45 protein-coding genes and 3 pseudogenes are annotated in these 42,782 nt (G+C 64.3%); 25 read left to right on the top strand and 23 right to left on the bottom strand.

Annotated features, from left to right (window positions below; all coding sequences use genetic code 11):
* Positions 1-131: 131 nt before the first annotated feature.
* A pseudogene (locus tag F4U94_RS20610) lies at positions 132-257 on the top strand (IS630 family transposase); the annotation flags it as partial.
* Between the two features lie 612 nt (positions 258-869).
* On the opposite strand, the gene F4U94_RS25615 reads toward F4U94_RS20610, so the two are convergent.
* The 3 genes from F4U94_RS25615 to F4U94_RS20630 all read right to left on the bottom strand — a co-directional run bounded on the left by F4U94_RS25615 (position 870) and on the right by F4U94_RS20630 (position 2,618).
* Positions 870-1,211 (bottom strand): winged helix-turn-helix transcriptional regulator, encoded by a 342-nt coding sequence (locus F4U94_RS25615; RefSeq protein ID WP_076605463.1) that lies wholly within the window; start codon positions 1,209-1,211, stop codon positions 870-872.
* A gap of 412 nt (positions 1,212-1,623) precedes the next feature.
* Positions 1,624-2,352: a methyltransferase family protein gene (locus F4U94_RS20625; protein ID WP_083216029.1), complete on the bottom strand. Its 729-nt coding sequence runs from the start codon at positions 2,350-2,352 to the stop codon at positions 1,624-1,626.
* Positions 2,349-2,618, bottom strand: a complete 270-nt coding sequence (locus F4U94_RS20630; protein ID WP_066701148.1) for a DUF2933 domain-containing protein — start codon at positions 2,616-2,618, stop codon at positions 2,349-2,351. Before F4U94_RS20630 ends, F4U94_RS20625 begins: the two co-directional genes overlap by 4 nt.
* 252 nt (positions 2,619-2,870) lie before the next feature.
* On the opposite strand from F4U94_RS20630, the gene F4U94_RS20635 reads away from it, so the two are divergent.
* The 5 genes from F4U94_RS20635 to F4U94_RS20655 all read left to right on the top strand — a co-directional run bounded on the left by F4U94_RS20635 (position 2,871) and on the right by F4U94_RS20655 (position 7,538).
* Entirely contained in the window at positions 2,871-4,331 is a 1,461-nt protein-coding gene (locus F4U94_RS20635) for an MBL fold metallo-hydrolase RNA specificity domain-containing protein (RefSeq protein ID WP_171012665.1), read from the top strand.
* Positions 4,328-5,866: a thymidine phosphorylase family protein gene (locus F4U94_RS20640; protein ID WP_150412190.1), complete on the top strand. Its 1,539-nt coding sequence runs from the start codon at positions 4,328-4,330 to the stop codon at positions 5,864-5,866. Before F4U94_RS20635 ends, F4U94_RS20640 begins: the two co-directional genes overlap by 4 nt.
* Complete coding sequence (locus tag F4U94_RS20645) at positions 5,863-6,747, top strand: ribose-phosphate pyrophosphokinase (RefSeq protein ID WP_037474028.1); 885 nt, start codon at positions 5,863-5,865, stop codon at positions 6,745-6,747. The genes F4U94_RS20640 and F4U94_RS20645 overlap by 4 nt, the downstream gene beginning before the upstream one ends.
* 162 nt (positions 6,748-6,909) lie before the next feature.
* A complete protein-coding gene (locus tag F4U94_RS20650) occupies positions 6,910-7,170 on the top strand; it encodes a hypothetical protein (RefSeq protein ID WP_052027568.1) in 261 nt (86 codons plus the stop codon).
* Positions 7,167-7,538 (top strand): hypothetical protein, encoded by a 372-nt coding sequence (locus F4U94_RS20655; RefSeq protein ID WP_037474030.1) that lies wholly within the window; start codon positions 7,167-7,169, stop codon positions 7,536-7,538. Before F4U94_RS20650 ends, F4U94_RS20655 begins: the two co-directional genes overlap by 4 nt.
* Positions 7,539-7,548: 10 nt before the next feature.
* On the opposite strand, the gene F4U94_RS20660 is transcribed toward F4U94_RS20655, so the two are convergent.
* The 3 genes from F4U94_RS20660 to F4U94_RS20670 all read right to left on the bottom strand — a co-directional run bounded on the left by F4U94_RS20660 (position 7,549) and on the right by F4U94_RS20670 (position 8,552).
* Positions 7,549-7,731 (bottom strand): hypothetical protein, encoded by a 183-nt coding sequence (locus F4U94_RS20660; protein WP_037474033.1) that lies wholly within the window; start codon positions 7,729-7,731, stop codon positions 7,549-7,551.
* A 17-nt stretch (positions 7,732-7,748) separates the two neighbouring features.
* Entirely contained in the window at positions 7,749-7,988 is a 240-nt protein-coding gene (locus tag F4U94_RS20665) for an NADH dehydrogenase ubiquinone Fe-S protein 4 (protein ID WP_052027569.1), read from the bottom strand.
* Positions 7,989-8,081: 93 nt separating this feature from the next.
* Positions 8,082-8,552 (bottom strand): Hsp20 family protein, encoded by a 471-nt coding sequence (locus tag F4U94_RS20670; RefSeq protein ID WP_070936268.1) that lies wholly within the window; start codon positions 8,550-8,552, stop codon positions 8,082-8,084.
* Positions 8,553-8,697: 145 nt separating this feature from the next.
* Between F4U94_RS20670 and F4U94_RS20675 the strand changes: the two genes are divergently transcribed.
* Positions 8,698-9,186, top strand: coding sequence for an RNA polymerase sigma factor (locus F4U94_RS20675; RefSeq protein ID WP_150412191.1), 489 nt, complete (start codon positions 8,698-8,700; stop codon positions 9,184-9,186).
* Here F4U94_RS20675 and F4U94_RS20680 read toward each other — a convergent pair.
* The gene (locus F4U94_RS20680; protein ID WP_037474038.1) at positions 9,183-9,437 is read right to left on the bottom strand and encodes a helix-turn-helix domain-containing protein; all 255 of its coding nucleotides are present in this window, start codon (positions 9,435-9,437) and stop codon (positions 9,183-9,185) included. The two genes, F4U94_RS20675 and F4U94_RS20680, sit on opposite strands and share 4 nt — an antisense overlap.
* Before the next feature lie 103 nt (positions 9,438-9,540).
* On the opposite strand from F4U94_RS20680, the gene F4U94_RS20685 reads away from it, so the two are divergent.
* The 4 genes from F4U94_RS20685 to F4U94_RS20700 all read left to right on the top strand — a co-directional run bounded on the left by F4U94_RS20685 (position 9,541) and on the right by F4U94_RS20700 (position 12,489).
* Entirely contained in the window at positions 9,541-10,095 is a 555-nt protein-coding gene (locus F4U94_RS20685) for a diguanylate cyclase domain-containing protein (RefSeq protein ID WP_037474040.1), read from the top strand.
* On the top strand, positions 10,092-10,511 hold the full coding sequence (locus tag F4U94_RS20690) for a hypothetical protein (protein ID WP_037474043.1): 420 nt from the start codon (positions 10,092-10,094) through the stop codon (positions 10,509-10,511). Before F4U94_RS20685 ends, F4U94_RS20690 begins: the two co-directional genes overlap by 4 nt.
* 142 nt (positions 10,512-10,653) lie before the next feature.
* A complete protein-coding gene (locus F4U94_RS20695) occupies positions 10,654-11,136 on the top strand; it encodes a response regulator (protein WP_076605464.1) in 483 nt (160 codons plus the stop codon).
* Positions 11,137-11,853: 717 nt separating this feature from the next.
* Positions 11,854-12,489 (top strand): response regulator transcription factor, encoded by a 636-nt coding sequence (locus F4U94_RS20700; RefSeq protein ID WP_021235673.1) that lies wholly within the window; start codon positions 11,854-11,856, stop codon positions 12,487-12,489.
* A 26-nt stretch (positions 12,490-12,515) separates the two neighbouring features.
* Here F4U94_RS20700 and cueR read toward each other — a convergent pair whose 3' ends face one another.
* From cueR to copC, 5 genes and pseudogenes are all read right to left on the bottom strand, one after another.
* Complete coding sequence (cueR, locus tag F4U94_RS20705; protein ID WP_020820526.1) at positions 12,516-12,914, bottom strand: Cu(I)-responsive transcriptional regulator; 399 nt, start codon at positions 12,912-12,914, stop codon at positions 12,516-12,518.
* Positions 12,911-15,268: a heavy metal translocating P-type ATPase gene (locus tag F4U94_RS20710; protein WP_150412192.1), complete on the bottom strand. Its 2,358-nt coding sequence runs from the start codon at positions 15,266-15,268 to the stop codon at positions 12,911-12,913. The genes cueR and F4U94_RS20710 overlap by 4 nt, the downstream gene beginning before the upstream one ends.
* Positions 15,269-15,375: 107 nt before the next feature.
* A complete protein-coding gene (locus tag F4U94_RS20715) occupies positions 15,376-16,050 on the bottom strand; it encodes a class I SAM-dependent methyltransferase (protein ID WP_020820524.1) in 675 nt (224 codons plus the stop codon).
* 36 nt (positions 16,051-16,086) lie between these two features.
* Positions 16,087-17,031 carry a copper homeostasis membrane protein CopD gene (copD, locus tag F4U94_RS20720; protein ID WP_007406374.1) on the bottom strand — a complete coding sequence of 315 codons (945 nt, stop codon included), beginning with the start codon at positions 17,029-17,031 and terminating at the stop codon, positions 16,087-16,089.
* A gap of 4 nt (positions 17,032-17,035) precedes the next feature.
* Positions 17,036-17,412 (bottom strand): annotated as a pseudogene (gene copC / locus F4U94_RS20725) (copper homeostasis periplasmic binding protein CopC).
* A 132-nt stretch (positions 17,413-17,544) separates the two neighbouring features.
* Here copC and F4U94_RS20730 point away from each other — a divergent pair.
* The 9 genes from F4U94_RS20730 (at position 17,545) to F4U94_RS20770 (ending at position 25,280) form a co-directional block, all read left to right on the top strand.
* On the top strand, positions 17,545-17,814 hold the full coding sequence (locus F4U94_RS20730; RefSeq protein WP_037447996.1) for a hypothetical protein: 270 nt from the start codon (positions 17,545-17,547) through the stop codon (positions 17,812-17,814).
* Positions 17,814-18,254, top strand: coding sequence for a periplasmic heavy metal sensor (locus F4U94_RS20735; RefSeq protein WP_026109207.1), 441 nt, complete (start codon positions 17,814-17,816; stop codon positions 18,252-18,254). Before F4U94_RS20730 ends, F4U94_RS20735 begins: the two co-directional genes overlap by 1 nt.
* Entirely contained in the window at positions 18,251-18,817 is a 567-nt protein-coding gene (locus F4U94_RS20740; protein ID WP_017501305.1) for an RNA polymerase sigma factor, read from the top strand. Before F4U94_RS20735 ends, F4U94_RS20740 begins: the two co-directional genes overlap by 4 nt.
* Before the next feature lie 67 nt (positions 18,818-18,884).
* The gene (locus tag F4U94_RS20745; protein ID WP_015449251.1) at positions 18,885-20,837 is read left to right on the top strand and encodes a copper resistance system multicopper oxidase; all 1,953 of its coding nucleotides are present in this window, start codon (positions 18,885-18,887) and stop codon (positions 20,835-20,837) included.
* On the top strand, positions 20,834-22,021 hold the full coding sequence (locus F4U94_RS20750) for a copper resistance protein B (RefSeq protein ID WP_150412193.1): 1,188 nt from the start codon (positions 20,834-20,836) through the stop codon (positions 22,019-22,021). The genes F4U94_RS20745 and F4U94_RS20750 overlap by 4 nt, the downstream gene beginning before the upstream one ends.
* Positions 22,022-22,110: 89 nt before the next feature.
* A complete protein-coding gene (locus tag F4U94_RS20755; RefSeq protein ID WP_015449253.1) occupies positions 22,111-22,584 on the top strand; it encodes a DUF305 domain-containing protein in 474 nt (157 codons plus the stop codon).
* Between the two features lie 58 nt (positions 22,585-22,642).
* Positions 22,643-24,178 (top strand): PAS domain-containing sensor histidine kinase, encoded by a 1,536-nt coding sequence (locus F4U94_RS20760; protein WP_030089528.1) that lies wholly within the window; start codon positions 22,643-22,645, stop codon positions 24,176-24,178.
* Complete coding sequence (locus F4U94_RS20765; protein ID WP_015449255.1) at positions 24,168-24,791, top strand: response regulator transcription factor; 624 nt, start codon at positions 24,168-24,170, stop codon at positions 24,789-24,791. Before F4U94_RS20760 ends, F4U94_RS20765 begins: the two co-directional genes overlap by 11 nt.
* 81 nt (positions 24,792-24,872) lie before the next feature.
* Entirely contained in the window at positions 24,873-25,280 is a 408-nt protein-coding gene (locus tag F4U94_RS20770) for a response regulator (protein WP_016743851.1), read from the top strand.
* Positions 25,281-25,342: 62 nt separating this feature from the next.
* Here F4U94_RS20770 and F4U94_RS25620 read toward each other — a convergent pair.
* Positions 25,343-25,645 (bottom strand): annotated as a pseudogene (locus F4U94_RS25620) (CorA family divalent cation transporter); the annotation flags it as partial.
* 611 nt (positions 25,646-26,256) lie between these two features.
* Positions 26,257-27,087, bottom strand: coding sequence for an SDR family oxidoreductase (locus F4U94_RS20780; RefSeq protein ID WP_150412194.1), 831 nt, complete (start codon positions 27,085-27,087; stop codon positions 26,257-26,259).
* 69 nt (positions 27,088-27,156) lie between these two features.
* Here F4U94_RS20780 and F4U94_RS20785 point away from each other — a divergent pair, with 69 nt between their 5' ends.
* The 4 genes from F4U94_RS20785 (at position 27,157) to F4U94_RS20800 (ending at position 32,610) form a co-directional block, all read left to right on the top strand.
* On the top strand, positions 27,157-27,723 hold the full coding sequence (locus F4U94_RS20785) for a TetR/AcrR family transcriptional regulator (RefSeq protein WP_015449258.1): 567 nt from the start codon (positions 27,157-27,159) through the stop codon (positions 27,721-27,723).
* 738 nt (positions 27,724-28,461) lie between these two features.
* On the top strand, positions 28,462-31,164 hold the full coding sequence (locus F4U94_RS20790; RefSeq protein WP_015449259.1) for a TonB-dependent receptor domain-containing protein: 2,703 nt from the start codon (positions 28,462-28,464) through the stop codon (positions 31,162-31,164).
* A 10-nt stretch (positions 31,165-31,174) separates the two neighbouring features.
* Entirely contained in the window at positions 31,175-31,879 is a 705-nt protein-coding gene (locus F4U94_RS20795; RefSeq protein WP_004213138.1) for a PepSY domain-containing protein, read from the top strand.
* The gene (locus F4U94_RS20800) at positions 31,876-32,610 is read left to right on the top strand and encodes a PepSY domain-containing protein (protein ID WP_004213137.1); all 735 of its coding nucleotides are present in this window, start codon (positions 31,876-31,878) and stop codon (positions 32,608-32,610) included. The genes F4U94_RS20795 and F4U94_RS20800 overlap by 4 nt, the downstream gene beginning before the upstream one ends.
* A gap of 3 nt (positions 32,611-32,613) precedes the next feature.
* Here the strand turns inward: F4U94_RS20800 and hutC are convergent, their stop codons facing one another.
* From hutC to F4U94_RS24820, 9 genes are all read right to left on the bottom strand, one after another.
* Positions 32,614-33,354 carry a histidine utilization transcriptional repressor HutC gene (gene hutC, locus F4U94_RS20805; RefSeq protein WP_004213136.1) on the bottom strand — a complete coding sequence of 247 codons (741 nt, stop codon included), beginning with the start codon at positions 33,352-33,354 and terminating at the stop codon, positions 32,614-32,616.
* A 140-nt stretch (positions 33,355-33,494) separates the two neighbouring features.
* Entirely contained in the window at positions 33,495-33,932 is a 438-nt protein-coding gene (locus F4U94_RS20810) for a DUF411 domain-containing protein (protein WP_004213035.1), read from the bottom strand.
* A 68-nt stretch (positions 33,933-34,000) separates the two neighbouring features.
* Positions 34,001-35,242: an MFS transporter gene (locus tag F4U94_RS20815; protein ID WP_047100336.1), complete on the bottom strand. Its 1,242-nt coding sequence runs from the start codon at positions 35,240-35,242 to the stop codon at positions 34,001-34,003.
* On the bottom strand, positions 35,236-36,222 hold the full coding sequence (locus F4U94_RS20820) for a copper resistance protein B (protein WP_202594732.1): 987 nt from the start codon (positions 36,220-36,222) through the stop codon (positions 35,236-35,238). Before F4U94_RS20820 ends, F4U94_RS20815 begins: the two co-directional genes overlap by 7 nt.
* Positions 36,219-37,925, bottom strand: coding sequence for a copper resistance system multicopper oxidase (locus tag F4U94_RS20825; protein ID WP_015449263.1), 1,707 nt, complete (start codon positions 37,923-37,925; stop codon positions 36,219-36,221). The genes F4U94_RS20820 and F4U94_RS20825 overlap by 4 nt, the downstream gene beginning before the upstream one ends.
* Before the next feature lie 25 nt (positions 37,926-37,950).
* Positions 37,951-38,976 carry an alcohol dehydrogenase AdhP gene (gene adhP / locus F4U94_RS20830; protein ID WP_037479749.1) on the bottom strand — a complete coding sequence of 342 codons (1,026 nt, stop codon included), beginning with the start codon at positions 38,974-38,976 and terminating at the stop codon, positions 37,951-37,953.
* A gap of 26 nt (positions 38,977-39,002) precedes the next feature.
* Positions 39,003-40,523 (bottom strand): aldehyde dehydrogenase family protein, encoded by a 1,521-nt coding sequence (locus tag F4U94_RS20835; RefSeq protein WP_015449264.1) that lies wholly within the window; start codon positions 40,521-40,523, stop codon positions 39,003-39,005.
* Between the two features lie 252 nt (positions 40,524-40,775).
* Complete coding sequence (locus tag F4U94_RS20840; RefSeq protein ID WP_004212674.1) at positions 40,776-41,105, bottom strand: hypothetical protein; 330 nt, start codon at positions 41,103-41,105, stop codon at positions 40,776-40,778.
* Between the two features lie 147 nt (positions 41,106-41,252).
* A complete protein-coding gene (locus tag F4U94_RS24820; protein ID WP_015449265.1) occupies positions 41,253-41,654 on the bottom strand; it encodes a hypothetical protein in 402 nt (133 codons plus the stop codon).
* 398 nt (positions 41,655-42,052) lie between these two features.
* On the opposite strand from F4U94_RS24820, the gene F4U94_RS24825 reads away from it, so the two are divergent.
* Positions 42,053-42,274: a hypothetical protein gene (locus tag F4U94_RS24825; RefSeq protein WP_037479748.1), complete on the top strand. Its 222-nt coding sequence runs from the start codon at positions 42,053-42,055 to the stop codon at positions 42,272-42,274.
* Positions 42,275-42,782 lie beyond the last annotated feature (508 nt).

Raw genomic sequence — 42,782 nt, forward strand, 5'->3', positions numbered from 1 at the left:
CGCCACCGGTTGTCTGGTCCGCTCTCCGGTCGGGGCTGCGCCCCTCCCTACGATCAGACCAGACAACCGATCCTACCGGCCATCATAGTCGCCGCTCAACCGGCCATCGTAGTTGTCGCCGCGCAACGGCATTCATTGCGGCTCACAATGAAAATCCCAAGCCGTACAAATGGGTGAAGTCAGCCGACGAGATCCTCGCCTCGGTCAAACGATACTGCCAAAAAACAATGAACCGAACTTCGGATTCAGGTGACTAGGCCATGCCGACGTGTCGGCGCTTGCTGCACACGTTATGGCAATGGAAGACTAAGCAAGGCCGAGTTGGTTCCAAGTTCTGTACCGTCCGGCAATCTCAGTCGCCTCTCTACACGAGGATGTGCATGTTCGCGTGCCTTGTTATCGGTGACAGCATTGGCGTCGGACTGTCGGGAGCGATCAATAACCGATACGCCAGTGGGTGCGATTCGGTGGTCGAGGCAGGCGCTACCATCGACCAGATACTGGCGTGGCGTAAACCCGCCAGGCTATATGGCACCACCGTCCTCGCCGTCGGATCCAACGATCAGCCGAGCCGACAGCTAACGCTCAAACTGACCAGACTACGCCAAAATATCGCGACAAAACGAGTGATCTGGATGCTGCCCTACTCCCGGGAGCGAGCCTATCTCATAAACTCGATTGCTGTGACGTTCGGCGACGACACGTTGGACATCGCGCGTTTCCGCACGAGCGACCGTGTCCACCCGATCAGCTACGATGAGATCGCGGCTGTTCTCCTGCCGAGGGGCCAACCACGGGGGAGCAGGAAATCCACTGTTGAGTGGTCTCAACGCAGTCGACGATAAAGCATCGACCTAAAACGCTGCATTTCATTCGAGTAAGCTGAGCTTAGTCCTCCATTGCTCCAGATGTTGGAGCGCAGGTCTCAAACCATGCGCCAATGGCCCCAAGCCATAGAGTTGATAGGATTCAGGCGGTGGCGACATCATTCGCGAGACCAGAGATACGCCTTCCAATTCCCGTAGGCGGACCGTGAGCACATTAGCGCTGATTTTCGGTATGGCTCGACGAATGGATGTAAATCGCAGCTCGTCTTTGCTCAGGGCTACCAGGATGTGCAACACCCATCGGGCACTCAATGTATGGAATATCGCGTCGGCCGCCGCAGGGTCTATCGCTTGAAAAAGCTGTCTTTCTGACTCGATGCACATCCAGTTACTTTCTCACCCTAAAAGGCGCACGGCCGGACTGAGTCAGCTACGCCGTTCGCGGTTCCGTCGGGCCCGGCTTGGCGGTGCTTGGAGGGTCGCCGACCCGCTCATGGACAATTGCGGAGGGCGTGCGCGAACGGCGGCGGCGAGCGGCCGAACTTGTGACCACCACTGCCTTGGTACGTCTTCGTCCCAGTGAAGAGCAGATGAGGGAAGGCGCTTTTTGACATCACGATTTGCCGATGCGCGAAGGTCCGATGAGGGACGACTCTGGGGCACCACGACGGATTTCATGTCACGCGATCCGCCAAATCAAGTGAAGCTACTCCCGACAAATCAAAGTACCGCAGTGCAACGCGCCTGATGCGTGCGTCACCGTTCGAATATAATACGCGGCGAAGCGTCCAACCCCTCAGCCTCGGCGCGGCGGAGCTTGCTCTTCGGGCCTCATCGCCTTACCTGCCGCCTCCCCCCGAGCGGGGTTGGAGTCGGAGAAACGAGCCGACCGACCACGTAGCCGCGGAACAAAGGCGGGTACGCGGTCCATATACGCACGATATGCCTGGCCAAATTCCGCGAGCGCCGCCTTCTCCTCATGCCGGGCAAGGCGAATATACATCACCACCAACACCGGAAACATGGCGAGCGTCAGTAACGTCGGCCATTGCAGCAGAAATCCGAGCATCACGAGGATGAACCCGATATATTGCGGATGGCGAACCTTGGCATAGATTCCCGTCGTTGCGGGCTTGTGAACGCGCTGGGCTGCGTGAAGCGGCGCCCATCCGGCCGAGATCAGCCAGAAGCCCGCGCCGATCAGCACGAAGCTGGCAAGATGGAACGGGCCAAAATGTGGGTTGACCCTCCAGCCGAACATCATCTCGAGCAGATGGCCGGCATCGTGGCTCCACCAGTCGAGGCCGGGGAAATGCGACTGGAGCCAACCCGAGAGCAAGAAGATGGTGAGCGGGAAGCCATACATTTCGGCGAAGAGTGCAACGATGAATGCGCTGAATGCGCCGAAGCTGCGCCAGTCGCGCCCGGTGGCGGGTTTGAAGAAGCTGTACGCGAATAGGATGAACACGGAGGCGTTGACCAGCGCCAGCCCCCAAAGACCATAGCCATAATCGGTATGCGTCATCGCGGCCCCCCTTCCACGCGCTCGTTCGAATTCGCAGGCAGTCCGGTCGGGACAGCACCCGGCATCTGGTCATGGCCATGCTGATGGCCGCCATGACCGTGATGCATGAACAGGTGCATGAGCGGACAGGCGAGCAGGATCAGATAGGGCAACACACCCAGGAAATGTGCGGTGTGCTCGGTGATGAGGAAAAAGCCCGCGACTAGCAGGAAGCCGATCAAAACGATCTTTCCACGCTTGCGCATGCGATGGTCATGCCCGTCCATATGCCGCTCTTCTCTCGCCAATGTCTTGCGAGCATAGATCCGAGTCCCGGGAGCAAGGTATAAGTAGAGACCGAAGTCCGTCATTCGCCCAAGAAGGCGATGCCGGCTGGTTCACAAACCTCACCATCCCTATCGGCGTTACGCAGTGGTCATGACGCGGCCGTCATTCTGCGGCTTTTGCGTATAGGCGTGCGCTGGTCGTCCACCAATGCTGCGCTAAGGACAATAAGCGTGAGAGGCAGGCCAGAGTTCATGCACAAGAAAAGGAAAAAGCATCATTCCCGCGGCCATGTCGGGGTGAACCTGCTCGAACGGGAAGCAAGGATCGACCTCGCCACGCGACCTGCCGACGGCCTTGGCGTCGCGTTCCTCGGCGCATCGGAAACGGTGACAGGGTCGCGCTATCTGGTGGACGACGGCGATACGCAGGTCGTGGTCGATTCCGGCCTGTTCCAGGGTCCGAGGGATTTGCGCCGCCTCAATTGGGCGCCGATCGCGCCCGAGGTTGCCGATGTCGGCCTGTTGCTGCTGACGCACGCGCATCTTGATCATTCCGGCGCGCTGCCACGCATGGCGCGCCTTGACTGGGACGGGACCGTCCTCAGCACCCGGGCGACCGAAGCTTTGTGCGAGCTTCTGCTCCCCGACAGCGGGCACCTCCAGGAAAAGGATGCGGAGTTCGCCAATCGCCACGGCTTTTCCAGGCACCAGCCCGCGCTGCCGCTCTACACGCAGGCTGACGCCCGCCTTGCGCTGCAGCTGTTCCGCACGGTCGAGTTCGGGGCGTGGCACCCGATCGCGGACGGCATCAGGGCGCGCTATCATCGCGCCGGCCACATCCTCGGCGCCGCCTCGATCGAGATCGATTGGAAGGGCCGCACGATCCTCTTCTCAGGTGATGTCGGGCGCTATGGCGACGCAGTCATGAAGGATCCCGAGCCACCTGCCCGTGCCGATTATGTCCTCGTGGAATCCACCTATGGCGATCGCCGCCACGAACAGGTCGATCCGACCAAGACCCTGGGGGACCATGTCGAACGGTGCGTCAAGCGTGGCGGGACCGTGGTGATCCCCGCCTTCGCCGTGGGCCGCGTCCAGTCCCTGCTCTACCATTTTTCCCGGCTGCGCGCCGAAGGCCGTCTGCGCGACATCCCGATCTTCCTCGACAGCCCGCTGGCGATCAACGCGAGCGGGCTGATGTGCGATTTCATGGACGAGCATCGCCTGACACGCGCCGAGTGTGAAGCGGCGTGCGGGGTCGCGCACTATGTGCGCGAAGTGGAAGAATCCAAAGAACTCACCGCCAACCCCGCCCCTAAGGTCATCATCTCGGCCAGTGGAATGGCGACGGGCGGCCGCGTGCTCCACCATCTCAAGCGCTTCGCGCCGGATGGGAAGAACCTCATCCTCTTCTCGGGCTTCCAGGCGGCGGGCACCCGCGGCGCCGCCATGATCGGAGGCGCCCGGACGATCAAGATCCACGGTGAGTATATCCCGGTCGAAGCCGAGGTCGCCAACCTGACGATGCTCTCGGCCCATGCCGACAGTGACGAGCTGATGCGCTGGCTCGGGTCTCTGCACGAGGCCCCACGCCATGTCTATGTCACCCATGGCGAGCCGACCGGCGCCCAGGTTCTGGCAAAGCGCGTCTCGGAGGAGCTGGGCTGGGCATGCAGCGTACCGGCGCTGGGTAGCTGGGGCATGCTCGCATGAAGCCCGGGATTATCGAGGACGCCGAAGCAGAGCCTGTCGCGACGACGCTGCGGGCACACCGCATCGGCCTGTCGGCCGCCGGAAGCGATCAGATCGCGGTCATGCGCCACGACTGTCCGGTCTGCCGCTCGGAAGGTCTCGCGTCGCGCGCGCAAGTTGCGCTGCGCGCCGGCGGGCGGGAAATCGTCGTCTCGCTGCTGCATAGTTCCGCGGAGGCTCCAGCGCCAGGCGAGATCGGCCTGTCCGAATCCGCTTGGCAGCGGCTCGGCGTCAGTGACGGCGATCCGGTCGAGATCGCGCACGCCCAGCCTCTCGCCTCGCTCAGCGACGTGCGTCGGCGCGTCTATGGCAATCGGCTTTCCGATGGGGCTTTTTCAGCGATCATCACCGACATCGCCGAGCGACGCTATAGCGATGTCCATCTCTCGGCGTTCGTCACGGCCTGCTCAGCGGTCCCGCTCGATACGGACGAAACGATCAGCCTGACCAGGGCGATGGTCGATGTCGGCGAGCGATTGCAGTGGCCCGGAGAGGTCATCGTCGACAAGCATAGCGTCGGTGGATTGCCGGGCAATCGCACCACGCCGATCATCGTCTCGATCATGGCCGCCGAGGGCCTCATCATGCCGAAGACATCGTCGCGGGCGATCACCTCGCCGGCCGGCACGGCGGACACGATGGAGGTGCTGGCCCCTGTCGACCTCGACGTTTCCGCAATCCGCAAAGTGGTCGAGCGCGAAGGCGGCTGCATCGCCTGGGGCGGCGCCGTTAATCTCAGTCCGGCCGACGATGTGATCATCGGCGTGGAACGGGTGCTCGATATCGATGCCGTCGGGCAGATGGTCGCCTCGGTGCTGTCCAAGAAAATCGCGGCCGGTGCGACCCATCTGGTCATCGACATCCCGGTTGGGCCGACGGCGAAGGTACGCGGCGCCGATGCCGCCGACACGCTCGAGCGCGCGCTGAGCTCGGTCGCCCAAGCCTTCGGGCTTCGCACGCGCGTGATGCGCGGCCCCGGCGCGGAGCCGATCGGACGGGGCATCGGCCCGGCGCTCGAGGCGCAGGACATCCTTGGCGTGCTCCAGGGTCAGGTGGGCGTCGAAGATCTCGCACACCGGGCCTGCGAGCTGGCGGGAGGACTCCTCGAGCTCACCGAGGCGGCATCCGCCGGCAAAGGCTATGCGCGGGCGCTCGAGTGCCTCGAAAGCGCCCGGGCCTGGGCCAAGTTCCAACGTATCTGCGAAGCGCAGGGCGGCATGCGAGCTCCTCCGGTCGCTCGGTTTCAGCAGGACATGATCGCTCCCCATCGCGGCCGCCTGGTGAGTATCGACAACCGCAAGCTTGCGACGGTCGCGAAGCTCGCCGGCGCGCCGATGGCCAAGGCCGCCGGCGTCGCGCTGCAGTGTCGGCTGAACCAGATGGTGGATGCCGGGGCTCCCTTGTGCACCATCCATGCCGAGAGTCCGGGCGAGCTCGACTATGCGGCGGCCTATGCGGTGAGCGACGGGCCGATCTTCGGGATTGAAGCGCTATGAACCGGCCCGTGCTGTTCGCGCTGCCAGGCAGCGAGGCCTTGGCACAGCCGCTATTCGCCGCGCTCGATGCAGAAGTCGGCACGATCGAGCATCGTCAGTTTCCTGACGGGGAAACCTATCTCAGGGTCGTAAACGACGTCAGCGACCGCGAGGTCATCCTGCTGTCCAGTCTCGATCATCCGGACGCCAAGCTGTTGCCGCTGCTGTTCGCAGCCGACACGGCGCGCGAGCTGGGCGCACGCCGGATCGGGCTCGTCGCCCCCTATCTCGCTTACATGCGTCAGGACATACGCTTCCATCCCGGCGAGGCGGTGACGTCGCGAACCTTTGCCGCGATCCTGTCCCGCCATCTCGACTGGCTGGTGACGGTCGATCCGCATCTCCATCGCTATCATGCGCTGTCGGAAATCTACCGCATCCCGACCCAGATTGTTCATGCCGCGCCGCTTCTGGCCTCGTGGATCAAGCGCAATGTCGCTCGTCCGCTGATCATCGGTCCGGACCTGGAAAGCGAACAGTGGGTCTCGCAGGTGGCGGCCGATGCGGATGCTCCGTTTCTCGTGTGCGAGAAAATCCGGTCTGGCGACCGTGACGTCACCATCTCGATTCCGAATGCCCCAGCTTTTCTCGATCGCCAGCCAGTGCTGGTCGACGATATCGCCTCGTCCGGCCGGACCCTCGCCGAGGCGGCGCGCCAGCTGGTCGGCATGGGGTTCGCGCGACCGCATTGCGTGGTCGTGCATCCGCTTTTTGCCGGCGATGCGGCGCACGTTCTGGGTGAGCTTGTCGAGAGGATCGTCAGCACGAACGCTGTTGCACATACCTCGAATAAAATCGACGTGATGCCGGCGATTGCGGAGGCCGTTCGCCACGGAATTTAATCGGTGTACTGCGCGTTAGTTCTTTAGTGCTCAATGCACGAAGAAAACGAGCGCCCGGCAAGCGCTGGGCGCATCCTCATCCATTGACCCTAAGTAAGTCCGAACCAATCTTCTGGGAACTCCCTTTTCGGAGAGAGTCGCGGCAGGAAAGGAGGATATGTCATGTCGCACACACGCTCGTTCCTTGATCCCTTCATCGTTGCTCGGCACCCACAGCTTGAGCCCGAAGTGAAGCGCGCCATCCTCGCCTCCTGGGCGTCCGATCGCTCGGCCGTCGAGGGCCAACCGGCCCTCCGTCGCCCACCAGGCGCCAGCAGCCCGGTGCCGGTCGACGATGTGATGGCAGCGCTGCGCTGGCTCGATCGCGCTGAGCGCGGCGCGGGCGACCGGCATATATCGCCCGGTTCAGAGACCCGGCAATGAGCCGCAGCGCGTTGCGGCGCTGGCGTGAACGGGGCAGCCGGACCGTCACGGTCTTGCTGCCCTTTGCCGACATCATGGAGATTGCGCTCGCGCTGCTGTCGCTCTCTCCGGATGAACTGGCGCGGCTCGATTGGAGCTTCGCCGATCGCAAGCGCCTGCTCGATCATCTCCTGCAGTCGGGCAAGCAGGCGCAGTCAGTGGACCGGGACAAGCTCGACCAGACATTGCTACGCCTCGCGCTTCCCGCGCGCGACGTGCGACGCCTGAAACGCTTTGCGCAGCGCGAACTTCCAAAAACGGCTACGAACGCGGCCGTGATCGAACGGCTGAGCACCGTGATCGAGGCTGCCGAGCCGGAGAGGCTCTAGCGCGGCTGTTCTATGACGCCACGCCCGCCGCATGCTCCCGGAGCGCCCGCGCGCGTGCGTCATAGGCGCGCGCGAGCTGCGCGTGAACGATGATCGCCTCTGGCATCGCCGCAGTCTCGGCCGCCGCCCACTCCTGAGCCGCGCGCCTCATGTAATAGTCCAGATCGTCGTCGACACTTCTCAAACCCGTCAACCTCCTAGAAGGCCCGGCTACGCGCCGAGCCGGAATACCAGTCCTGTCGAACGGCAATAGCGCTCGGCCGCATCACGATCGTGAAATCGCAGCTCGACATGGGCAAGAGGATCGCGCCCGCCGCTCCATCCCGTCAACGGTTCGACAAAGGGGAGACAGCGCGGCTCGAAGCGGACGCCGCCACTGGCCGCGCCGGTCCCGCCCGCGGGAAGCCGGTTCTCCTGCCGGCTCCAGGGGATCAAATCACGGAGCGCCATGACGGTTATCTCCTTGTCTGGCTAGAGTTGGAGCATGACCCGCCGGCCACCGCCCCCACGGGGACGGCGCCGGCGAGCCGATTATGATCGCGATCAGGCCGCCTGGGCGTCCTTGGGTGCCTCGATGCGGTCATTAGCGGCGTTCGCACCGCCGCTGATCTCGATCTTGCGCGGTTTCATCGCTTCGGGAACGACCCGCTTGAGCTGGATGCTCAGCAAGCCATACTCGAATGTCGCCTCGCCGGCCTCGATGAAGTCGGCAAGCTGGAATCGCCGCTCGAACGAACGGGTCGCGATGCCGCGATGCAGATAGTCGGCCTCGTCCTCATCCTCGGCGCGTTGGCCGGTGACGGTGAGCTGATTCTGCTGGGCAACGACCTCGATTTCGTTCGGTCGGAAGCCGGCGACGGCCAGCGTTATGCGATAGCTGTCCTCGCCGTCCCTCACGATGTCGAACGGTGGAAAGCCATCATCCTCGCGCTGACCCGCTTCGAGCATGTTGAACAAGCGGTCGAAGCCAACGGTGGAACGCCGATACGGCGCAAAGTCAAACGTGCTTCTCATTTCCAAATCCTCCTAGGGAAGCGATCTGGGCATGAGATGCGCCGGGAAGAGCCGGCGCCCTCCATGTCCACCGGACCCGAACACGGCGCCCGGCAACTTTAATTAGTAAAGCGCCACGCGGTTTCAAGAAGGACTGTCGATAGGCATGGATGGCGCATCCCCTAGCGCACGAGATGCGCCCCTACCAAGTCGGGCTGACAGCGCCCGTGAACGGGATTTCAATGTCGGTTTCTCAACCGGGCAGTGCCCCAACCAACCGCAAGGCGAGACGCGCGACGATGACGATCACGGACCATATCGCACGACAACGCGCCCTGCCCGTCAACTGGGCCGCCCCGAAGCAGTCGCTGCGATCACGATCGAATGGGCGCTTGGCAGCGCCGACGACACCGAAACCGTGATGAGGGCCACTCTCGACACATTGACGCCGGCAGCGCGCGAGACATTCGTGCTGAATAAAGTCAGCGGCCAAAGCTACGCCGAGATTGCGCGCAGCGTGGGCAGGTTTCCAGTGGGTTGTCCGCCGCAGGATGCTGGCGGCGATCCGGCGCATCGCTCAAGGCCCGCACAGCTTCGAAATATGGCTACGCATGCGTTGCCAGTAAAAGGCCGTGCCCGGCCACATTTCGCCTAGCTATCGGCTTCCACAGCCAGAATTTCGGGCTGCATCAGCAAAAGATGCGCGCTGATCTTCAATCCCGTGGCGATGCGCTCGATATTGTCGATCGAAACATTGCGCTCGCCGCGCTCAATCCCGCCGAAATAGGTGCGATCCATCTCGATATCATAGGCGAAGACCTGTTGGCTGACACCAAGGGCTTTCCGGTATCGGCGGATATTCGCTGCAACGGTAGCACGTAAACATCCAGGATCGGCGCGTTTCACCCTTCATGAATCGCCTGCAAGATGGTTATAAGGCGACGGGTTTTAAGTATCATTTTTCGGACCGCTGCTAAGTTGAAAGATTCGCCGAGTTTGGAAAACGCGCATGAACAGCCATTTGCCTGTCGGCCGATTGGCCGGGTATCTTGAAGCTCTTTCGCGAGAGAAAATCTGGCTCGCGATCGTCGCCGCCACCGGGGCCCTCGCAGCGCTCGACCACGCCGTGCCCACCGTCGGGTTCGCGCGCCTCTATATGCCGATCATCTGTGGATCCGCATGGGGCCTTGGCGCGCGCGAGGGCTATTCCGTCGCAGTGTTTGCAGCGATCCTGGCCGTCATGCCTGGCCTGCAGGTAGGGCCTCCGACAGGCCCGAGCATTTTTGGCCCTATCGCCGAAGGCCAGAGCTTCGCACAGGACATCCACGCCCGCCTGAGGACTGTTCTGGCAGGCCCGCCTTATCCGGTGACGTGCAGCATGGGGGCGGTGCTGATCCCTTCCGATGCCCCGCGCAACGCTGACGAATTGATGCACCTTGCCGGTCAGGCAACGTATCGCGCCAGGCAGACGGGTAAGAATGCCGTCGAGATCGCCAGGGCCGGCGATCCGCCAGCGCTCAGGCCGGTGTTGGCCACGGCCTGCCTCCGCAAGGGCAGGACATGAAAGATCTGGCTTCGCTTCGCCGGCGTGCCATCGCCCTCATGCGCGAAGCTATCGCGATGCTCGACGAGGCGAGAGAGCATCGCGCGGCGAACCATTTGCAGGCGGCGATCGATGCCGCTGAAAGGGTTTCCCCGATGAAGCCGGGTGACACGCTGCCGGACGACAGCATCGACACGCCAGAATCCACGTCGCAGCTTGCCGCCGATCCTGCGTTGGTACGCGCGATCGGCGGCGCGCTGGCGATGTTCGCCACGCTGATGGCGCGCCAGGGCGGCGCTCCGGTCGATGAAGTTGCCCGCCTCCTTGGTATCTACGCGGCCGCGACCAACGAGAGATCGGACGATGAGGGGCTGCTTATCGCGTGTTGGAGCGCTATCCTCCGCGACGTCGCGGAGGCACAGCGCGGGGAGACTTAGGACGCCAAGGGGGGTGTAGAGGAACCAGTCTGATGGAGAAACCGCAAGGTCCGGCGCTGGACTATAGTGTTGCTCTGGTTGTCGAGGATGAACCGCTCGTGCGCGTCTTCGCGACCAAAATTCTCAGGATGCGGGATACCGCGTGTTCGAGGCGTGCGACGCACAAGACGCGCTCACAATTCTTGAAGAGCGCCAAGACATTCGGATCGTCATGACCGATATTGAAATGCCCGGCGACATGGATGGCCTGGCGCTCGCCAGCACGATCCGGGAGCGCTGGCCCGAAACGGTCGTTCTCGTAAATTCAGGCCGCGTCCGACCTGAACCGGAAGCATTACCCGACCGTGCGGGCTTTATCGCCAAGCCCTATCGCGCCGCCGAGTTGCTACACCAGCTTGACGTGCTGATGGAGGAGCATGGCGTTCCGATTCTTTCGGATGGCGATATTCTTGAGGCATGGCACGCAGCCGAGCTAGCGCATGCGCAGGCGGATGCACTCGACAAGCCCGTCACGCTGGCGCACGCCATCGCGGCCGAACAAGCAGCGATCCAGCGCTTTGGCGTCGGATCTCATGCGGCCGCCTATGACGCGCGGTATCCCGATGCGCCGGAGCCGCGCCGATAGGTCAATTGGTCTCCCGGCGACAAACAGGTTGCCGCCGGGAGTGGTCAGCCGCACACGCTGGAGGGCCGCAGCGCGTCATAAGCGCAAACCTATCGCTATGCACCTTCCGAGAGAATGAAACTCGTCGGATTACGCATTGGGTGCGATAGACTGCCGTTTAAAAGAAGGGGGGTCGATGGGGTGCGGCGCCTATGTTCACTGTCGCACACGTCCGGCACGACGGTCTCGGGAAACGTCAAAGGGTGCGTCCGGTACGTCCTTGGGATAGCGAATGACTGGCCGCTCACAATTTTCTCGCATGTGTACTGTTTCCAATTTTTGTCCGGACCTGAGGATTGGTCAGCGACGTCAGATTCTCGGCCTAGAACGGCTCCTATGTCCCCAGCAGGTGCCCGAGCTTTGCGGCTCTGAAGTCGAGCCCGACAGACGCACTTTTGGGCCTCACGCCCCTTTTTGCAGGTAGCGCGTTCAGCCCCGTTGAGGGCGTGTACGTTTTCGGCCGCCGCGTTTTGGGGCGCCCCCCTTCCAGGAGACCAGACGGAGGTGCCCGAACTCCAGTGGTAAGAGCCGCCGTATCGGGGCGATGTCGAGCACCTGCGCCGTTGGAACTGCTGCGGCAATATTTCGGCCTTGACCTTGGACCATGGTCCTGCCCGTAAGAGGCCTCCCCAATAGCGGTGCCTTTGCGGCGCGGCACTCCAGATCGATCCGAGGAGTATGGGGAACAAGCGCGTCGTTCACATCGTCGATGACGAAGAGACAATCCGAAAGGCACTGCGATTCACGTTGCGTACCGCCGGCTTCGCCGTCGAGGCCTACGCTTCGGGGCCGGAGTTTCTGTCGGCCGCGGGTGACGCTAAGAAAGGCTGCGTGATCCTCGACATGCACATGCCGGACATGGACGGCCTTCAGGTCCAGGTGGAGCTGACGCGACGCGGGATTGATATGCCTGTCGTCATGCTCACCGGCAATGGCGATCCCACGCTCGCCGTGCAGGCAATGCAGGCGGGCGCTGCCGACTTTCTCGCCAAACCGGTCGAAAAGGCCGCATTGCTTGGCGCGATCGACCGCGCCTTCAGCTCGCTGGAGAATATAACCGGGCGTGCCGCAGAACAGGCCGACGCGCTGTCGAAAGCCGCGAGACTGACGCAGCGCGAACGGGCCGTTCTTAGAGGGATTGCGCGAGGCTATCCCAATAGCTTTATCGCAGATGAACTCGGTACCACGCCGCGCACGGTCGAGCTGGATCGAGCCAGCCTGATGGTCAAACTGGGAGCCCAAAGTTTGCCCGACTTGCTACGGATCGCGTTTGCTGTGGACCTGAACGGATCGCCTGAGGACGATCGCCATTAGGCTTCACCATCCTGCGACATCGGACGTTATGCGGATCGGCCCGTGGCGAGTTCGGCAATGATCGGACAATCCGGCCGCGCGTCGCCGTGGCAGCGTTCGGCGAGATCGACCAGCGTGTCGCGCAGCGCCGTCAGCGCTGCCGCCTTGCGCTCGAATTCCTCGGCACGGGCCAGCGCAAGCCGCTTCACCTCGCCACTCGCGCGACCCGTATCCGCCCAAAGGCCGAGCAAAGTGCGGATCTCCTCGATCGGAAACCCCAGATCGCGCGCATTGGCGATGAACCGCAGGCGATGAAGATCGCGCTCGTCATAGTCGCGATAGCCCGCACCCCGGCGCGGCGGCGCCGGGATGAGGCCTATCTTCTCATAATGGCGGATCATCCGCTCCGAGACGCCGCTCCGCCGAGACGTCTCGCCGATGTTCACAGCGCCTTCCGGTTGAGTCGCAGCGCGTTGGTGACCACGCTGACCGAGGAGAGCGCCATGGCGGCGGCCGCGATGATCGGCGAGAGCAGGATGCCGAACAGCGGATAGAGCGCGCCCGCCGCCACCGGCACGCCCGCGACATTGTAGATGAAGGCGAAGACGAGGTTCTGGCGGATGTTCGACATGGTCGCCTGGCTGAGCTTACGCGCCCGGACGATGCCGGTGAGGTCGCCCTTGAGCAGGGTCACGCCCGCGCTCTCGATGGCGACGTCGGTGCCCGAGCCCATGGCGATGCCGACATCGGCGGCGGCCAGCGCGGGGGCGTCGTTGACACCGTCGCCGGCCATGGCGACCACCCGCCCCTCGCGCTTGAACTTGGCGACCACGGCGCTTTTCTGATCGGGCAGCACCTCGGCTTCGACCTCGTCGATGCCCAGGCGCCGGGCGACCGCTTCCGCTGTCGTGCGGTTGTCGCCGGTCAGCATGACCACGCGAATACCCTCCGCCTTGAGCGCGGCGAGCGCTTCTGGCGTCGTGGCCTTCACCGGATCGGCGATGGCGAAGGCACCGCCGACGGTGCCGTCGATTCCGATGAAGATTGCGGTGGCGCCATCGCGTCGCAGTGCGTCGGCCTGGCCGGCGAGCGCCTCGGTGGCGACGCCCTCGTCGGCGAGGAACCGCGCATTGCCGAGGACGATGCGCCGCCCTTCGACCGTACCGAGCGCGCCGCGCCCGGTCGGCGAGTCGAAGTCGGTGACGTCGCTCGTGGCGATGGCGCGATCCTTCGCAGCCTCGACGATCGCCAGCGCGAGCGGATGTTCGGAAGCCCGTTCGACCGAGGCGGCAAGCCGCAGCAACTCGGCTTCGTCGAAGCCGGGCGCCGGCACGACCTGGGTGACGGCAGGGCGGCCTTCGGTCAGCGTGCCTGTCTTGTCGACGACGAGCGTGTCGACCTTCTCCATATGCTCGAGCGCTTCGGCATTCTTGATAAGGACGCCGAGTCCGGCGCCGCGGCCGACGCCCACCATGATCGACATCGGCGTGGCGAGACCCAGTGCACAGGGACAGGCGATGATCAGCACGGCGACCGCCGCCACCAGCCCATAGGCGAAGCGCGGCTCGGGGCCCCAGATACCCCAGGCGATAAACGCGACCACCGCAACCGCGATGACCACGGGCACGAACCAGCCCGACACCTGATCGGCCATGCGCTGGATCGGCGCGCGCGAGCGCTGCGCCTCGGCGACCATCTGGACAATCCGCGCAAGCATGGTGTCGCGTCCGACCTTGTCGGCGACGATCACCAGCGCACCGGTCTGGTTGAGCGTGCCGCCGATCACCGTGTCGGCCTTGGCCTTGGTGACGGGCATGGATTCACCGCTGACCATCGACTCGTCGAGCGAGGAGCGGCCGTCCTCGACTACGCCGTCGACCGGCACCTTCTCGCCCGGCCGCACGCGCAGGCGGTCGCCGACCGCGACCAGATCGAGACTGATCTCCTCTTCGCTCCCGTCGGCGGCGATCCGGCGCGCGGTCTTGGGCGCGAGGTTGAGCAGCGCCTTGATCGCGCCCGAGGTCCGCTCACGCGCGCGCAGTTCGAGCACCTGGCCGAGCAGCACGAGAACGGTGATCACCGCGGCGGCCTCGAAATAGACGGCAACCATGCCGTCCTCGCCGCGGAAGGCAGGCGGGAACAGCTGAGGCGCGAGCGTCGCGACGACGCTGTAGATCCAGGCGACCCCCGTCCCCATCGCGATCAGGGTGAACATGTTGAGGTTGCGGGTCTTGAGCGAGGCCCAGCCACGCTCGAAGAACGGCCAGCCCGCCCAGAGCACGACAGGCGTCGCCAGCACGAACTGGATCCATACCGAGGTCGACATCGGCACGAGGCGATGGATCACAGGAAACAGGTGCGCCCCCATCTCGAGGATCAGCACCGGCAGGGCCAGCACCAGGCCAACCCAGAAACGCCGCGTGAAATCGACCAGCTCGTGGCTGGGACCGCTGTCGGCGGTCACGGTCGCGGGTTCGAGCGCCATGCCGCAGATCGGACAGGACCCGGGATGGTCCTGCCGGATCTCGGGATGCATAGGGCAGGTCCAGATCGTGCCCACGGGCGCTGCGAACGGCGGTGCCGGCGGGCCGAGATAGCGCTCGGGATCGGCGATGAACTTTGCCCGGCAGCCCGCGCTGCAGAAATGATAGCGTTCACCGCCATGATCGGCATGGTGCGCGGTGGTCGCCGGATCGACGGTCATGCCACAGACCGGGTCCTTGATGCCGGTCGCCGCTTTCGCGCCGCCGTGGCCGCCGCAGCAACCGCCGCCATGCGCCGCTCCATGTGTCTCGTTCATCGCCTTGCTCCTTTCGACGCCTGACGATCTAGGGTCTGACACCGTGTCAGGGTCAATACGTAATCGCCTAAGCGGCCAAATCGGCGTACCCGGTCGCTCGGCCGGGATCAGCCAAGGTCGTTCGCAACCGTAAGGCCCTGGGCCTGCGCCGGTCGATGCGCGGTAAGCAATTCGATCGCGCCGGTGATGGTCAAGAGCCGAAACGTCTCGGCCACATGCCTGAAGCCGGCCGCCGCGATCAGGCCGGGGAGCACGCCGTCGGCGTTGGGTCGGGTATCATCGATGCCATCGAGTCGCTGCACGGTCAGGCGAAAGGCGAGCCGCATGAGACCGTGCTGGCGGCCATAATCTGCGATCACCAGGCGGCCACCCGGGCGCAGCATGGCGAACATGGCGCGCAGGGTTGCCGCCTTCTCCCTGACCGGCATCTGATGCAGCACGAGACTCGATACGACAGCGTCGGCGGTGCCCGGGGCCACGTCCCTGGCAAATCCCTGACGCCAGTCGATATCGGCCTGCCGCGCAGCGGCCTTGTGCCGCGCGATGTCGAGCGCCTCGGCATCGGGATCGAGACCGATCACCTGCGTCCTGGGCTCGGCTTGCTTGAGCATCAGCGCGAAGCTGCCGGTGCCACAGCCGACGTCGACGACCGTCTCACCGGCTTTGGGCGCCAGGGCGGCGAGCATGGCGGCACGCCACCGCTTCTCCCGCGTCCACAGGCGGATCGCGCGATCATAGTCTTTCGTCGATCCGGTCCCGAGCGGCGGGGTGTAGGATTGCATTGGCATCTCCCAACGCGAGGCGTCCGAAACGATAAGCTACATCGACATGGGCGGCGATAGTGTCCCCAGCCAGGCGACGAGCCCGAGAATGACGATCGCAAGCCCGCCTTCGACGACGAGGCTCGCGCGCAGCAGCGCCTGCGCCCGTGGCGCGTCCTCTTCCTCGATCGCCTGCGCAAGTGCCGGGGTCAGGCGATAACGGTTGAGCGCGGCCAGGCCCAGCATGCCGGCGAACAGCAGCAGCTTGGCGATGAGCAGCAGGCCGTAGGTCGACTGCCCGAGCGAGGCGATGTTGCCCGGACCGACGAGGAACCAGCCGTTCACCGTCCCGGTCAGGATCAGCAGGGCGACGATGATCGTGCCGACGAGGGAGAAGCCCCGCAACGCTTCCTCGGCGAGCGTGACCCGGTCCATGTCTTGAGCGGCGAGATCGTCGGTTGCGAGCCTGGGAAGTACCAGCGCGAGGAATGCGGCAAGCGCGCCGACCCAGGCGCCGGCGGCGAGCAGATGGATGAGATCGGCCCCCAGTTGCAGCCAGCCCGCCTCGCCTTCGCCAGCCGCGCCATGCCCACTCCAGGCGAGGGTCGCGAGTGCGACCGCGCCTGCCAGAGTGGAGGCGATGAAGGCAGGACGGGATTGCCGGCGATAGAAGGGGATGGAGAGCAGAAGAACGAGGAGCGCGACGAGGCGCGCCTTCAGCGCCGTTCCCATGGACGTGCCGTTGAACAGCTCTGCGACCATGGAAAGATCAGGCTGGGTGAGCGGCAGCCCGGTCATGGCCGCTGCCTGCAACGCGAACCCCAGCGCCGACAGCAGGAGGGCGAGACAGGCGAGACCGGCCACCATTGCTACCATCGGCAGATGCCGCTGTACCATCCGGCCGCCGCCGGGCGCATAGAGCGCGAACAGCGGCAGGCCGAACAACAGGCCGAGATCGACGTAGAGCGCCCAGCGGACGGCGACGAGTGCCACGTCGTTCATGGCGTCACTTGACGGTAAAGGCGAGATTGCCCTGGATGCGGTGCGTGTCGGTCGAGACGACGTGCCAGGCGACCTGATAGCTGCCCGCCATGAGCGGCTTGGCGAGCGTCAGCACGAGCGTCTTGTCGCCTTCGACGGACGTCTTGAAGCCGGTTACCGCCATGCGGTGGTTGGGCATGCCGGGCATGCCGTCATCACGATCTCGGCGCCCGACAGCTTCGGCATCAGACCTTCACTGAAGGTGAGCGTTATACGCGACGGCGCCGGGACGCTGGCGTTGGCGGCGGGCGTCGAGGACACGAGCTTGGGATGGGCGTAGGCCGGAGCAGAAACACTCAGGCCGACGGCGGCGATGGCTGCGAGCGGCGAAAAGAAGCGCATTTGGACATTCTCCTGTCAGTGACATGAGAGAATACGCAGCCGCGACCTGCACCCCTCGCAATTTTCTTTTTGTTCCCGGACAAGGGTTAGAAGACCACCCTGCGTATTGAGAAGAGAAGACGGAGAAACATCATGGACCACCTCGACGACATGCTCAGCCGGTTGCGGGAAGCGCCGCTCGATCCCCGGCTTGCCGGGCTGGACAGCCGCGTCATGGCCGAGATCGCCCGGCTCCAGGCCATGCCGCGCCTGAGCGCCACGACCTTCGGTGTCGCAGCCGCGGTCGCGCTCTTCATCGGCATCGCCGGTTCCGCGGTGCCAGTGCGTTCGGCAGATGCTGCGGCATCGCCCTTCGACGCGCGGCTCGCGCTCGCTCCTTCGACGCTGCTGAGCGCGCAATGATGCGCGATCGCCGCGGCCTTCTCCTTCTCGTGCTGCTGACGTTTGTTGCGGCAGTAGCGGGGGTCGTGATCGGCCGGCTCTATGTCGTGCCGGCGCCCCCTGTCGAGAATGAGCTGCACGACCTGCTCCATCGCGATCTCAAGCTGGATAGCGCGCAACATGCACGGCTCGAGGCTATCGAAGCCCGCTACGCCATCCGCCGACAGGCCCTGGAAGCGGAACTGCGCGCCGACAATGCATGGCTCGCGCAGGCCATCAGGTCGGAACATGGCTATGGGCCTCAGGTCTCCGCCGCCGTCGACCGGTCACACCAGGCGATGGGCGCGCTGCAGAAGGAAACGCTCGAGCATATCTTCGCGATGCGTGCGGTGCTCCGCCCCGACCAGACGGTGAAGTTCGACGACGCCGTCGTGAAAGCGCTGACGGCCGAGAAAAAATGACGCTCCACCTCCCCGACTGCTCGGACGGGGAGCTTGCGGCTCTGGCGCTGGGGGGCCGGCAAGCGGCCTATGGCGAGCTGGTCCGCCGGCATCAGGGCTGGGTACACCGTCTCGTGCGCAGCCATGTCGGTAGCCCCGACGAGGCGCTCGACGTCACTCAGGCGAGCTTCGTGGCCGCCTTTTCCGCGCTCAGCCGCTATGATGGGACGCGGCCCTTCCCGGTCTGGATGTCGCGGATCGTCATCAACAAATGCCACGACTGGCGCCGTCGCCGTGCGGTCCGCAATTTCTTTTCCTTCGCCCTCCCTCTGGGCGAAGCCGAACATATCGTCGACGACGCCCCCTCGGCCGACCGCGCCCTGGATGCCGAACAGCAACTCGCCGAGGCGATGACGGCGATCGCCGCCCTGCCCGCCTCGCTCAAGGACACGCTCATCCTGCGGACGATCGACGAGAAATCGGAAGCCGAAACCGCCGAGATCCTCGGCATCTCCCAGAAGGCCGTCGAGACCCGCCTCTACCGCGCCCGGGCGCGCCTCGCGGAAAGTTTGAAGAAAGTTTGAGGGGCAGGCGGGTGGGCTGCGTATTTCCAATAGGTCCGCCCTCTTTCCGCAAGCTGAGACAAACCGAATGATTTCTGCCCTCGACCGCCGCCAGTTCCTTCGCGGCGCGGCCCTCGCCGGTGGTGGCGCCGCATTATCAGCCTGGCTGCCTGCCTGGGCGCAGACCATCTCGCCGGGGATGCGACCGACGCTACCGACCGTGTCGGGCGAAGACATCACGCTGACCATCGCCCGGCAGTCGATGAGCATCGACGGGCGCCAGTTCCGCGCAATCGGTCTCAACGGCACGGTCCCCGCCCCGCTGATCCGGCTGCGCGAAGGCCAGCGCGTGCGGCTCAACGTCGTCAATCAACTCGAGGAGGACAGCTCGATCCACTGGCACGGGCTGATCCTGCCGGCCAATATGGACGGCGTGCCGGGCGTGTCTTTTCCGGGCATCAAGCCGGGATCGAACTACCTCTACCAGTTCCCCGTCGTGCAAAGCGGCACCTACTGGTATCACAGCCATTCGGGCCTGCAGGAGCAGGAAGGCCATTACGGCCCGATCATCATCGACCCCGCCGGTGCCGATCCGGTCGCCTATGACCGCGAGCATGTCATCGTGCTCGCCGATCACAGCGCACTCTCGCCGCAGGCGATCTTCCGGCGTCTCAAGGTCAACCCCGGCCATTTCAACTTCCAGCGCCAGACGCTGGCCGGGCTGCTCTCGGGCAAGGACCAGCCACTCAAGGACCGGCTCGACTGGGGCCAGATGCGGATGGACCCCGCCGACATCTCCGATGTCACCGGATCGACCTACACCTATCTCGTCAATGGCCATGGTCCGATGGACAACTGGACCGCGCTCTTCACCCCGGGCGAGCGGGTGCGGCTGCGCGTCATCAATGCGTCGGCGATGACCACCTTCAACGTCCGCGTACCCGGCCTGCCGCTCAGCATCGTCCAGGCCGACGGGCAGAATGTGGTGCCCGTCACCGTCGACGAGTTCCAGATCGGTGTCGCCGAGACCTACGACGTCGTTGTCAGCCCAGGCGAGGACAAGGCCTATACTCTTGTCGGCGAGGCCATCGACCGCTCGGGTATGGCGCGTGCCACGCTCGCGCCGCGCGCCGGCATGGCTGGCGAGGTGCCTCCCTTACGCAAACGGCCGCTCGCCGACATGAAGGACATGGGCATGGACATGTCCTCGATGCCGGGCATGGAAGGCATGGACATGTCGGGCGGCGCTATGCGGGGCGTCGATCCGACGGCCGAGAAGAACGCGTCCGCGCGCCTCGCGACCGGCGCGGCGGCAGCGATGGCGACCATGGACAACAGCGCCATGGCGGGCATGGACCATTCGGGGATGGATCATTCCGCGATGAGCGGGATGGATCATGGATCGATGGCCGGCATGGACCACGGCGCGATGGGCGCCGATGGCCAGATGGCGGGCATGGATCATGGCGGGCACGCGATGGGTTCGATGAAGATGCGCGACTTCTCGAACGCGCCGCAGGTGAAGCGCGATCCGAGCGTCCAGACCATCTCGCCGATGCCCGTCGACCGCACCGGCGAGCCCGGCCAGGGCCTCACCGACGTCGGCCACAAGGTGCTCGTCTACAAGGATCTGATGGCGCTCGAGCGCAATCCAGACGTGCGCGCGCCGAGCCGCAGCATCGACATCCACCTCACCGGCAACATGGAGCGGTTCATGTGGTCGTTCGACGGCGAGAAAATGTCGGACCATCACGAGCCGATCCCGTTCATCGAAGGCGAGCGGGTGCGCGTCAATCTCATCAACGACACGATGATGGGGCATCCGATCCACATCCACGGCCATTTCTTCGAGCTGGTGACCGGGCATGGCGACCATGCGCCGCGCAAGCACACCGTCATCGTCCAGCCCGGCGGCAAGGTGAGCTGGGACTTCACCGCCGACGCGGTCGGGGACTGGGCCTTCCACTGCCATCTCCTCTACCACATGCATGCAGGGATGATGCGGGTCGTGAGCGTGCGTCCGAAGGGAGACGCGCAATGACCCGCATCCTCACGCCGCTGGTGAGCGCGATCGCCCTTCTCGCCGCCGCACCCGCCTTTGCCCAGGATCATTCGATGCACGACATGCCCGGCATGGCGCCGCCGGGCGGGGCGCGGCCGGCGCAGGAGAAAAAGAAGGACAAGGCCGCCGCGCCGCGCCCCAAGCCCACTGCCAGGCCGCGCGCTCAGAAGCCAGCGCCGGACACCATGCCGGCAATGGACCATTCGCAGCACCAGACCACTCCCGCGGCGCAAGCAAATGCGGCCGGTCAGCCGCAATCCACGTCTCCCGCAATGCCGGAGATGCCGGGCATGGACCACTCCCAGCATCAGGACGGCGCGATGCCCGACATGCCCGGGGTGGACCATGCGCAGCATGGCCAGACAGCGACGCCGGGAACGCCCGCCATGCCCGGCATGCAAATGACCGGCACCGCACTTCCGGCCGGCAATGCGCCCCCGCCGCCGCCCCCAGGCGACCACTTCGCCGATCGGGATTTTCCCGGCGGCGAGATGGCGCGCTCGCGCGACATCATGATGAAGGACAGCGGCGGCAACAATTTCGGGCAGGTGCTGCTCAACCTGTTCGAGTATCAGGCGCATAGCGGCCGCGATGGCTATCGCTGGGATGGCGAAGGCTTTTACGGCGGCGACATCAACCGCCTCTGGCTCAAGAGCGAGGGCGAAGGCGAGTTCGGCCGCGGCATCGACAGCGCCGAGGTGCAGGTGCTCTACAGCCGGGCCATCGACCCCTATTTCAATCTTCAGGGCGGTATCCGCCAGGACTTCGGCCGCGGGCCCGACCGCACCTACGCGACGATCGGCGTCGAGGGCCTGGCTCCTGGCATGTTCGAGGTCGAAGGCGCGCTGTTCCTCTCGACCAAGGGCGATGTTCTGGGCCGGGTCGAGGGCTATTACGACCAGCGCATCACCCAGCGCCTGATCTTGCAGCCGCGCGCCGAGGTCAATTTCGCCGCGCAGGATATTCCGGAGAACGACATCGGTTCGGGGCTGGTCAACATAGAGCTCGGCGCGCGCCTGCGCTACGAATTCAGCCGCCAGTTCGCACCTTACATCGGCGTTTCCTATCTGCGCAAAGCCGGAGACACGGCGCGGCTGTCGAGGCTTGCGGGCGAGGACGTCCATGCCACCAGCTTCGTCGCCGGCGTTCGCTTCTGGTTTTAGCATCAGGAGGCTGATGGTGGGGGCGAACAAGAGAGCGGGGCGTTACACTCATACCCAGGTCGGCCGGCGCCGAGCGAAGGAGATACGCCATGGACCATTCGTCCCACATGAACACCCGGAAGATGGGTGCCTATTGGAGCCTTGCCGTTCAGACCGTCATCAGCGGCGTCATCATGTATCTGGTGATGTTCGTCATGATCGACGGGCTCGACAGCTTCTACAACAACCTCAACATGCTCTACATGACGCTGATGATGGTCGCACCGATGGTGGTGCTGATGATCCTCGCCATGCGACACATGTTCGTGTCGAAGGCCGCCAACATCGCGCTGATCGCCGCGTCGCTGGTCGCCTTCTTCGGCAGCTTTGCACTCATCCGCACCCAGACCACGATCGGCGACACGGCCTTTCTGCGCTCGATGATCCCGCATCATTCCGGGGCGATCCTGATGTGCCAGGAAGCAAAGCTCAGCGATCCGGAAGTCATCCGGCTTTGCGAAGCGATCAAGCGCTCGCAGCGGCAGGAAATCGACGAGATGAAGGCCATACTCGCGCGGCGCTGAGTGGCACGGTCGGGCTACGCCCGGATACGTGCGCCCGGCCAGGTATGTGAGCCGGCCGATGGTCGACACGAGGCGCGGGGCGGACGAGATTGCCAGGGAGGTGGTGCGGCTTGCGCCGTTGTTCCTGCGACAGGCTGGCGGCCATGTCCTGACGCTGCTCGATCCTGCCGGGATCGTGCTGAGCTATAATGAAGAAGGCGAGCGTGCCGAATGCTGGCCCCTCGATCGCGTCCTGGGACAGCCCCATGACCTGTTCTACCCGCCCGACGAGATTGCGGCCGGCCGCCCGTGCGCAGACCTGGCGGCCGCCCTTCACGAAGGCACGCTGGAGCGCGAAGCGTGGCGGGTCTGCGAGAACGGAGCGGAGTATCTCGCGCGCCTGACGATCAGCGCCCTGTTCGAAGGCGACGCACATCGAGGCTTTGCCTGCATCAGTCGCGATGTCACCGACGAGGCGGCGGTCAGGGCGTCAATCGAGACCCGCGAGCAGCATCTCCAGTCGATCCTGGCGACCGTCCCCGATGCGATGATCATCATCGACGAGACCGGCGACATCACGTCGTTCAGCGCGGCCGCCCAACGCCTGTTCGGCTATTCGGAAACCGAGCTCGTCGGCCGCAACGTCTCCTGCCTGATGCCCCAGCCCGATCGCGACCGGCATGACGAATATATCGCGCATTATCTCCAGACCGGCGAGCGCCGGATCATCGGCCTCGGCCGCGTCGTGGTCGGCCAGCGCCGCGACGGCTCGACCTTCCCGATGCAGCTGTCGGTTGGCGAGGCCGGTGAAGACGGGCAGCGGTTGTTCACCGGCTTCATCCGGGATCTCACCGCCAAGGAGCAGGATGAGCTCAGGCTCAAGGAACTGCAGGCAGAGCTGGTCCATGTCTCCCGGCTGAGCGCGATGGGCACGATGGCCTCGACCCTCGCGCATGAGCTCAACCAGCCGCTTGCCGCGGTCGCGCTCTATCTCGAGACGATCCGCGACATGCTCGACGAGCGGGACGACGAACCCTTCGTGTCGCTACGGTCGGTGATGGATGATGCGGCACAGGAAACGCTGCGGGCCGGCCATATCGTCCGGCGCCTGCGCGATTTCGTCGCCCGCGGCGAGGTCGACAAGAGCCTCCACGATCTGCCGCAGGTTGTCGCCGAGGCGAGCGAGCTCGCGCTGGTCGGTGCACGCGAGCGCGGCATCCGCAGCTTCTTCGCGGTCGATCCCGCCGCGACGCCGGTTCTCGTCGACAGGGTGCAGATCCAGCAGGTGCTGGTCAACCTGATGCGCAACGCCATCGAGGCGATGGCGGCGTGTCCTGTTCGCGACCTCAAGGTAGCGACCAGGTTGCGCCCTGACGGGCTGATCGAGGTGACCGTGGAGGATACCGGCCCCGGCATCGCCGACGAGGTCCGGGAGCAGCTCTTCACGGCGTTCAAGTCGACAAAGGCCGACGGCATGGGCCTCGGCCTTTCGATCTGCCGGACCATCATCGAAGCGCATGGGGGCCGTATCTGGATGGAGCGCCCCGACCGCGGCGGCGCGCGCTTTCATTTTACCTTGATCCATGCGCGGGCGGAGGAGGAACATGGGGGATAGACGCGTCATCCATCTGGTCGACGACGAGGAGAGCATCCGCAAGGCGGCGAGCTTTGCGCTCAAGACCGCGGGCTACGACGTCGTGACCTATGCCTCGGGCGTGGAGTTTCTCAAGGAGGCGAAGTCGGCGGCCGTCGGCTGCGTCATCCTCGACGTGCGCATGCCCGAGATGGACGGTCTCGAGATTCAGGCCGCCATGGCAGCACGCGGGGTCAATATGCCGGTCATCGTCCTGACCGGCCATGGCGACGTGTCGGTTGCGGTGCAGGCCATGAAAGGCGGCGCGGTCGACTTTCTCGAGAAGCCCTTCGAGAAAGCCGCCCTGCTCGGCGCCGTCAGCCGCGCGTTCGCGCGTCTCGACGATGTCGACCTTCGCACTCTGGAAACCTCTGAAGCCGGCGTGCGGGTCGCTGCACTGACGCCCCGGGAGCGTGAAGTGCTGGAAGGGCTGGCGAACGGCCTGCCCAATAAGACGATCGCCTATGACCTGGGCTGTTCATCGCGAACGGTCGAGGTCCATCGCGCGAGCCTGATGGCCAAGCTCGAGGTCCGCAATTTGTCCGAAGCCCTGCGGATCGCCTTTGCCGCGGGCATGGGCCGCAAGCCGAAGTGACTGCGACCTCTACGTAGCGACGGGACGAGGCGCGATATGCGATCGATGGTGCAATCGTCACACGGGTGTCCGCTTCTCGCAATGCCATCGGTCCGTTCCACTCAGCATGATGGCAGATACACCATCCTCGTCTCCGACGACGATCCCGGCGTGCGGCGTGGCCTCCAGCTGCTGCTGAGATCGCGCGGCTATGCCGTGTGGGGATATACGACCGGCCACGCGCTGTTGGCCGACCCCCGCGCGAAGGAGGCAGACTGCGTCATCCTCGACTATCGCATGCCCGACATCGACGGATTCGCGATGCTGCGTCACCTTCGCGAGATCGGATGGTCGGGACGCGCGATCATGATCTCAGGCTTTCATGACACGCTGCTGGCCTCGCGGGCCGCTGAGGCGGGCTTCGATCATGTTCTCGCAAAGCCGCTGATCGGCAGGGCTTTGCTCGAAGCGTTGGACCGGCACCGCATCGAGACGCTTCGAAAGCATTGAATTGTGGCGGCCGGCCCCCGGCAGCCTCAGCCCGGCGCGATGTGGAAAGCCGATCTGCGCCGTCAAAGCCAGTGGCTACGTTTGAACCGGATGTAGAGCCCAATGCAGACCGCAGCGATGACGCCGAGGATGACGAAATATCCCCATTGCGTCTTCAGTTCGGGCATATTCTCGAAATTCATGCCGTAGATTCCGGCAATCGCGGTAGGCACCGCGAGGATCGCAGCCCGGGCGGCAAGCTAACGGGTGATCGCACCTTGGCGCTGCTGTTCGAGCAGGTGACTCGCCTCGAACACCGAGATCAGGATGTCGCGGATGCCGGTGATGGCGCTCTCAACCCTGAGCATGTGATCGTCGAGCTTCGAAATCTGGTGGCCGTTGTCGGCACCTTCCATGGCAAGCGGGTGAAGGCCGTAATTCCCGGCGATGTCGGCAAGTTCTGTTTCGCTGGGCTGGGACATTTTGATCCACACGAAGTCATCCTTGCCGACGTGCTCGCACGCCGGATCGATCAGGGTCGCCGGCCGTAGCCGTTTGCCATTGTGACAAAGAACGGCGGCGGCGACCGGAAGCCGTGTGCCTCGCCTATTGAGACGCGCGCACAAACACTCGTCATTCTTCAAGCCCAATCGCAGGAAGAAGAAGGCGGCGCGCAGCAATTCGAGCGAGAGCTTATAGAAAATGCGGCGGAGCGTTGGGTTTCGCAGAAGGCCGCTCCCGTTCATGACGCGCGTGGCTGGGCGGCGCGCTGCCACATCAAGGGCACGCAGACTGCGAAGGTCTGCGCACCCTTGATTGGCGACCGCGAGGGTTTTCCTCTCTTGCGATGGTACCAAGCGATTGCCCGTGTGGCGCCTCTGCAATCGTGTCGGATGACTATACCTAAGTATCGGATAACGGCGCTGACGACAGGGTTGGCGGGCCCCGGTGAGGCGCGTCGCACCGCGCGGAGACGAAAGCTGGAAGACGGAAAAGCTCAACTGTCGAAAGCGACCGAGCGCGCGAGCGCTTCCTGGGACTGCAGAAAGGCGAGCCGCGATTGCAGCGCCGCCTGGACAACGCCGAAAGCGTCACCCCCCAGAGTCACGCGCAGCGGCGGATGGTCGCTGGTTGCGACATCAACGATCGCTTGCGCGATCTTTTGCGGGTCGAGCGTGTAGAGCTCGTTTCCGGCGGTCTCGAACATCTTGCGGATATGGCCGGCGGGCGTATCGCGATACGCGGCGATCTCGCTGGCGAATTGCAGATTGTGGCTGAAGCTGGTGCGCGCCCCGCCCGGCTCGATCAGTGTCACGAACAGGTTGAAGGGTTCAAGCTCCTGGCGGAGGCATTCGCTGAAGCCCTCCAGGCCCCATTTGGCCACATGATAGAGACTGCTCGTCGGAAGCGAGCCCTGACCACTAGCGCTGGAGATCTGGATGATCCGGCCGCTCCCGCGCAGCCGCATGGCGGGGACAAAGGCGCGGGTGATGTGGATGGGCGCCATGAGATTGAGCGCGATCTGGCCTTCGACCTCGGCGTCCGACATCTCTTCGGTGGCGCCGATCACGCCGCCGCCGGCGCTGTTGACCAGAATATCGACGGGTCGACGCGCCTGCGCCCGGGCCACGACCGCAGCAATATCGTCCTTGACCGTGACGTCGAGCGCTTCGACGCGCAGCTGGCTCGGATATTTCGCCGCGAGATCATCGAGGCTTTCGGGCTTGCGGGCCGTCGCGGTAAGGTCGTCGCCAGCGGCCAGGATCAGTTCGGCCAGATGGCGGCCGATGCCGCTGGACGCGCCCGTGAGAAACCAGTGATTGGACATATGTTACTCCATATATTACCAACTGGTAGGTAACTTGAAACCTGGAATGCGTCAATGCTTGGAGGTGTGATGAAGCAACGAACCCGGCGGAATGCCGCACAGAGCCGCGAGACGCTCCTGGCTGCAGCGACCGAGGAGTTCGCGTCCCATGGGCTGGCGGGCGCGCGGATCGACCGGATTGCGCAGGCGGCGGGTATCAGCAAGCCGATGCTCTACACCTATTTCGGGGACAAGGAGGCGCTCTTCGATGCCGCGCTGACGCAGGAAGTGATGGACGCGGCGCAGGCCGATCGCTTCGATCCCAATGATCTTGAGGGTTATGCGGGGCGCACCTATGACTTGCTGGTCGAACGCCCGCGCCTGTGGAGGCTGCTGACCTGGCATCATTTGGAGCGTGGCCAGGATGTTCTGATGCTCCCGGCCGGCGAGGTCCTTCTCGGGGAGAAGCTGGACGGGATCGCAGCGGCGCAGGCCGAGGGGCGGATCGTCGCCGACTTCACGCCCCTGGATGTCGTCCGGCTTGTCGCCGCCCTCACCCAGCTCTGGTGCATGACCGGAGCTGCACGCGACGCTGCCGAGCACGCGGCGCGCCGGGCGACGATCATGCGGGCGGTGGGGCGACTGCTGCGCGTGTGATCGTGCGAGGCGCGAGCTGCACGCCCGCGCGCCGACCGGGACACAGCAAGCATTTTTCGCAACCTGCCGTACTGCCCAGCGGCAAAATCAGGGCGGCTCATGCACAAGCCGGCCCGTCGGCTCCGCGGATGCGATCGACGTTCGAGGACTGCGCCGCCACTGCCGAACCGGATTGGATCATCGCCAAGTGACCCAGTGGCTGCGCGACGATCTCAGGTCGCCGGACTCGTCGCACGACGTTTCGTCAGGAGTCGTTTCATCTGCCTCAAAAGGCGAACCTGCGGCTCAATCCGGAAGAAGGCGCGACACATCCAGGAAACGAGGATCAAATGCGGTCCGCATCGGTATTACTTTCCCTGGCGCGTGCAAGCTCAGCAAAGGACTAATGTTCCCGGAGCATCTCTAGCGCTATACCTAGGTATATCACGCCGACACCAATAACATGTGATCATGCCGCTTCGCATTCTTGCCGGCCAAATGTCCCGATCATCAAATCGAAGCGTGCGAGGCTGTATTACGATATGATATTCTATCTCCTATCTCAGCAGCTTTGCAAATGAGCGCTCGCAAAAATATCTCTTCAGTCATGAGGGTTCGACGTCTGGCGTGCGTATTATAGCTATATCTATATCTAAATTTCACGAGAATAAGGTATTGGAAAAACAGGAAAAATACTGTTGACCTGTATATACAACTGATGTTGTCTGTGGCTGTTCTAAAACGTCAGGGGGATTGCACATGACCATCAGGATGGCCCTGCTCGGCAGCGCCGCCATCGTCGCGGGCTACGCCGCGCCGGCTCTCGCTCAGGCCGATCCGACACCGCAGCCAAAAGCACAAGTCCTGGGGGATGACAGCGACATCGTCGTTACCGGCTCACGAATCCGTCGGCAGGATCTGGCCGGGGTTGGACCGGCCACCGTGGTCACCGCCGAGCAGATCCAAAATACCGGCATCGTCAATATCGAAACCGCCTTGCAGCGTTTGCCGGCCAATGCCGGCTTCGCGGGCAACCAGACATCGGCCTACTGGACCAACAACGGTTATGGCACTGCTCAGGTCAATCTGCGCGGCCTCGGCATCAAGCGCACACTCGTGCTCCTCAACGGCCGACGCCTCGTCGCGGGCGGCACCGGCGCCAATTCCTCACCCGATCTCAACATGATCCCGGTCGTGGCGCTGGCACGCACCGATGTCCTCAAGGATGGCGCGTCCGCTATCTACGGGGCCGATGCCATGGCCGGCGTGGTCAACCTTGTCACGCGCACCGATTATGAAGGCCTGGGTCTCAGCGTCCGACAAGGCATTACCGAGCGCGGCGACGGCTCCGATCTCACCGCGGACCTACTTTGGGGCATTCGCAACGATCGTGGCGGGTTCATGGCAGCAGTCACCTACCAGAAGACCAGCGCCGTCAACATGGCCTCGCGTGCGCCCTGCTCGCTCGCTGAAACGACGCCGGGCTCGCTGAGCTGCGTCAACAGCGCCTCGACGATCGGCGGACGCGCGGTGCTGCCCAACGGCCAACAGATCAACTTCAACCAGGTACCCGGAGGGAACGGGAACTTCTACGAGCCTTACAGTCCCGCCAAGCACAACTTCAACTCGAACCCGTTTCTCAATGCGGTCAGCCCAGTCGAGCGCGTCAGCACGGCCTTCTTCGCGGACTATGCGCTGACCGACGGTATCCAGGCGTTCGGCGAGTTCCTCTATACGTTCCGCAAGTCGAATCAGATCGCGACACCCGGCACGCTGCGCAATCTCTCGATACCAGCCAGCAATCCGACCAATCCGACCGGCCAGAACCTGGTCCTGGCCCAGCGCCGCCTCGCCGAACCCGGCGCGCGCCACTTCTTCCAGGAGACCGATACCTGGCAAGGCACCTTCGGGCTGCGCGGCAAGCTGGCGAACGACTGGGCCTGGGAAGTCGCGGGCAGCTTCGGGCGTAACACGGCCGTCGACGGCTCGACCAACATCGCCAATCTCGAGCGCGTCGCGAACACGCTCGACAGGAGCAAATGCTCCAGCACGGCGGGCGCGGCCATCCCCTGCGGTGACTATCTTGGGTTCGGAGACCTGACACCTCAGGTTCTGGATTATATTCTGTTCACCTCGCGCGATCGCGGAGGCAACGAACTCGGCACGGTCACGGCTGACCTCAACGGCGATCTCTTCTCCCTTCCAGCCGGCGCGGTGTCCTTCGCCACCGGCGTGGTCTATCGGCGCGAAAAAGGCTGGCGCGATCCCGACCCGTTGACGGTGCTCGGCGTGGCGAACGTCAATCAGCAGGATCCTATTTCGGGCTCGAGCACCGCCAAGGAAGCCTATCTCGAGCTATCGGTGCCGGTGCTTGCCAACACAGCTTTCGCCAAGGCGCTCACGCTCGATGGCGCAGTCCGCTACTCAGACTATAATCTCTTCGGGAGCGACTGGAATTACAAGCTCAGTGCCGACTGGGTAGTCAATGACAGCATCCGTCTGCGCGGCACTTATGGGACGGGCTTTCGCATTCCCAACGTGCCGGAGCTTTTCGGCGGCGTCTCGGAAGGCAATCTGACCACGACCGATCCCTGCTCGCGCTACACCTCCAGCGGCAACGTGACCTTGATCGCCAATTGTCAGGCGTCCGGTGTGCCGGCCAACTATACGCAGCTCGGCACCACGATCCTCACCACAGTGGGCGGTAACCAGAGCCTTCGGCCCGAAAGCTCCACGACCTGGACCGTTGGTACGGTGATATCGCCGCGCGGCATCATCCCAGGGTTGTCGCTGACGGCAGACTGGTTCGACATCAAGATCAAGGACGCGATCCGGGCCATTCCCGGCTCGACCAAGCTCGCAGTCTGCTATGCGAGCCAGAACCTGTCGCACCCGTTCTGCAGCGACTTTACGCGCAGCGCGCTGACCGGCGAGGTCACTTACCTCTCCGCCCAGCCCATCAACACCGGCCGCGAGGAGATGAATGGTCTCGATCTGGGTCTGGTGTACAGTGGTGCGGTGGGCGAGGTGAAGATCTCCTTGGATCTCAACATGACCTATCTCAACAAATATGTCGTAAACCCCTTCCCCGGCGGCGCGCCGATCTATTTCGACGGGTTTATCGGGGGCGGCAATGGCGGCTATCCGAAATGGCGTGGTTATGGCGTGCTGACGGCGGAAAAGGACGGCATCAGCGCGACCTGGTCGACACAATGGATCGGCAAGGCGACCGACTTCAACGCATCGGCCGGCGACATCGGCTACCGCACGCCGAACGTCTTCTACCACAATCTTCAGCTTGCCTTCGCGATCGACGAGAAGACACGTTTCCAGATCGGGGCCGATAATCTGTTCGACCGCAAGGCGCCCTATATCCAGAGCTTCACCGATGCCAACACCGACACGATGACCTATGATCTGCTCGGACGGCGCTTCTACGCCGGCTTCCGAACCGCGTTCTGAAGGGCAGCACATGGCAATTCGCTGGCCTTTGGTCATCCGCCGGACGCACAAGTGGCTGGCCCTGATCGTCGGCGTCCAGGTTCTGCTCTGGACGCTGACCGGCTTCTATATGGTGGCCGTCCATATCGACATCATCCATGGCGACGATCTGGTCCGCCCACCGGTCGTCGCCCCCATCGACCTTGCGAGCTTCGTCCCGCCGGCGCGGATTGTTCAATCGGCTCCCGACGCGTCCGAGATCCGCCTGCAACGGTTCATGGATCAGCCCGTCTGGCGCGCGCAAACCCCGGGTGGTCCAAGACTCTTCGATGCAGGTTCGGGACAGCCCATCCCCGATTTGAGCGAGGCACAAATCCGCGCCGCCGCTCGGCGCATCTACAGCGGCACCGGGGACATCGTCGCAGCCCGGCTGCTGACGACGGCGCCACTGGAAATGCAGGCGCGCAAGCCTCCCTATTGGCAGGTCGAATTCGATGCCTGGAACCGGCCAACCCTGTATCTCTCTCCGCAGACCGGTGAGCTGATCTCGCGCCGCCATGCGCTGTGGCGCGTGTTCGATTTCGCGTGGATGCTGCACATCATGGACTATGACGATCGCTCCGACGTCAACAATCCGCTGCTGCGCGTGGCGACCTGGAGTGCCCTTGCCATGGCGCTGGCCGGGGCTTGGCTGCTGCTTTGGTCGTTCCCGCGGCGCAGGAAGAAGAAGGCATGAAGAAAATCCGGTTCACCCCGCTCTTTTTTCGGCGCATCCACAAATGGGTCGGCCTGATCCTGGGCGTGCAGTTTCTCCTTTGGGCTCTGAGCGGCTCGATGATGGCCTTGCTCGATCAGGAGAAGGTCGGCGGACACAGTGCGCAGGCCAGCCATCAGCACGCCCTACCTGCCGGTGACTATATTGCGCCGGCAAAGCTCGCTCTTGATGGTCCCGTGCTCGGCATCGCCTTGCGGTCCCTTGCCACACGCCCCGTCTACGAGCTTCGATCCACCACGGGCACGCGGCTAATCGACGCGACGAGCGGCGCCCCGGTTCGGGTCGACGAGCAGGTCGCGCGCGACGTCGCGACGATGGTGAATGAAGCACCGATCCGCAAGGCAACGTTGCTCGCCGAACCGAATGTGGAAGCGCGCGAGCACGAAGGCACCATGTGGCGACTGGATTTCGCGGACGCAGAGAACAGCAGCGCCTACATCTCCGCCGACACCGGCCGATTCCTGGTCATGCGCGGCGACACATGGCGCACCTGGGATTTCTTCTGGATGCTCCACAATATGGACTATGTGAACCGCACCAGCTTCAATCACCCGCTGATCGTCTTCGTTGCGTTCGGTACTTTGTGGCTGTCGGGGACGGGCTTCTACCTGCTGTTTAAGAGCTTCAGTCGCGCCGACGTGCGATGGTTGCGGCGCAGGCGCAAATCGGCCGTCAAGTTGGGCGCGGGCTGATCGCTAGGTCCCAACAGAAAAAGCCGCCGATAGCTCGAACCGATTGCCCGGGTGCGTGAGCCAAGCGTGCGATACGAGACGTCCGCGACTCCAGGTTCTGCGCGTCATCATTAGCACTGGTTCTCCTTCAGCGAGGCCCAGCATTGTTCGCATGGCTGTATCCGGCATCGCCGCGCACACCCGGTGCTCTACTCGCTCGAGCGGGGCAACACGTGTCAGATATTCATTCGGCGTCGAGGCGCTGAAATCCCTCTCTCCGTAGCGTGGCGCAGCAGATGCCAGCACAAAGCGCTCCTCGACCTGAATTGGGAATTCGGTCTCGTGATGGACGATAAGCGAATGGAAGAGGCGCGTGCCCAAGCCGACTTCCAGCAGAGCTGCCCTTTCCGCATCAGCCCGTATCTCGATATTATAAATGACGCGCGCGCGATAGGCGTGGCCCCTGCCGCGCACCTCCTCCGCGATGTTGCGGATCTCGATCAGCTGCCCGATCGGCCGGGGCTCGGCGACAAAGCTGCCCCGCCCCGCCCGCCGTACCACGACACCGGCCGATTGCAGTTCCCGCAACGCCCGGTTTGCGGTCATGCGCGAGACTTTGAACGTCTCGACGAGCTCGGCCTCTGACGGCGTCTGGTCGCCGGGCTTCAGGCGACCTTCCCGGATGTCCTCGAAAATGCTGTCTTTGATCGCCACATAGCGAGGTTGCTTCTCCGCACCGGCAGCGTCGACCGCGGGTTCGCCCACAGAAGCAGCTTTCGCCCGGGGAGCGGATGCGCGGCTATGGGGGCGAGCGGGAGCATGCATCAAATGACTATACAGGTGGGGGCGAGCAAGTCCCAGTCATTCAAACAGGAAATCACCAGCGAGAGCCGAGGCGTGCGTGATCAATGCCGCGCGAAGACCTTCTGGCCCGAACTGCCGAACGACACCACCGCATAGGGTTGGCGGGCGGCGCCTGCCACTTCCATGCCCTCCGAGCCGATCGGCATCCCCGCCACCGCAATGCCTCTGACGCCTACGGGACGGGTTGCCAGCAGGCGCTTGATATCGGCGACCGGGACATGGCCCTCGATCAGATAGCCATCAACCATCGCGCTGTGGCAGGATGCCAGCGTGCCCGGCATGCCGGCCCTCCGCTGAAGCGCCCCGCGCGACGCATCGTCGCGCATGACGACCGTGCGGCCCAGCTTCGCGCGAAGCGCCTGGGCCCACTTCTCACAGCATCCACAACCCGGGTCCCGGTGGACGACGACATCATTCGCCGCAAGCGCTGCGCCGGGCAGGGCGAGGAACAGCAAGGCGGCAGAAAGACGGGTCTTCATGAACGGCTCCCGGAAGCATGCGATAGGGTTCCTAATGATCTATACGCATTGATGCCCCCTACCCCTCATCACGCTGAAGATTTCACGATGGCGCGCGGCCTCCAGGCGAGCGGCAAGGACACAAGCAGCGTCAGCGACAGACCACCAATCCCCCACAAGACTAAGTGCTGCGCCCCGGGAGCGACGACGGCGATCGCCAGCGGCGCGAGCGCCTGCCCGATGCTGGCGGCGGAATGCTGGAGACCGAGCTTCAGACCCGAAGGGGCTGCCGCACCGCTGATCCAGAAGCTGGTGACCAATCGAAGGGTTGCCGAGCTCCAGCCGGCAGCAACGATGATCCCACTGAGTTCGGCCATGCTCGCGGCGACAGGGAACAGGAAGAGCGCCGCAGCCAGCAGGCCGAGCGTCAGCCCCGCAAGCCGCCTCGGCATGGTCACCAGCCAATCGAGCCTCGCATGGAAGATCTGTGCTGCCAGCATGCCCAATCCGCAGAGACTGAGCATCCAGGCGATCTCTTCGCGGCTCAGCGAAATGACGCTCCGCGTCACCAGGAGATTGACATGCATCGCCGCCAGCCCGCCGCCCGCGACGATCGTGACGAAAAGCAGGATCAGCGTCGCGCCGAGCGTCGGCGCGGGCAGGTCTCCGCCATCGATGCAAGGTGCACACCAGCGCGGCAGACGCACGGCGCAAAGCGCCGCCCCGACGGCACCGATGCCGAAAGCGAGGATCATGAGGGGAGCGCGGGGCAGGATCGCGGCCGAGACCTCCGCCACCAGCGGACCGGCGAGATCGCCCAGAAACAAGAAGGCGGTCAGCCAGGTGAAGCGCCGCGCCTGGTCCGCGCGCTCGTTTGCGGCAAAGCTCGCGCAGAGCAAGCCCAACGGTATGATGGCGGCCGACGCCATCCCCGCCACCAGGCGCAATGCATAAAGCTCAGGCAGCCCGACGAGGCCGATCGGCGCGGTCACCAGGGCGAGGATGACCAGCGCTGCGCGCAACATCGCCCGATAGTCGACCCGGTCCGCGATCCAGCCCCAGAGCGGCGCCGCCAGCAAGGCTGCCAGGGGATGGACCGCGGTCAGGCTCGCGACATGAAAATCATGAGCGCTTGACGATAGCGCGCCACGAGCCGGGTCGACCAGTGCCGGAAGGAAGGCGAGAATGGCCGTCTGTCCCGCCGACGCCGCAGCCGCCGCGAGCAACAAGACGAAAAAGGAGGCCGGCCAGCGACCGTTGGCTTGCGATCCAGCCTTGTCACGCGGCGCGTTCGCGGTCGACCCCTCGAGTGGCCATCCGCGGATCACCACCAGGCGCGCAAGCCGATCACCAGCCTGTGTTCGGAAGGCCCTTCCCCGCGCAGGCGACGGAAATCGGCCGTGCCGTCAAATGCGCGCTCCCAGACGAAGCCGATATAGGGCGCGAACTTGCGCGACACCTCGTAGCGCAACCGTCCGCTCAGCTCGACATTGCTGAAGCCGCTGCCGAGCTGCCGATCGCTCGACCGCTTCGAATAGATATTGGTCTCCACCTGCGGCGTAAGGATCAACCGATTGGTGAACAGGACCTCATAGGAGGCCTTGGCGCGCGCCGCGAGACGCCCATCGGTTCCTACATAGCCGGTGAGCTGGACGTCGAACCAATAAGGCGCCAGTCCCTCGACGCCGGCGGCCAGCCATGTCGTCGCGCCCTTGCCGAGATCCTGCCTGACCCCGAGCAGCGTGCCCCAGAACGGGTTCTTGCTGTGCCACCACAGCGCCTCGACGCTGCTCTCCGGATCGAGACGTTGGTCGCGGGAGTTCTTGAGGCCCTGGCTGCGCAGCCAGAGCTTGTCATTGTCCTGACCCTTGGTGACGAGCACGGTCCAACCCACGCCCTGACCCTCGTTGCCGCTGGCGAATTCGAGCTCATCGACAAGTATCTTGGGGATCGAGAGCTTGTCGGCCATCTCATAGCCCGGCAGCGTCGAGTTGCGATAGCCGTCGGCATAATCGTCCGAGTTGCGCGCGTCCGGCGGGGCCTTGCCACCCTGCATCGAGCCCATCTCCATCGTGGCGCCGTTACCGGACGCCTTCGTGTCGGTCATATCCATGCCCGGCATGTCCATGCCCGCATGGTCCTGAGAGCCTTGCGCGGAAGGGGTGTGCTGAGCGGGAGTGGCCGTTTGGGCAGGGGTGGCGGCGGGCGACGGGGGCGAGGCATCCTGCGCGAGGGCGGGAGCCGTGATCGCCGGCGCCAGGAAGAGGGCAGCGCCAAGAGCGATGCCGCGCGAGGGGAAAATCCGGATCATGCGACCACCACCTCCCGGAACATGCCGGCCGCCATGTGATAGAGCAGATGGCAGTGGAAGGCCCATCGGCCCATGGCGTCGGCGGTGACGCGGAAGCTCACCCGCTGGGCGGGCTGGACCACGACCGTATGCTTGCGGACCTGGAAGGCGCCGTCCGGGCCTTCGACATCGCTCCACATGCCGTGCAGATGCATCGGATGCGCCATCATCGTGTCGTTGACGAAGGTGACGCGCAGCCGCTCGTTTGGCTTGAAATGAAGCGGCCTGGAATCGTTGAGCTTGATGCCGTCGAGCGACCAGATGAACCGTTCCATATTGCCCGTCAGATGCAGCTCAATGTCGCGCTCGGGCTCGCGCGGGTCGGGATCGCCGCCCGGCGTGCGCAGATCGGCCAGCGTCAGCACGCGCCAGCCGCGCCCGCGCAGCCCGGCGCCGGGATCGTCGAGATTGGTGCGCGGATAGTCGACGCGCATGTCGGTATTGGCGCCATATTCGGTGCGGGCGTGCCGTGCCCTGGCCGGCATCTCGGTCATGCCGTGCCCGGCATGCGCGTCGCCTCCCATTGCGCCCATCGTCGCCATCGCGCCCATCATGTCGACCGGCTCGAGCCAGGTCCGGGCATCGAGCGGCGGCACGGCTGCCGCCATGCCCGGGGCCGGTGCGATCGTGCCACGCGCATAGCCGCTCCGATCGATCGCCTGCGCGAAGATGGTGCGGGCGCCGCCCTCGGGCATGGTGAACTCGACGTCGTAGGTCTCGCCCGGGCCGATCCGGAATTCCTCGACCGTGACCGGCTCGACCGGCTGCCCGTCGGTCGATACGACCGTCAGCTCGACCCCGGGGATCCGCACGTCGAAGAACGTCGCCGTCCCCGCGCCGACGAAGCGCAGGCGCACGCGCTCGCCGGGCGCGGCGATACCGGTCCAGTTGCCGGCGGGCGGCGCGCCGTTCATCAGATAGGTGTAGGTCGCGGCAGAGACATCGCTGTAGTCGGTCGGGTTCATCCGCGAGCTGTTCCACATCCGCCGCCGCTCGAGCGCCTTGCCCAAGCCCATGGTGCCGACATCCTTGAGGAAATCGCCGGCGGTCGGCTGCGCAAAATTATAGTAGCTGCTCTGCTTCTTGAGATTGAGGAAGATCTGCAACGGCGGCTCGTCCGACCAGTCGCTGAGCACGATGCAATAGTCGCGATCGGGCGCCCGCGCCGTCGGCACCTGTTTTGGCTCCACGATGATCGCTCCATAGAGTCCCGTCTGCTCGGCGAGCGTGTGAGCGTGATACCAGTAGGTTCCGCTCTGGCGGACCTCGAAGCGATAGGTGAAGGTCTCGCCCGGCGCGATGCCGGCAAAGCTGATGCCGGGCACGCCGTCCATCTCCGCCGGCACGATGATGCCGTGCCAATGGATGCTCGACATCTCCTTGAGGCCGTTGCGTACGCGCAGCGTGACCGTGTCGCCTTCGCGCAGGCGCAGGACCGGCGCGGGCACGCTGCCGTTCACGGCGGTCGCGATACGGCGTTTGCCGGTGAAGTTGACCGGCAGCTCGGCGATCTCGAGGTCGAACTCGGTCCCGCTCAGCTCAGCGGGCAAGGTTGGTGCGGATCGCGCGAGAAGCGCCGGGGCGAAACCGGCGACCGCGCCGCCGATCGCCAGCCCCTGGACGAAACGGCGCCGCGCGATCGGCCGGATATGTAAGGGAGACATGAACTGTACTTTCGCGAAGTCGGCTTCAGGCGAGGTCGAGGACGATCCGGCCCTCGATGTCGCCATGATGCATGCGGGAGAAGACGTCGTTGATGTTCTCGAGCCTGTCCGCATGGACCGTGGCCTTGACCTTGCCCTCGCCGGCGAACGCCAGTGCCTCGAGCAGATCGAGCCGCGTGCCAACGATCGAGCCTCGCACGGTAATGCCGTTCAGCACGGTGTCGAAGATCGACAACGGGAAGTCGCCCGGCGGCAGGCCGTTGAGCGCGACCGTGCCGCCGCGCCGGACCATGCCGAGCGCCTGCTGGAACGCCTTGGGCGAAACGGCGGTCACCAGCGCCCCGTGCGCGCCGCCAATGGCTTTCTTGAGCGCTGCCGAAGGGTCCTCGTTGCGCGCGTTGACCGTCAGTGTGGCGCCAAGGCGTGTAGCGAGGTCGAGCTTGCTATCGTCGATGTCGACCGCGGCCACATTGAGACCCATGGCTCGGGCATATTGCACCGCCATGTGGCCGAGCCCGCCAATGCCGGAGACGACCACCCACTCGCCGGGTCGGGCCTCGGTGGCCTTCAATCCCTTGTAGACGGTGACGCCCGCGCAGAGGATCGGCGCAATGTCGAGGAAGTCGACATTGTCGGGAAGGTGACCAACATAGTTGGGATCGGCGAGGACATATTCGGCAAAGCTGCCATTGACCGAATAGCCGGTGTTCTGCTGTTCGTGGCAAAGCGTCTCCCAGCCACCCAGGCAATGCACGCAGTGCCCGCAGGCGGTGTAGAGCCAGGGCACGCCGACCCGGTCGCCTTCCTTCACATGGGTGACGCCCGCACCGACGGCGGCGACATGCCCGACGCCTTCATGGCCGGGAATGAAGGGCGGGTTGGGCTTGACCGGCCAGTCTCCTTCTGCCGCGTGCAGGTCGGTATGGCACACGCCGGTTGCCGCAATCTTGACCAGGATCTGCCCGGGGCCGACCGTCGGGATCGGCGCCTCCTCGATGACCAGGGGCTTGCCGAATTCGCGGACGACCGCCGCCTTCATGGTTTTCGCCATGTCCGTTTCTCCTTTTAAGCGGGGGGTCAGAATAGGCCGAGCGCGTGCTCGTCATAGGAGACGAGCAGATTCTTGGTCTGCTGATAATGATCGAGCATCATCCGGTGGTTTTCACGCCCGAAGCCCGATGCCTTGTATCCGCCGAAGGCGGCATGGGCGGGGTACTGATGATAGCAGTTGGTCCAGACCCGCCCGGCCTCGATCGCGCGGCCGAGCCGGTAGGCGGTGTTGCCGCTCCGGGTCCAGACGCCCGCGCCAAGACCGTAGGCGGTGTCATTGGCAAGTGCGATCGCCTCCTCGACCGTCTTGAACGTGGTGACCGACAGGACGGGACCGAAGATCTCCTCCTGGAAGATGCGCATGTGGTTCTGACCCACGAACACGGTCGGCTGCACGAAATAGCCCTGGTCGAGCGCACCGCCCGGCAGCGCCCTGGCGCCACCGACCAGACACTGCGCGCCCTCGGCCTTGCCGATATCGATATAGCCCAGGATCTTGTGGAGCTGGTCCTCCGACGCCTGCGCGCCGACCTGGACCGACGGGTCGAGCGGATCGCCCTGGCGGATCGCGGCGACGCGCGCCACGGCGCGCTCGATGAAGCGGTCGAAGATCGACTCATGGATCAGGGCGCGCGACGGGCAGGTACAGACCTCGCCCTTGTTGAAGGCGAACAAAGTAAAGCCTTCGAGCGCCTTGTCGAAGAAGGCATCGTCCTCGTCGAGCACGTCCGCCATGAAGATGTTGGGCGACTTGCCGCCAAGCTCCATCGTCTGGGGGATCAGATGGTCCGCCGCGGCGTGCATGATCTGCTTGCCGGTGACGGTCTCGCCGGTGAACGAGACCTTGGCGATGCGCGGATTGGCGGCGATCGCCTGGCCAACGGTCCGTCCCGGGCCGGTAACGACATTGAGCACGCCGGGCGGCAGGATGTCGGCGGTGAGCTCGGCGAACATCAGCAAGGTGAGCGGCGTCTGGGATGCGGGTTTGATGACGGTGCAGTTGCCCGCCGCCAGCGCCGGGGCGATCTTCCACGCCGCCATCAGCAGCGGGAAGTTCCACGGGATGATCTGGCCGACGACGCCGAGCGGCTCGCGGAAATGATAGGCGATGGTGTCCGCATCGATCGTCGAGATGCCGCCTTCCTCCGCCCGGATGCAGCCGGCGAAGTAGCGGAAATGGTCGATCGCGAGCGGCACGTCGGCAGCGCGCGTCTCGCGGATCGGCTTGCCATTGTCGATCGTCTCGGCAAGTGCCAGCAACTCCAGATTGTCCTCGAGCCGGTCGGCGACGCGATTGAGAATCCTGGCGCGTTCGGCGGGCGCGATCCTTGCCCATTGATCCTTGGCGGCGTGCGCCGCATCGAGCGCGCGCTCGACATCTTCCGGCGTCGACAGCGCGAACTCTGCGATCTGGGCGCCATTGATCGGGCTCGTGTCGGCGAAATACTCGCCGCCCGCAGGAGCGCTCCAGCGGCCTCCGATGAAATTATCATAGCGGTGTCGGAAGGAGGCCGCCGCGTTAATGGTCCCGATCGCCTTCTCGAACATAACCTGACTCCATCTCTATCGATGGCCTGACGGAGTAATCTCTTTGCCCGGGTGGCCTATAAGTAAGTTCCGCAGAAGGTAGTCTGGTATCGGGGTCGCGGGCTTGAGGGTCAGACACGCCAACAGAGCCGATGACTATTCATCGACTCCCGAACCTATTCGCGCACGCCTGATCGGAATTATGCCGAGACAGGCGTTACTCGGCCGAGTCTTCTTTTGGCGAGGGCGGCGCTTGGCATTCCAATTCTGGCGTTACGCCCGGACGCGCTTTAGGCTCACCCAATCGCCTTTCTGAAGCGTCCCGTCCCTCACGCGGAAATGAGCATAATGGTCGTCGAAAATCTGGTCGACTTCGACATGACCGACAAGACGGCGGTGGCGCGGCGTTGCGTGATAGACTTCGAGTATCTGCCCGATGTGCGCGCCATCGGCCTTACCCAGGCAGGCCACTGTGCCGCCCGCATCCATACGGACGATCTTGCCGCGCATGAACAAGCTATGGCCGATACCCTGTGCGAGGAGCGGCGTGCTGCCAAAGAGCAGAAAGCCAACAGCAGCACCGACGCCAAGATGTTTTCGCATCGCTGTTTCCTCTGTCAAGTCAGACGCTCGGACCCGGTTTTGAAAGCTGGGAGCACGGGGCGACGCTGGGCATCGTCAAAGAACTGGCCCGCCGCGGGGGAACGGCGGGCCCTCAGCCCCTGGGGTCTGTTCTCGGGGCTGGAAACCTCACATGTCGCTCATCGGCTTGTCGGCCATGGGCTTGGCGGTCTTCTTCTTCGCCGCCGGCTTGGCCTTCTTCATCGGCATCTTGCAGCAGCCACTCTTCGCCTTACCGGCCATGCCCGAGCCGTTCGATGCAGGCGAGCCGCCGGACATGCCGGCCATCCCCGACATGCCCTGTTGATCCTGCTGGGCCGGTTGCCCCTGCTGCTTCTGCGCGCCGGCCTGATGATCCTTCATCATCTGATCGTGCATCTGCTGCCCGCCATGATCCATGCCCTGCTGGTGGGCATGGGCCGGCGCAGCCTGCGCGGGCGCGGGCGTCGACTGGGCGAGAGCGGTGCCGGCGGCGAAGGTTAGCGTCGCGAAGAGGCTGACGGGCGCCGCGAGAAATGTCGTCTGTCGCATTGAGGGTCTCCGAGTGTTCTTCCTGTTGCCCGATCGACGTTCCGATCCCGGCAATTCCGAAGCTTCAATGCTGCTAGCGAGACGCAGTCTGTATACGTAACTTACGAATCCGCTTTTGATCGCGACAAGCATGCGCGGGATCGTGCGGGGTGGACCATGGTCCAAGGTCAAGCCAATTCATGATCCCGCTTGATGGCGGCCGGCAGCGAAGTGCAAAAACCAATTGGCCCGCCGTGGGAGAACGGCGGGCCAAAGCTGCGGTTGAACCAGGCCACGGTCGTTGGCCACCCCGCCTCGTGGTCGGAGCTGGCTTAATTGCAGGGTCAGCAACCGCCCCGCGACCTATGCAACATGCGGGAGGCTCCGTCCTGGGTCCCCATCTCCCGCGTAGCGATCCGATGGTCCTGCATCATCTCACCGGGCATCCGCACTTCGCGGTGTCGCATGCCTTGCATCTGGGCCGTGTCGGACCGAGCCGGCGCCGGCTTCGCCTTGAGCGTCTGTTCAAGGTCGGGCATGCCCGGCGGCATCCCATCGGCGAGAACTGGCCCGGCGCCGACGGCAAGGACGCCAAAGGCTGCGAGCGAAGCGATAATCGCTGCTTTCTTGCGCAAATATGATTCCTTCAAGTCTGAGTTTCAGTTCGACCGGACACATGCCCGGTCGATTCTCGCTCCCCAGGGAGCTTGCCGTTGAGATGGTATCGGCCTGGAGGTGGCAGTATACGTAATTTGCGAAGCTGGCGGTCAGCCTGCAATGTCAGCTTTAGTTCGGCTACTAGCAAAAGCTGGGCGCGGATGACCGAAGACGGCGGCCATCAAAGCCTCCGCCTAGCCCGAGCACTGGAAAGCGACGCCGCCTGCTGCAGTGGCGAACAGCGAAACGTAAATCGCACGCCGCTTTTGCTTCGGCGCGATCGTGGCAAGGCCCACCGCCGAACCAGCCACTCGGACTGGCCCAGGCTAAATTGTCGGAATAGACGCTCGCTCGGATCGGTGCCGGGTCGTGTCCCGGCGCGTGGTGTAGGTTTTGAGGGTAGCGAAGCTGACCGGACGCGCGCTCATCGATAAAGCGCTGTAGCGGCCGGTCAGTTTCGCGGGTGGTCACCGGCGAACTTCGGATAAGTTT

Origin of the sequence: Sphingobium limneticum, from assembly GCF_008710155.1 — a bacterium.
Taxonomy (GTDB): domain Bacteria; phylum Pseudomonadota; class Alphaproteobacteria; order Sphingomonadales; family Sphingomonadaceae; genus Sphingobium; species Sphingobium limneticum.

Excerpts from the sequence above, each read along its gene's own strand:
- F4U94_RS25615 (WP_076605463.1), bottom strand. The coding sequence starts at position 1,211 with ATGTGCATCGAGTCAGAAAGACAGCTTTTTCAAGCGATAGACCCTGCG.
- F4U94_RS20625 (WP_083216029.1), bottom strand. The coding sequence starts at position 2,352 with ATGACGCATACCGATTATGGCTATGGTCTTTGGGGGCTGGCGCTGGTC.
- F4U94_RS20630 (WP_066701148.1), bottom strand. The coding sequence starts at position 2,618 with ATGGACGGGCATGACCATCGCATGCGCAAGCGTGGAAAGATCGTTTTG.
- F4U94_RS20635 (WP_171012665.1), top strand. The coding sequence starts at position 2,871 with ATGCACAAGAAAAGGAAAAAGCATCATTCCCGCGGCCATGTCGGGGTG.
- F4U94_RS20640 (WP_150412190.1), top strand. The coding sequence starts at position 4,328 with ATGAAGCCCGGGATTATCGAGGACGCCGAAGCAGAGCCTGTCGCGACG.
- F4U94_RS20645 (WP_037474028.1), top strand. The coding sequence starts at position 5,863 with ATGAACCGGCCCGTGCTGTTCGCGCTGCCAGGCAGCGAGGCCTTGGCA.
- F4U94_RS20650 (WP_052027568.1), top strand. The coding sequence starts at position 6,910 with ATGTCGCACACACGCTCGTTCCTTGATCCCTTCATCGTTGCTCGGCAC.
- F4U94_RS20655 (WP_037474030.1), top strand. The coding sequence starts at position 7,167 with ATGAGCCGCAGCGCGTTGCGGCGCTGGCGTGAACGGGGCAGCCGGACC.
- F4U94_RS20665 (WP_052027569.1), bottom strand. The coding sequence starts at position 7,988 with ATGGCGCTCCGTGATTTGATCCCCTGGAGCCGGCAGGAGAACCGGCTT.
- F4U94_RS20670 (WP_070936268.1), bottom strand. The coding sequence starts at position 8,552 with ATGAGAAGCACGTTTGACTTTGCGCCGTATCGGCGTTCCACCGTTGGC.
- F4U94_RS20675 (WP_150412191.1), top strand. The coding sequence starts at position 8,698 with ATGGATGGCGCATCCCCTAGCGCACGAGATGCGCCCCTACCAAGTCGG.
- F4U94_RS20685 (WP_037474040.1), top strand. The coding sequence starts at position 9,541 with ATGAACAGCCATTTGCCTGTCGGCCGATTGGCCGGGTATCTTGAAGCT.
- F4U94_RS20690 (WP_037474043.1), top strand. The coding sequence starts at position 10,092 with ATGAAAGATCTGGCTTCGCTTCGCCGGCGTGCCATCGCCCTCATGCGC.
- F4U94_RS20700 (WP_021235673.1), top strand. The coding sequence starts at position 11,854 with ATGGGGAACAAGCGCGTCGTTCACATCGTCGATGACGAAGAGACAATC.
- F4U94_RS20710 (WP_150412192.1), bottom strand. The coding sequence starts at position 15,268 with ATGAACGAGACACATGGAGCGGCGCATGGCGGCGGTTGCTGCGGCGGC.
- F4U94_RS20715 (WP_020820524.1), bottom strand. The coding sequence starts at position 16,050 with ATGCAATCCTACACCCCGCCGCTCGGGACCGGATCGACGAAAGACTAT.
- copD (WP_007406374.1), bottom strand. The coding sequence starts at position 17,031 with ATGAACGACGTGGCACTCGTCGCCGTCCGCTGGGCGCTCTACGTCGAT.
- F4U94_RS20730 (WP_037447996.1), top strand. The coding sequence starts at position 17,545 with ATGGACCACCTCGACGACATGCTCAGCCGGTTGCGGGAAGCGCCGCTC.
- F4U94_RS20735 (WP_026109207.1), top strand. The coding sequence starts at position 17,814 with ATGCGCGATCGCCGCGGCCTTCTCCTTCTCGTGCTGCTGACGTTTGTT.
- F4U94_RS20740 (WP_017501305.1), top strand. The coding sequence starts at position 18,251 with ATGACGCTCCACCTCCCCGACTGCTCGGACGGGGAGCTTGCGGCTCTG.
- F4U94_RS20745 (WP_015449251.1), top strand. The coding sequence starts at position 18,885 with ATGATTTCTGCCCTCGACCGCCGCCAGTTCCTTCGCGGCGCGGCCCTC.
- F4U94_RS20750 (WP_150412193.1), top strand. The coding sequence starts at position 20,834 with ATGACCCGCATCCTCACGCCGCTGGTGAGCGCGATCGCCCTTCTCGCC.
- F4U94_RS20755 (WP_015449253.1), top strand. The coding sequence starts at position 22,111 with ATGGACCATTCGTCCCACATGAACACCCGGAAGATGGGTGCCTATTGG.
- F4U94_RS20760 (WP_030089528.1), top strand. The coding sequence starts at position 22,643 with ATGGTCGACACGAGGCGCGGGGCGGACGAGATTGCCAGGGAGGTGGTG.
- F4U94_RS20765 (WP_015449255.1), top strand. The coding sequence starts at position 24,168 with ATGGGGGATAGACGCGTCATCCATCTGGTCGACGACGAGGAGAGCATC.
- F4U94_RS20770 (WP_016743851.1), top strand. The coding sequence starts at position 24,873 with ATGCCATCGGTCCGTTCCACTCAGCATGATGGCAGATACACCATCCTC.
- F4U94_RS20780 (WP_150412194.1), bottom strand. The coding sequence starts at position 27,087 with ATGTCCAATCACTGGTTTCTCACGGGCGCGTCCAGCGGCATCGGCCGC.
- F4U94_RS20785 (WP_015449258.1), top strand. The coding sequence starts at position 27,157 with ATGAAGCAACGAACCCGGCGGAATGCCGCACAGAGCCGCGAGACGCTC.
- F4U94_RS20790 (WP_015449259.1), top strand. The coding sequence starts at position 28,462 with ATGACCATCAGGATGGCCCTGCTCGGCAGCGCCGCCATCGTCGCGGGC.
- F4U94_RS20795 (WP_004213138.1), top strand. The coding sequence starts at position 31,175 with ATGGCAATTCGCTGGCCTTTGGTCATCCGCCGGACGCACAAGTGGCTG.
- F4U94_RS20800 (WP_004213137.1), top strand. The coding sequence starts at position 31,876 with ATGAAGAAAATCCGGTTCACCCCGCTCTTTTTTCGGCGCATCCACAAA.
- F4U94_RS20810 (WP_004213035.1), bottom strand. The coding sequence starts at position 33,932 with ATGAAGACCCGTCTTTCTGCCGCCTTGCTGTTCCTCGCCCTGCCCGGC.
- F4U94_RS20820 (WP_202594732.1), bottom strand. The coding sequence starts at position 36,222 with ATGATCCGGATTTTCCCCTCGCGCGGCATCGCTCTTGGCGCTGCCCTC.
- F4U94_RS20825 (WP_015449263.1), bottom strand. The coding sequence starts at position 37,925 with ATGTCTCCCTTACATATCCGGCCGATCGCGCGGCGCCGTTTCGTCCAG.
- adhP (WP_037479749.1), bottom strand. The coding sequence starts at position 38,976 with ATGGCGAAAACCATGAAGGCGGCGGTCGTCCGCGAATTCGGCAAGCCC.
- F4U94_RS20835 (WP_015449264.1), bottom strand. The coding sequence starts at position 40,523 with ATGTTCGAGAAGGCGATCGGGACCATTAACGCGGCGGCCTCCTTCCGA.
- F4U94_RS20840 (WP_004212674.1), bottom strand. The coding sequence starts at position 41,105 with ATGCGAAAACATCTTGGCGTCGGTGCTGCTGTTGGCTTTCTGCTCTTT.
- F4U94_RS24820 (WP_015449265.1), bottom strand. The coding sequence starts at position 41,654 with ATGCGACAGACGACATTTCTCGCGGCGCCCGTCAGCCTCTTCGCGACG.
- F4U94_RS24825 (WP_037479748.1), top strand. The coding sequence starts at position 42,053 with ATGGTCCTGCATCATCTCACCGGGCATCCGCACTTCGCGGTGTCGCAT.